The organism is Staphylococcus sp. HMSC072B07 (assembly GCF_001815505.1).
GTDB classification, from domain to species: Bacteria; Bacillota; Bacilli; order Staphylococcales; family Staphylococcaceae; genus Staphylococcus; species Staphylococcus simulans.
This window is the reverse complement of sequence record NZ_KV820913.1, coordinates 1-57,671: the sequence shown is the minus strand read 5'-3', so window position 1 is coordinate 57,671 and position 57,671 is coordinate 1. Positions and strand designations below refer to the sequence as shown.

The following is a 57,671-nucleotide window of genomic DNA, read 5'->3' as shown; positions in this document are numbered from 1 at the left end:
ATGAAGAATTAACACTTATACATTCTTATGACTACGTAAATGCGATTAAACACGCTTCTCGTGGAATTTTAAGTGAGGTAGAATCCAAAAAATATGGTTTTGCGAACGAAGATACATCACAGTTTAAACATATGCATCAACATAGTGCACGTATTGTAGGCGGTGCTTTAAAACTTGCTGATATGATTGTTCAAGGAGAAGTTAAAAACGGGTGTCATTTAGGCGGTGGATTACATCATGCATTGCCAGGCCGCGCAAATGGCTTCTGTATTTACAATGATATCGCCATTACCGCTAAATACTTATCTGAACGCTATAACATGAAAGTGATGATTATAGATACAGATGCACATCATGGGGACGGTGTGCAATGGAGCTTCTATACACAAAATGAAATTCTGAATTATTCCATTCATGAAACGGGTAAATTTTTATTTCCAGGTTCAGGTCATTATACAGAACGAGGCAAAGAACAAGGATTCAGTTATTCTGTCAATGTCCCGCTTGAACCTTATACAGAAGATGATTCATATATTGATTGTTTTAAACGCACCGTCACACCTGTCGTTAAATCATTCAAACCTGATATCATTTTAAGTGTACATGGTGTTGATATTCACTACCTCGATCCACTTACTCATATGAATTGTACTTTAGATTCACTCTATGCTATTCCCTATTATATTAAAGCGTTGGCAGATGAATATACAGATGGGAAAGTCATGATGTTCGGTGGCGGTGGATATAACATTTGGCGCGTTGTTCCAAGAGCTTGGAGTCATGTCTTCTTGAGTTTGATGGATGTGCCGATTCAACATGGAGATTTACCGAAAGAATGGGTAGAAAAATGGCGAACTTATGCGCCGACTGATTTGCCAACGACTTGGGAGGATAAACGTCTAGATTATATGGAAATTCCACGTACTGCAGAAATTACTGCTAAGAACTTAAAACATGCGAACCAGGTTGCGAGTTGGTTCTGATTAAATGAAGGAAAATAAAAAAGTCTGGAGGAAAGTAATGTGACTTTCTTTCAGACTTTTAAATTTATACATCTTATTTTGTTGTACCGCGATACTCTATACGATATGGTAAAATGACCGTTGAATCTTCAATCGTTTCATTATTCATATATTTAGTAAGTAAACGCATACCTACTGCACCGATGTCATAAAGCGGTTGAATGACACTTGATAGTTGCGGACGTACCATTTCAACTAAACGTGTATTATTAAAGCTTACAATTTGTAAATCAGATGGAATGTTGATATTCGCATCTTCAGCCGCATGGACAATACCAATAGCTTGTTCATCACTGATAGATAAAATTGCATCTGGTTGATACGCTTTAATATCTTCAAAAGCTTTAATACCATCGCGATATGTTTCTTTACCTCTGAAAGTCAGATTATCTTCTAAAGATAAACCATGTGATGCTAGTGTATCTCTTAAACTAGATAATACATCGTTTTCTGCTTTTTCAGAGTTATTGCCGCCAACAAAGGCAAAGCGTTTTGCGCCAGAATTGATTAAATGATTAGTCACTTCTTCAGCAGCTTGCTTATAGTCGATATTTACAGAAGCAACTGTATTATCATCATCACTTGTTCCTGAAACTACAACAGGTACAGAAGAGTTTTCAATTAAACTTTCCAATTCTGCATCGAGTGTTCCGCCTAAGAAAATAATACCATCTACTTGTTTGCTGAGCAGATTGTTAAAAATTTCTTTAGCTTTTTCTAAATCATTGTCAGAGTTAGAAATAATTGAATGATATTTATACATCGTTGCAATATCTTCTAACCCTCTTGCGAGTTGAGAATAGTATACATTCGAGATATCTGGAATAATTACCCCGACTGTTGTTGTTTTTTTACTTGCTAACCCTCGTGCAACAGCATTAGGTCTGTAGTTAAGCTTTTTGATGACTGCATTTACTTTATCTCTAGTTTCTGGTTTGACATTTTGGTTGCCATTTACCACACGAGAAACAGTTGCCATGGAAACACGCGCTTCTCTTGCAACATCATAAATAGTAACGGTCATAATATCACCCTTTCTGAAAGCGTTTCAAACACTATTATAGTAAGTTTTCACAACATTTTCAAAGTGTACCATAATTTGTCACAAACTCAAAACAAAACTTTCTGCTGTCACTGTTTTGTCACACATATGATGTTTTGCAAAACACAAAAAAGCCCTTTAAATCAAAGGTTTGAATACTTTAATTTAAAAGGCTTTCAATTAACTATATATTAGCGTAATTGCTTGCTATCGTACATATCAGCAAGTGGTTTTAGTTCATCATAGAATTTGTTGAATTGTTCAATATCCATTTGTTGTCCGCTATCACTTAATGCAACAGCTGGATCAGGATGTACTTCTGCCATAACACCATCTGCACCTACTGCTAAAGCTGCTTTAGCTGTTGGAAGCATAATATCTTTTCTTCCTGTACTATGTGTTACGTCTACCATTACTGGTAAGTGTGTACCTTGTTTAAGGATCGGTACTGCTGAGATATCTAAAGTATTACGTGTTGCTTTTTCGTATGTTCTGATACCGCGTTCACATAAGATAATATTTTGGTTACCTTGTGATGCGATATATTCTGCTGCGAAAATGAACTCTTCAATTGTCGCAGATAAACCACGTTTTAATAAAATTGGTTTGTTTGTACGTCCTGCTTCTTTTAATAATTCGAAGTTTTGCATGTTACGTGCACCAATTTGGAACACATCTAGGTAATCATCTGCCAATTCTAAATCAGCTGGTGTTACGATTTCACTTACAACATTTAAATTATATTTATCTTTAACGTTTTTAAGAATTTTCAATCCTTCTAATCCTAGACCTTGGAAATCATAAGGAGAAGTACGTGGTTTGAAAGCACCGCCACGGATGAATTTTAATCCTTTACTTTGTAAGTCTTGAGCAACTGCATCGACTTGTTCTTGTGATTCTACTGAACATGGACCGAAAATGAATGACTTGTTGCCATCACCAATAACTCCACCATTGTCAAAGCGTACAATTGTATCTTCTGCTTTTAATTTTCTTGAAACAATTAAATGTTTTTCACGATCAGATTTTTGTAAGTCAGTGGATGCTTTAAATATTTCTTTGAATAATTGTTTAATTACATTATCGTTAAATGGACCATTATTTTTTTCGATTAAAGCATTCAACATTACTTTTTCACGTTCAGGATCATAAACCTTAGTACCTTGTTTACGCTTTTCATCCCCTATTTTCTGTGCTAACTTACCACGCTCTACTAGTAAGTCTAAAATCTTTTCATTAATGTCTTGAATTTCATTTCTGTACTGTTCTAACTTATTCATTATTTGGTCACCTCTATGTAATTTTTGCATCCAATTTATCACGCTTTAAAGCGATAAAAATATTGAATTTAACAGTTATTCTAGCAAGAACTTTATCATTAATCAAGAGGAAAAGCGAAATAAATCGAATTGTTTCGATTATTATTAATTTTCTCACAATTACTTAACTAGATTTAACCAAAAGTAAAAAAGAAAATCAACCTCAAAAAGAATAAGGTTGATTTCTTTTAGGTACAATTAGTCATTGAATGTTTTCTTTTCAATTTTCTTCGTAGTTGTTTCACCTTTTGGTTGTGTCTTTGTAGTGTTATTCGTTGTTTTCTTATTCGCTGGTGTTACACTAGGTTTCTTTGTTGATTTGTTTGCAGCTGATTTTGTTGTCTTTGTTGTTGTTTTTTGTGTCGTTGTTTTGTTTCCTTTTGCTGCTGGTTTTTGTGTTGTTGTTTTTGTAGTTTTTGTCGCATCTTTCGGTGAAGTAGCTTTCGCTGTCTGCTTAGTTGTTGATGCATTTTTCTTAGGTGTGTTTGTCGTTTTAGTTGTTTCTGTTTTCGTTGTTTTTGTATCATTAACAGTCTTAGATTCTACTTTACCTGAAGCTTCTGGTGTTTTGTGTGCTTCTGAATGATTAGCAGTTGCTTTATCATGCGTAATAACACCTTTATTGAATGAAGCTTTCTCATGTGTTTGTGCTGTACGTTTTTCAGCATCTGCAGGTTTTGCTGCTTTAGCATCCGCAGCTTTTTTGCTTCCTGCTGCTGTTGCTGCAGCTGCAACTGTAACTAATACTGGAACTGTTTTAAAACCACTTGATTTTACTGGTTTAGCTTCAAATAGTTCAGCTACTTTAGTTGCTACTGTATTATCATTTTCAATTAATTTAGCTTTTTCTTTCGCTGCTAATGCATTTCCTGTTGCTGTAAATTCATGGAAAGGCACTGTATCTGGTTGTGAAGATTTTAAAGGATTGTTGTCTGTTTGAACATCTTGAGCTTGCGGAGAAACATTTGCTAAATCATGTGCTGCTGCTTCATTACGAATTGCTTCACGTTGCGCTCGTAATGCTTTTGGATCTGTTTCTTGTTCATCATTGTTGAATTTTTGTTTTACATCAGATTTAAGCTGTTGTGCTTTATCTTTAATATCTTGAATTTGACTTTGTGCATTTGCTTTAAGCGCATCTGTCTGTGCAGACACTTTTTCTTTCACTGATGGTTTCTTTGCTTCTGCTGGTTGATTTTGCTTTTCAAGTTGTTTACGTTTTTTCACTTGATTAATCACAAAACCACCTGCTGTACCAATAAATATTCCTGCGATGAACCCATAAACGAAATCTTTACGGACAGTATCAGACATAGCTTCAACTTCGTAAATTTCTAATCTAGCTTCGTCGTTCTTTCTCATGTATTTGCCTCCTATAAAGTAAAAGCACTTAAACAAAGTTGATTCAACCTCATTTAAGTGCAGTTAGTACGTCTTATAATTGATAATGTAGCCTACAGATGAGGTACACAGTTCCAATTAGAACTGCATTTAACCATTATCCTCTGTAGTTTGCACTTTCTCTACGTTGTTTTCTGTATTGCCATTTATCAGCAATTTCCATCGCAACGTTTGACCATTGGATGACTTGTGAAATTTTATCTTCGTTTTGAGAAATATTATGTGCAATTGAGTTAGTTACTCGGTCCACTGATCCATCTAAATCTTGGATAGAGTCACCGATACCTTTTACTCCATCAACTACAGAATTTAAGCGGTCCACTTTATCTTGAATATCTTCAGTTAAGCGGTTTGCTTTATGAAGTAAATCTGTTGATTCTCTTGTAATACCTTGAATTTGTCCTTCAATTCCATCAAGAGTCTTAGCCACGTAGTCTAAGTTTTTCTTAACAGATAAAAGAACAACTACAATTCCGATTACTAATACTAAAAATGCTATAGCTGCAATTAGACCTGCTATAGGTAAAATCCAGTCCATTAAAAACGCCTCCTAAATTGCTTATGTCTTATTTTTACTTAATACCCATACATATTTTAACATAAACATATTAAAATTCATTAATTACTCCGTGATTGTCTAAATAGGCACGTTCAACTTTTTGAATATCCCCTGCACCCATAAATAAAATCACAGCATCTTCATATGATTTCAATATATTTACATTTTTTTCACCGATTAATTGCGCACCTGGAATGCGATCAATTAAATCTTGAATTGTCAAACTGCCTTCATGTTCACGGATAGATCCGAAAATATCACATAAGAAGACACGGTCTGCTTTATTCAAGCTTTCAGCAAACTCATTCAAGAACGCTTTTGTTCTAGAATACGTATGCGGTTGAAAGACAGCGATAACCTCTTTATGCGGGTATTTTTTACGTGCTGTCTCAATTGTAGCATTAATTTCGCGCGGATGGTGGGCATAATCGTCAACAATTACTTGATTATGTACTTTTGTTTCATTAAATCTACGTTTCACTCCGCCGAATGTTTCTAACGCTTCTTTAATATTTTTTACATCAAGACCTTCTAAATAACAAACCATAATAACCGCAAGTGTATTTAAAATATTATGATCCCCGTATTGCGGTGATAAGAAATGGTCGAAGAATTTACCGTCAATGTACACGTCAAACGATGTACCATGTTCTGTAATTTGAAGGTTATCAGCATAAATATCTTCATCTTTTTCTAATCCATAGTAATAAACAGGAACATCTGCTTTAATTTTTCTTAAATGGTCATCTTTACCCCATGCGATAATCGCTTTTTTGACATTATGCGCCATTTCTTGGAACGCACTTGTAACGTCATCAATATCTTTAAAATAATCAGGATGATCAAAGTCGATGTTCGTCATAATCGCATAATCCGGATGATAACTTAAAAAGTGACGTCTATATTCACATGCTTCAAACGCAAAATATTCACTTTGAGGAATACCTAAACCTGTGCCATCACCAATTAAGAAAGAAGTTCTTTTATCTCCATTCATTACATGTGATAAAAGGCCTGTTGTAGATGTTTTGCCGTGTGCACCTGTCACAGCTACAGACGTATACTGCTCAATGACATGGCCTAAGAATGTAGGATAATCAATAATTTCTAATCCTAATTCTTTTGCGCGGACAATTTCTTCATGTTCATCTGAAAAGGCGTTTCCTTGAATAACAACCATGCCTTTTTGAATATTGTCTGGGTTAAATGGCAAAATTTTAACCCCTTTATTTCTTAATGCATCTTCTGTAAACACATATTGGTCGATGTCGGAGCCCTGAACTTCATGGCCTAAATCATGCATAATTTGCGCCAATGAACTCATACCAGAGCCTTTAATACCGACAAAATGATAGTGTGTCATACTTAAACTCCTTCTTTCTTATTCCTCATTTATTTCAGCTGCAGTCAAATAAACTTCTCTTGGTTTCGAACCGTTCGAACCTGAAATATAACCCAACGCTTCAAGTTGGTCAACAATTCGTGCAGCTCTATTGTAACCAATTTGGAAATGACGCTGAATGAGTGATGTTGAGATATTGCCCTCTGCAACCATAAATCGACATACATCATCAAACAACTCATCTTTAGGTTGTGCTTTTGTTTGTTTTAACAATTCTTTTTCTTCAAATAAATATTCCGGTTCACGTTGTGCCTTAATAAAATCGACAACTGCATCGATTTCTTCATCAGACACAAAGCTGCCTTGAACGCGAATTGGTTTATTCATACCATTACCTAGATACAACATATCACCGTAACCAAGTAAGCGTTCTGCACCGCCGCTATCTAATATAGTTCTTGAATCCACACTAGATGATACCATAAATGCGATACGAGTTGGAATATTCGCTTTGATTAATCCTGTAATAACGTTTACAGATGGACGTTGTGTTGCTACAAGCATATGAATACCGCATGCACGTGCTTTTTGTGCAATTCTCGCAATAGATTGCTCTACATCTTGCGGTGCCATCATCATTAAGTCTGCAAGCTCGTCGATTACAATGACAATTTTAGGCAAACGTTGCTCGTATGAAGCTTTTTTATTGAAAGCTGTAATATTTCGCACATGATATTGCGCAAATAATTTATAACGTCTTTCCATTTCATCAACAGCCCACTTCAAGCTTTGTGTTGCTGCTTTGACATCTGTAATCACAGGTGATACTAAATGCGGTAAACCATTGTATGGTGCTAACTCTACCATTTTCGGATCAATCAGCAAGAGTTTCAACTCTTCTGGATGATTTTTATATAATAGTGAAAGTAATATGCTGTTAATACAAACAGATTTACCTGAACCCGTAGCCCCTGCTATCAGTGCGTGTGGCGTTTTCGCAATATCCATTAATAACGGTTCATTATTGATGCGATTACCCATCGCAACTGTTAATTTAGATTCTGCATTCTTAAATTGAGGACTCTCAATAATAGATTTTAAGTTCACTTTTGTTGGCGATATATTTGGTACTTCTATACCTACTAAACTTGTACCTGGAATCGGTGCCTCAATTCGAATATCTTTGGCGGCTAAAGCCATTTTCAAATCATCATGTAATGCAGTGATTCTAGAAACTTTTACCCCTTTTTCAACAGATAATTCAAAACGTGTCACACTAGGTCCTTCTGTAACATTCTTAACCTCTGCAGGTACATTGAAGTAATAAAATGCATCATTCAACTCTTCTTTTTTCTCATCTATCCACTCTTGGTCAACTTCATGTACTTCTGGTTCATCTAATAAACCTAGACTTGGCAGTTTTAAATTAGGCCCTTTTCGAATACCTTCGTGATGTGCTTGAACAGGTTCCTTTTGTGCAGTTACAGGTTGCTTAACTTCCTCTTGTGCATTAGATTGTGTCGTTTTTGCTGTCTGTACACTTGTTGTGATATGTCCTTGTTCAGCTTTTGGTTGATCAGAGTTTTGATTTTCTTGTTGTGATGATTGTGGTTCACTGTCGTCATGAGTCGAAACTTCACTCGTTTGTGAAGCCACGCTTTGTTCAGGCTCTGAAGAAACCGCAGAATCATTTGTTTGTGTTTTTGATGTTTGTGCAGCTTTACGTTTTTGTGCATCCATCATACGACGTTTGTCTGATGGTGTCATCATCACATTGAACGGCTTAGCACCTTTACGAATTGGACGAGAAATTTTCGGTTGTTCAGTTTTAACTTCTTCTGCCTCTGCTTTATTTTCTTCTTGTTCTTCATTATTAGAGTCAGGTGTAGAAACTTTTTCAGTAGTTTCTTCTTGTTCCTCTTTTATTTCTGTTTTTGACTCTTCTTTTTCTGCATCATCAGATTTTGGTTGATCTGGTTTCAATTGAGGTTCAAGGCTCGATTTTGCTTTTTCTTCTGTGACTTCTTCTTTAGTCTCATCAGTTTTCGTTACCTCTGATTTAGATGTATTACTATCTGGTGCTAACACAGGTTCTTGAACCTCCGTAGAATTATCTTCTTGTGGTTCATCCTGTTCATCTTCAGATTCTTCTGTTGTTTCTTGTACTGGTTCTGATTCCTGTTCGGTTTCAGTACTTTCATGCACTTCAGTTCCATTTACAGGTTCTTCTGGTACTTCTTCCTGTTCACTTTCAACTGGTTCTTCTTCATCTTCAATTTCAGTATATTGTGCTTCAGAAACTTCTGGTAAAGGTTCAGGAGACTCTGTTAGATTTTCTGTCTCAGATTGAGGTGATTCTGATTCAAGTTGTTGTGTTTCTTCAGGAGCATCTTCTACAACTTTAACGTCTTGTTCGTCTAATTGATGCATGTCTTGAACTTGGTTTAAATCTACTTCTTCATAGTCAAAGTCGTTTTGTGGTTGTGTTGACGTTTCTTCAGACGTTTCTGTTTGTATGTGTTCTGAGGTAGGTTGTTGTGTTTCTTCGCCTTCTTGGTCTTCAGCAGCTCTGGCTTCTTTTTCTTTTTCAAAGCCATTTTCTTGGAAGACTGGATCTTCTACATACTGTTTGGCTTGTTCAGCATACATTTCATCAATAGCCTTTTGAATTGAGCTGACATCTTCTTGTTCACGTTTTTGTTGAAGTGCTTCTTTGAATTTTTTGCGTTGTAACACTTTTCGTTCGCGTTCACGTCGAATTTCTTCAACAATTTGTGAAGCATAAATATTATTAATATTAATTGTATTATCCGCTTTAGAATAATTAGGTGTTTGTTTCACTTGATGTTGTGAATCTTTAGAAGACAGTTGTTCTGTTTCATTTTTTGTGTCTTCTGATTCTCTTGTTTCAACTTCATGTGCTTTTGAAGCTTGTTTACGTGAACCATTTAATGGATCTGTCGGTATTTTTTCTTGTTGGTTTGTAGATTCTTCAGTAACACCTTCTGAACGTTGAATAACACCATTTTCTAAAGGATGACGTTTTTTCGTACCGAAAATAGCTGAAGGTACTTCTTCAGCTGTGAATTCACCACTTTTATAATAAATATCTTTCGTATCATAGCGTGTCGAATAATTCTGTACACGTCTATTTTGATGTTCTCTTTGATGCGTTTGTTCTGGAGCACGTTCTTTTGATTCTGATTGCTTACGTGTGTTGCGTGAAGAACGAAATGATGGTGTATCGTCATCATAAAACGTACGTCTTCTTCTATGACGACGGTCTGGTTTTTGATACGAAGAAGTTTCAACAAATTCTTCTGACTCATAAGTTGGTTCAGAATGATTGGATTCTGAATCTGATTCTGTTTGTTGGTCAGAATCATTCACATGAAGTGGAAATCTAAAATTACCTTTTGGACGTTCGTAAATATCATTATTTTCTGGTAGTAATGCATGACGACGACGTTCTTTTTCTTCTAATTTTTGTCTGCGCTGACTATATTTTCTTTGATAAACTTCTTCTTCGTCTTCATCACTAAACAATTTATCAAACCAGTTCATAATGTCACTTCCTTCCAATCACTTTATTCTTCGAAAAATGGTTGTCCTGTTTGGTAATCCTCAGATAATACCATAATTCCTTTTTCTTGCGGTGCGTTCGGTAAATTTAATTCTTTCATTGAGCAAACCATACCGCTTGATGGTACACCACGTAATTCAGCATCTTTAATAACCATACCGCTAGGCATTACAGCGCCTACTTTTGCGACTACAACCTTTTGATCTGCTTCAACATTTGGCGCACCACATACAATTTGTAATGTTTCATTTCCAACATCTACTTGTAAAATGCTTAATTTATCCGCATTTGGATGTTTTTCTTTAGTTTTAACATAACCTACTACAAATTTTGGTGATAAGTCAGAATCTAATTGATCGTCAATACCTGATTCTTTTAAAACGTTTTGTAAACCATCTAATAATTCTGGTGTAAGTTTAATATGTCCATTACCTTCGATTGGTAAATGCTTAGAAGCATTGAAGATATTATATCCTACAGCTTTACCATCTAACGTAATTCTCACTACGTCACCATGTGTTGTATAGTCGAACTCTCCTTCAGCAGGTTCTACTTGTAAGAATGCTACATCTCCTACGCCGTTTAAGTTGTAAAATAAATTCATTATCTATTCTCCTTATTTCTTATCGTTTTTCTTTTGATTTTTTACTGTGCTCAATTCTTGGACCACATTTGGACTCTTATCTTTTTTGTTTTTATTATTTTTAGCCAAGATAAAGATAGGTTCTAAGTGGCCATTATCGTATCCGAATGATAGCGATGTAATTGGTACAAGACCTTTCGTGAAGAATTCCATGGTTAAATGAGCCATCACATCGTAACCCGTTTTATTTCTGATATCTGCCACAACTAAAACATCTTGATGCGGAACAGCTACTAACATTTCACCTTCACAGTTTTCTTCAAATTGATTTAATAATGGCGTGTTTAAAATTCTACTCGCATCGTACCCATCATTCGTATTAATAAAATAGAACAGATTGCCTTTAACTTCATCTGTTTTGTATGGGTTATCTAATTTTCTGATATTGAATAATGCCATTTCTTTAATTTGTTGTGCAGTCACATTCAATTGTTTCAGCATTGATTCGTCAATGAGTCGATAAGACTTTCCTAAATCTAATGCATAATAGATATTTGTTTCTGCTGTATGTGCATCAATCACAAACGGATGCCCCTCTTTAGTTTCCTTATCGAAACTTGCTGCACGCATCACTGGCATCACTTTGATATTGTCCATTTGTTGCAGTGCATCATCACTCATTTGTTGAATTGTTTCATTGACATAGTAAACAATCTCATCAACAATTTTTTCTTGTTGATCGTTATATTTCGCGACGATGGGTGTTAATCTAATCGTTACACCTTTACCATTATCTTTACGTGCAATGCGCAAGGTATCTTCTTCTCTATTAAATGTAAAATTAACATCTAAATGATTTAAACGTTCTTTTAGTTTATCTCTCATTTGAAAGACATTCATATTAACACTCCTAATTACATACCTTTTTATAGTTTACCGTAAAAATACCCTTAGGAACAGAAAAAATGTGAATTTCCTAAGGGTATTTTTATTTAAATATTCGTAATAAATTCGCTGATTTGTTCAATCGTTTTTCTATCTTTGCTGACATAACTTCCGACTTGTTCACCGTTCTCGTAAACTAAAAAGCTTGGAATCCCCATAATTCCTAAGTCCGCTGCTAAATCAATAAATTTATCGCGATCTACTGACACAAATGTATAGTCCGGATGTTTTTCTTCTAATTCAGGAAGTCTCGGTGCGATAAAACGACAATCTACGCACCAATCTGCTGTAAACATAAATACAGTTTTACCTTGTTTAAGTTGTTCAAACGCTTCTACTGATTCTAATTGTTTCATATTTATCCACTTCTTTCTTCTTATTTATGAATATTGTAAATGTGCAATGGTTTCATCATCTAATCCTAAAATAGATGCTTCAAGTAATGCTCTTGCTGAATAATAGTCTCTGATATCAAATACTGAATCGGAGCTATGAATATAGCGTGCACAAACACCAATGACTGCAGTTGGGATACCTATGTTCGCTTTGTGAATCTCTCCTCCATCAGTGCCGCCTGGTGAAATATAATATTGTGTATTAATATCATGTTGTTGTGCTTGTTCTAATAAATAATCTCTGAATGCTGGTTTAAGAATCATGGTTCCATCTTTAATACGGATTAATGTTCCTGCTCCCAGTTTACCAGAAAGTTGTTGTACACCTTTCATATCGTTAGCTGGTGAACAATCGACTACAAATGCTACATCTGGATCAATTTGTTCTGCAGCTGCACGTGCACCTCTTAAACCGACTTCTTCTTGGACATTTGCACCTACATATAAATCAACATCTAGTTCTTTGTCTTTAAATAATTTTAAAATTTCAATCGCTAATAAACAACCATAACGATTATCCCATGCTTTACCCGCAAAACGATGTTCAGATAATTGAATTAAAGAGGTATCAGGAACAATTGAATCTCCAATTTCTACACCACGTGCTCTGACTTCATCTGCAGAGTCACTACCGATGTCTAACATTAAATCTTTAATTTGCGGTTGACCTTCATTACCTGTTCTGAAATGTTTAGGAATGCTTGCAACAACACCTGTAATAATTTCTTGTTGTCTTGTTTTGACTTTTAAACGTTGACCTTGCCATATATCTGCAGCAACGCCGCCTAAGTTCGTAAAGTGCAGCATACCATTTGATGTAATGTCAGTAATCATAAAACCGACTTCATCCATATGTGCTGCTACCATCACTTTTTTCGCATTTTCTTTTTTAGATTTTTTTACCGCGTAAAATCCACCCATACGGTTATAGATGAACTCGTCAGCGTATGGTTCCATTTCTTTTTTTATGTACGCTCTTAAATCTTGTTCAAAACCTGGTGCACCATGAAATTCTGTTAAAGCTTTAATATGTTGTAATGTTTCATTTTTCGCAATTTCCACTGTTCATCGCTCCTTAATAATTCATTATCCTCCTAATGTTATGGTAGAATATTGTTATAACGTAAGTGGAGGTATAAATTGAGATGTCTCGAAGAAAAATTTTGTTATTGATAGTATTACCAATCACAGTTTTATTGAGTAGTTTACTAGCTTACCTCACATTTTTAGGCACTAAAAAGTATAACCCGCAAAAGTTAATTGAAGAAGTGAAAAGCTACTTTATGAACGTGACAGGGTCATACATTGTCTCAGAACCTCAACCATTCGAACAAGACGGTATTCATTATGAAATATACCGTGGCGGTGTTACAACTAAAAACCACGGCAAAATCAGTAATTATGAATTTATCGCCGATGCGACAAATGGTAAAATCATTAACATAAAAGAAGTTTAATGATATTGGTATGCATACTTATTCTAACAATGTTTCCGTATAACGGAGACATTGTTTTTTTGTTGCATTTGTTTTAAGTTATTGATTTCTTTTTATTTCTGCTTTGATAGAATGATCTTCTTTATCAAATTTAAGCGCAAAGTATGACGCATCATGATAAAACAAGAACCAATAATCCTGCATAATCAACCAAGGCAGCCATCTTTCTTTCTCTCTGATTGATTGCATTGGATAATCATCATATGATGTTACCCATAATGGGTTCATATGCGCATGTGAAGGAAAAATATCTGCCATATGGACTGCTTTTTCTCCATCACTTTCAATAGTAATTATACTGTGTCCAAAACTATGGCCACCCGTATGATACATATGAACACCTGGCACAACCTCAATCTCATTTTCAAATAAAATTAAATGCTTTTGATAATCACCGAGATTAAGTTCAGGCCAATATGTTGCTTTACTGCGTAGATTAGGTGCTAAAAATTCATGCCATTCATCTTGTTGTATATAATGAACTGCATTAGGGAATTTCGCATGACCTTCTACATCAGATAAACCTGAAGCGTGATCATAATGCATATGGGTCATCAAGACAATATCAATGTCCTCTGATGTTAAACCGAGCTTTTGCAGCCCTTCTTCAATTAACCCTTCATTTTCAACACCAAAGTTACGTTTTTGTTTTTCAGTAAGCTTGCCTTCACCTAAACCTGTATCAATCAAGATATTGTGTTCTTCTGTTTGAACTAAAATCGGAGATACACTCATGGGTACTTGGTTCTTTTCATTTGCTGATATTTTTCTATCCCATAAGGGTTTCGGAACTGGGCCGAACATTGTGCCTCCGTCCATGTGCGTCATACCACCGTTCAAATCATGGATTTTAAATTTTCCTAGTTTCAAAAGCCTCACCCTAACGTTCAGATATATAACTAAGTATAGGTTGATATAGACATATTTTCAAACTTTAGAAACGCAAAAAAACTGCATTCGATTGAATGCAGTGATTAATGATGAAACTTTGCTTCCATTCGGTAAATACGTGAACCTTTATCCGCAAACTTTCTTTCATATTCAGTTTCAATATTATCCTCATCATCTTCATCATGAAGATTGAGATTAATCTTAGTAAAATACATACCAAACTGAGACATACTTTCTAAACTATAAGCAAATAATCCTCGATTATCAGTCTTGAAATGGATTTCTCCATCTTCTTTCAAAATCGTTTTATATAATGCAAGGAACGTGTGATACGTTAGTCTTCGCTTCGCATGTCGTTTTTTCGGCCATGGATCAGAAAAATTTAAATAAACACGATCAATTTCGCCAGGTTTAAAGTAATCAGTTAATTCCATTGCATCATTACAAATTAGTTTGATATTCTGCAAATCCTTTTCCAACACTTTATCTAACACACGAATCATCACGTTTTTATCTCTTTCTAAAGAGACAAAGTTGACTTCAGGATGTTGTGCAGCGAGTTCTGTAATAAACTGCCCCATTCCAGAACCGACTTCAATATAAATCGGTTGTGATTTATCGAACCATGCTGACATCTCGCCAGCATGCGTTCCATCCATATCTACAACTGTATTATGTTTGCGCAAATAATCCTCTGCCCAAGGTTTATTTCTTAATCTCATTTGCTTATTCTCCTCAAATAAATACGTTGCTGTTCATCACTTCATTTAAAAATTTCAGCCATATATTCATATCTTTATAACGTTTCTGTTCTTCAGACCACTCTACAAGACCAATCGCTTGAATAACGGTATACCATTTCATTCTTTTACTTAAATCTAATGATTCTTTGCAACCATATTTTTCAAGCCATTCTGACCACTCATTTTGAGGAACGTAATTGTAAAGCAGCATTCCGATATCGATGGCAGGATCTGCTAACATTGCACCTTCCCAGTCGACTAAATAAAGTTCATCACGATCAGATAGCAACCAATTATTATGATTTACATCTCCATGAACGACTGTATAAAAGCGAGGGTCCAAATGAGGTTTATGCTCTTCAAGATACGTCAAGGCTTTTCTGACTACATGGTGCGTCAGTACCTGTCTGGAAAGCGAGGTATTGATTTTATTGTATAGAATATCTGGTGTAATAGGTTCCATTTCCATTCTTTTCAACATGGTCAATAATGTTTTTGAGCTATGAATTTTTTTCAATAACTTAGCCACTCTTGTCTGAGTCATTTCTTCGAAAGTTAATTCTCTGCCATTTTTCCAATGTTGCGCTGTGACAACTTCCCCTGTTTCTATTCGTTTTGTCCAAACTAATTTAGGGACAATACCTTCAGCTGATAATGCCGCTATAAATGGATTGGAATTTCTTTTCAAAAATAGCTTTTGACCATCTTGTTCGGCCATATAAGCCTCTCCGGATGCGCCTCCAGCAGAATCTAAAGTCCATCCTAACTGATAGAACTGCTCCAACACGTTCACCTCGCTTTCAATTAGAAAATGGCTCTAGAAGTGTATTTCAAGAGCCATATTTTATATTTCTTTAAAAAGTTTAATACTTTTACGTCCTTAGCACTCATTGTTAATTTTATAATTTTTAACCTTGGTTTTCAACCAAAAATGAGAAACAAAAAGACACATTTTACTTTCTAGAAAGCTATTGAAAATAATTAAATTTTCAGTAGCGACAAAATAAAATTATAACACATTTTCAAGGTAAGTTGGAGAAAATCATGCAATTAATGACTTTCCTCAATTTTTTGTTCGAAGCCTTTTTGTAATTGGCGAGTAATTGGACCGACTTCACCATTGCCGACCGCTTCACCATCCAATTTAATTACAGGCATCACTTCAACAGACGTACTAGAGACAATAATTTCATCTGCTTGTTTTAAGAAATCCACTGTAAACGTTTCTTCTTTAAATGGGATTTCTTGTTCTTCAGCAACTGCTTTAATAACTCGTCTCGTAATACCATTCAAAATATAATTATTCGTAGGATGTGTATAAACAACACCGTCTTTAATTGCGTAAACGTTACTTGACGCTCCTTCAGTAACTGTTTCGCCACGATGTTGGATTGCTTCATCAGCGTTATATTTCACAGCGTATTCTTTCGCAAGCACGTTGCCTAATAAATTTAAGCTTTTGATATCACATCTTAACCAACGAATATCTTCTACAGTAACAGCATTGATACCATTTTCTAGTTTTTGCACAGGTCTGCCGTAGCTTCTTGTAAATGCCATCATCTGAGGTTTAACATCTGGTCCAGGGAATGCATGATCTCGTGGTGCTGCACCACGAGTAACTTGGATATACACCCCACCATTTTCAACATTATTTACTTCTGCAAGTTTTTTTACTTTGTCAGTTAGTGATTCTATTGTTTCATCTAAATCAATATTTAATTCTGACGCACTTCGTAAAAATCTTTCAAAGTGTTCTTTTACAGTAAATAATGTATTGTCATAAATACGAATGTATTCATAAATACCGTCACCAAAGTTATAACCTCTGTCATTGTATGGTACATTTGCATCCTGTTCATCTACAAATTGGCCGTTCAAAAATACCTTGTTTGTCATACTCATTCCTCCACACATAATGCGTATAGCGCTTCTAAATAAATGCTAGTAGCATTGAAAAGTTGTTTTTTCGTAATATATTCATTTCTTTGATGCATTAAGTCCTCTGAGTCGCTGAACATTGCTCCGAATGCTACGCCTTTATCTAGATTACGTGCATAAGTACCTCCGCCAATTGTATAAGGCTCAGTCATGTCACCTGTTTGATTACGATAAGCTTGAACTAATGATTGTACAAATGGATCTTCTTTATCTACATAGTGCGGACGTTGAACTTTCCCAAGTTTAAGTTCGAATCCTAAATCATTCACTTCATGCTTGAATCCTTCAATTGCTTCATCAAATTCAAATCCCTCTGGATAACGTAAGTTCACACCGAATCTTCCGCCTTCAGGCAATGTATATGAAATAATACCGATATTTGTTGTTAAGTCTCCCATTTTATCAGTATGGAATTTCATACCCATTTTTTCACCGAAGTGAGATTCGAATAAGTAACGTTCACTTAAATCAACGAATTTAGCTGCTTGAGTATCTAATTCTAATCCACGTAAGAAGTGGAGTAAGAACAAGCCGGCATTTAAACCGATAGATGGGTCCATACCATGGACCGCTTTACCTTTTAATCGTAAAACCAGCTTATCGTCTTCTAATTCACTGTTACCTACAAGTTCATGTGCTTCTAGATATTGTTGGTAACGTTCTGTTACTTCTGAATTGTTATTTTTAACTTTGAGATGTGCAACTGCTTCATCTGGAACCATGTTGTAGCGTTGTCCAGATTCAAATGATAATAGTGTAACTTCTGAATTTGTATCAGTAGAATCTTTTGCTTCGCCAGCTAATTCAATATCGAATGTTGTAATACCTTTTTCACCATGGATTGCAGGGAATTCTGCATCAGGTGCAAAGCCTAGTTCAGGCATTTCTTCTGTTTTGAAATAACGATCTACACAAGTCCAGTCTGATTCTTCATCTGTACCAATGATAATGTGTACACGTTTTTTCCAGTCTACATTCATTTCATTTAAGATTTTAACCGCATAGTACGCAGCAATTGTTGGACCTTTATCATCCAATGTACCACGTGCAATAATGGCATCTTCAGTTACAGTCGGTTCAAACGGTGGTGTATCCCAACCTTCACCTGCAGGTACCACGTCAACATGACAAAGAATGCCGAATAAGTCTTCACCTTTACCTGCTTCAATTCTTCCTGCAACATGATCGACATCGTGGACATTAAATCCGTCACGTTCTGCAATTTGATACATATAATCAAGCGCAGCTCTAGGACCTGGACCTAGCGGTGCATCAGGTGTAGCTTTGCTATCATCTCTGACACTTTCAATTGAAAGTAAGCCGTTTAAATCAGCAATAATTTGATCTTGGTATTCTTGCACTTTTTCTTTCCACATTCGTGATCAACTTCCTTCTCAAATTTTAGTTCACTCTATATTTTACCCTAACTGATTCTTAAACAACAGTGGGAACCTACTTAATTTTCTGACTTAATCTCAAAATGTTGCCATCACAGTCATCTCAGAATGAAATTTTTAAATAAAAAAATACCTTAGCTATTCGCTAAGGTACTGAAAGTTCAATTGCTATTATTTAGTATCGTTTGAACCTTTATTGTCATTTTGTTTTAAATCTTCTTCAGTCACAATTCTGATATTATTTTGTGCTTCATCAGATTGTTTAACATCATCTAAAGTTGGTGATGCTGCATCTTCTGAATTAGAGAAGCGAGCTTTTTGCTCTTGTAAGAAACCTTTAGGGTCTTGTTTTACTTTTTCAGCATAGCCTTTAGGATCTTGTTTTACTTCGTTGAACGTTTCAGTTGCTTTAGACGCAACTTGATTTGCTAATTCTTTAGCATTTTCTTTGTATGATTCTGGATTTTCTTTGTATTTATCATACTCTTGTTTTAGACGATCTCTGCTTTCTTTTCTTGATAATAATACTGCTGCAGTTGCTGCACCAATACCTAGTACTGCTTTAAAAAAGTTACTTGATTTTGCCATAATAATCACCTTGTCCTTTAAGAAATTAGTTTTTCACTAGTTCTAATTCTGCTTCCGTCAAAGTACGATATGCACCTTTTGACAGATTATCATCTAGTTTTAAGCTTCCGATTTGAACTCGCTTTAATTTAGTTACCTCATTTTCAATTGCGTGAAACATCCTTTTTACTTGGTGGTAACGTCCTTCTTGAATTGTAACGTACACAATCCTTGGATTTTCCGTTAGTTCAAGCTTTGCAGGTTTAACCGGTCCATCTGATAATTCAATACCTTGTTCAAACTTTTGTACATCTTCCTCTGTTACAGGCAGTGCTGCTTCAACACGATATATTTTCGATACGTGTTTATTCGGACTCATTACATCATGATTAAATTGCCCATCATTCGTAATCAATAATAAGCCTTCAGTATCTTTATCAAGACGACCTACCGGAAATATGTCTAAATATTGGTAGTCTTCAATTAATCCAATAACCGTTAAGTGTTCTGCATCCTCTACAGCAGACACATAGCCTTCAGGTTTATTGAGCATCAGATAAATCTTATCAATATAAGTTATTTGTTCTCCATTGACTGTAATGATATCTGAATTCGGATCAATTTGTCGTTTGCTTTGTTTTTCTTTTTTGTTATTCACTTCAACAGCGTTCTGTTTAAGCAATTGTTTTACCTCACTGCGTGTTCCGACACCCATGTTCGATAAAAATTTATCCAATCGCATTATGAGATTCTCAACTTTCTACGTAACTTGCTTGGCAATTCACCTAAAAATTGGTCAGCAAGTCTTGTTTTCAGCGTGATACCGCCATAAACAACCATGCCGATAACAACCCCCACAATTAAGATAATCAGACTTCCGATTTTAGTTTGCGGTGACACAATCAGTTGCATTACCCAATATGCTGCTTCAACACAAAGCATCATGATAAAGCCATAGATAAAGATTTTCGCAAACTGTATCCAAGTTTCTGTAAATGTAAACTTAGCATACTTTTTCAAAATATAAAAGTTACATATGTTCGCAAACAATAATGCGATACCTGTACTTAATACCGCACCTGCTGTATGGAATGCGACAATTAATGGGAAGTTCAAGACAACCTTAACGACGACTGCTGCTAATATAACAAACACTGTCAATTTCTGTTTATCAATTCCTTGCAGCATTGATGCTGTAATACTTAATAAAGAAATCAGCATCGCGACGGGTGCGTAGAAGAATAATAAACGACTTCCGTCAAAGTTACTGCTATAGAACACTGTATATAACGGTGCTGCTAAAGCCATAATACCTAAACTTGCTGGAACTGTGATGAACATCAATACACCTAATGATGTTCTGATTTGACGATGCATTTCTGATAATTCCCCCGACTCATAAGTTTTAGTGATATAAGGGATTAAACTAATCGCGAAACCAGCAGCTAAAGATGTTGGTATCATCACAATTTTATTTGTTGTCATATTCAAGATTGTAAAGAAGTAGTCATGCAATTGTTGCGGTACTCCTGCCATACCTAACGCATTGTTATGTGTTAATTGGTCTACAATATTGAATAATGGGAAGTTCAAACTCACAATGACAAACGGGATACTATAAGAAATAATTTCTTTATACATTTTTGAATATGGTACATCTAAACCAGTAGTATCAGACGCTACCATTTTATCAATATGCGGTTTACGCTTACGCCAGTAATACCATAGCGTAAAGATACCGACGATAGCACCGATTGCTGCCGCGAACGTAGCGACACCATTCGCCATCAATACTGATCCACCCATCACATTTAACACGACATAACTGCCGCCTAAAATGAAAATAATACGTGCAACTTGTTCAGTTACTTCAGAAACAGCTGTAGGTCCCATAGATTTAAATCCTTGGAACACACCTCGCCAAGTTGCAAGTAACGGAATGAAGATAACAACTGTACTGATAATACGAATAATCCACGTGATGTCTTCGACAGTCCAGCCGCCCTCTATGTTTGATTTATGCGCAAGTGTCACATTGGCAATCAATGGTGATAATGCATATAAAATAATAAAACCGATAACACCGCTGATTGACATAACGATAAAACTTGATCGATATAACTTTTGACTGACATGATATGCACCGATTGCATTATATTTCGCAACATATTTTGATGCGGCCAATGGCACACCAGCAGTTGCTACCGCAATCGCAATATTATAAGGTGCATATGCATAGTTGAACGGGGCCAAGTTTTCTTCTCCGCCGATAATGGCATAAAACGGAATGATAAATAGCACACCTAGTATTTTAGTTATTAAAATACTTACCGTTAGAAGAAAGGTCCCTCTTACTAATTCTTGACTTTCATTCATTACAATCTTCCTATCTGAAAATAATTTTAATCTTATCCTACTACCAACAATTGTCAGCAGTTACTTTTTTTCATTAGTATTATAGCTTAAAATAGTGTTAACAGGAAAGATTATATAAATAATTTCACAACAGTGTCAGAGAAATATATCGCAGGCACTGCAAAACAAGCAAATGACTCACCTAAGCTTTCACAATAACCTAAATACTATACAGAAATCAAATTTAAAGGAGGCAGACGCGCATATACATTTCAGCGCGTACCGATTATATGTATCAATCGATTATTATCGGCGGCGGACCCAGTGGTTTAATGTCTGCAGCAGCCGCAAGTCAAAACAAACAAAAAGTATTATTAATAGAAAAGAAAAAAGGACTCGGCAGAAAATTAAAAATTTCAGGCGGCGGACGATGTAATGTCACAAATCGACTGCCCTATGATGAAATTATTCGCCACATTCCAGGTAACGGAAAATTCTTATACAGTCCTTTTTCAGTCTTTGATAACGAATCCATTATTGAGTTCTTCGAATCTCGCGGTGTGAAACTTAAAGAAGAAGATCACGGCAGAATGTTCCCGGTTTCTAACCGTGCTCAAGACATCGTAGATACTTTAGTTCAAGAACTCAAAAATAATAATGTTGAAATTAAAGAAGAAACTGCAGTCAAACATATTAAGCTAGATGAGGACGGCCATTTTATTGTGACAGATCAAAATGATCAAGTTTATCATAGTAAGACCGTTGTTATTGCGACGGGTGGGACAAGTGTTCCGCAAACAGGATCAACTGGAGATGGCTATACGTTTGCTGAGTCTCTCGGTCATACAATAACTGAACTCTTCCCTACTGAAGTCCCAATTACTTCTAAAGAACCTTTTATTATCAGGAAGACTCTAAAAGGATTGAGTTTAAAAGATGTCGCATTATCAGTGCTTAGAAAAAATGGCAAACCGCGTATCACACATCAAATGGATATGATTTTCACTCATTTTGGAATCAGTGGCCCAGCCGCATTACGATGCAGCCAATTCGTCTACAAAGAACAAAAATCTCAAAAGAAACAAGACATTCGAATGCAATTAGATGTGTTCCCTGACGAAAAAGAAAATGAGGTTCAAGCGCGTATCAAATCTTTAATTAAAGAAACACCAGATAAACTTGTTAAAAACAGTCTGCGTGGGATTATTGAAGAACGCTATCTCAACTTTATACTAGAACAAGCTGGTGTAGCTGAAGACACTACAGGTCATCATATTTCCAACCAACAAATCCTGACGCTTGCACAACTGTTCAAAGGTTTTACATTTACAGTGAATGGTACGTTACCTATTGAAAAAGCATTTGTGACAGGTGGCGGTGTTTCTATTAAAGAAATTGAACCGCATACAATGATGTCAAAAATTACACCTGGCCTATTTTTATGCGGTGAAGTTTTAGATATTCATGGTTATACTGGCGGTTACAATATTACAAGCGCATTGGTTACAGGCCGTGTATCAGGTATCAATGCCGGACAGTTTGAATAGTTTTCCACATAATTTAATCAACAAAATGAAAAATAGCCGAAACTGCATCGTAATTTTACGACCAGTTTCGGCTATTATCATTCAATTAGATACTATTAATTTCTAAACCTTCATCGCCCCAAGCTTTCATACCGCCTTCTACATTAACCGCATGAATATTAGGGTTTTGTTCTTTCAAGTAATTCACTACATTCGCACTGCGAACACCTGCAGCACAGATAATGTAATACGTATCGTTCTCATTGAATTCATTAAGGTTATCAGGAATTTCATTCATTGGAATAGTTGTTGCTCCTGGAATAATACCTTTCGCTGTTTCTTCGTTTTCTCGGACATCAACGATATGAATTGGTTCATTATCGAACATTTTCTTTTTCAATTCATCAGTTGTGATTGATTCCATAACTTAATCATCCTCCTTTATTATTTAGCTACAATATTAACTAATTTTTGCGGAACTGCGATGACTTTCTTGATGTCTTTATCCCCTATATCTAATTTAACATTCTCATTGTGTAACGCAATATCTTCCATTTCTTCTTTTGACGCATCTTTTGGAATGAAGACTTTTGCTCTTACTTTGCCATTAACTTGGACAACGATTTCAACTTCGTCATCTACTAACAATGCTTCATCGAAATCTGGCCAAGGTTGGTAACTGATTGTCTCATCATGACCTAATTTAGCCCATAGTTCTTCACCTAAGTGTGGTGCAATTGGTGATAACATTTTAACGAAACCTTCAACATATGGTTTGTATAATTGATCAGCTTTATAACCTTCATTGATGAAGACCATCAATTGACTGATTGCTGTGTTGAAGTTCAATGTATCAAAGTCTTCTGTCACCTTTTTAACAGTTTGGTTATAAACTTTTTGAAGTGACTTATCATCAGTATCTACAATCTTAGAAGATAATGAACCATCCTCATTTACAAACAATCTCCATACACGGTCTAAGAAACGTCTTGAACCATCTAAACCTTTTTCACTCCAAGCGATAGCCGCATCTAAAGGTCCCATAAACATTTCGTATAAACGTAATGTATCAGCACCGTGAGAACGGATGATATCATCAGGGTTTACAACGTTACCACGAGATTTACTCATTTTTTCGTTACCTTCACCTAAGATCATACCTTGGTTGAATAATTTTTGGAATGGTTCTTTCGTTGGTACAACGCCTAAATCATAAAGTACTTTATGCCAGAATCTTGCATAGAGTAAGTGAAGTACAGCGTGTTCTACACCACCGATATATAAATCAACCGGTAACCAATGTTTTAATTTTTCTGGATCTGCTAACATTTCATCGTTATGCGGATCAATATAGCGTAAGTAGTACCAGCAACTGCCTGCCCATTGTGGCATCGTATTCGTTTCACGACGACCCTTCATACCAGTTTCTGGATCTACAACGTTTACGAATTCATCAATATTCGCAAGTGGAGATTCACCAGTACCAGAAGGTTCGATAGAATCAGTTTCTGGTAATAATAATGGTAATTCATCAGTCGGAACAGTTGTCATAGTGCCATCTTCCCAATGAATAATTGGAATAGGTTCACCCCAATAGCGTTGACGGCTGAATAACCAGTCACGAAGCTTATAGTTGACTTTTTTCTCGCCGGCACCTTTTTCTTCTAACAATTCAATTGCTTTTGTAATGGCTTCAGCATTATGCAAGCCATCTAAAGCACCAGAATTTACATGTGGACCATCGCCAGTGTATGCCGCTTCTGAAATATCTCCGCCTTCAATAACTTCTTTGATTGGCAAATCAAATTTTTGTGCGAATTCATAGTCACGTTCATCATGCGCAGGAACAGCCATCACAGCTCCTGTACCATAAGATGATAAGACATAGTCCGCAATCCAGATTGGTAATTTTTCACCAGATAATGGATTAATCGCATAAGCACCAGTGAATACACCTGTTTTGTCTTTTGCTAAATCTGTACGTTCCAAATCAGATTTCATAGAAGCATCTTTTTGGTATTTTTCCACTTCTGCTTTATGATCTTCTGTTGTAATTTGAGAGACTAACTCATGTTCTGGACTTAATACTGCGAAAGTCGCACCATAAATAGTGTCCGGACGTGTCGTAAACACATCAATTTTACCGCCATGATTTTCAACTTCAAACGTAACTTTTGCCCCTTCAGAACGACCAATCCAGTTACGTTGCATATCTTTAATTGATTCAGGCCAATCTAAATCTTCTAAGTCTTCTAATAAACGGTCTGCATATTCTGTAATACGAAGTACCCATTGACGCATAGGACGACGATATACTGGGAAGCCACCACGTTCTGAAACGCCATCTACAACTTCTTCGTTAGATAAAACTGCTTTAAGCTCAGGACACCAGTTCACAGCTACTTCATCAACATAAGCTAAACCTTTATTGAACAGTTGGATGAATACCCATTGTGTCCATTTATAATAGTCAGGATCTGTTGTGCTTAATTCTCTATCCCAGTCATAACTGAAACCTAATTCTTGAATTTGGCGTTTAAACGTTTGAATATTCTTTTTAGTGAATTCACGTGGATCATTACCTGTATTCAACGCATATTGTTCTGCTGGTAAACCGAAAGCATCCCATCCCATAGGATGTAACACGTTGTACCCTTGCATACGTTTGTAACGTGAAATAATATCTGTTGCTGTATAACCTTCGGGGTGCCCAACATGAAGTCCAGCACCTGATGGATACGGGAACATATCTAAAGCATAAAATTTCTTTTGACCCAAGTTATCGTTCGTTTTGAACGTTTTGTGTTCTGCCCAATAATCTTGCCATTTCTTCTCAATTTCTTGATGATTAAAACTCACTTTGCTTTCCTCCTAATAAAAAAATACAACTCAAACTATTATGCTTTGCTTATGAAGGACGACATTGTGCCGCGGTACCACCTTCATTCGTATCTTCTACGCACCTCATACATAATAGCTCGAGCTGTATTATTCTTAATATAATCGCTGGTAAGTTCATTTAATTGACTTAACTGGTTTGCACCGAACACCAGCTCTCTTGATAAGTCCATTAAATTACTACTCCATATACACTTATAACTATATTTTATTCTAACTCTTAATGCAAGTCTTAAATTCCTAGTCACCGCTTCTATTCTCATTGATATATAAATGAAGTTTTTCTACGTCACTGCTTATCCATAAAAAGAAAAACAAGATATACCACGTATACCTTGTTTAAACATCAAATTCATCTGGTGATAAACGTTTATCATATATAAATAAGAAAAACATCGAAATAAACAATAAGCCCATCATCGTTAAGAACATGGCTTGCATATTGAAACTGTCAACTAAAATACCGCCGATTAAAGGTCCGAATGCTTTACCGACCGTCGCTGCTGAATTAACAATACCTTGATAAGCACCTTGTTTACCTTCAGGCGCTAATTGATTCGCAATAGTTGGAACGGCTGGCCATACGAACATTTCACCAAGCGTTAAAATAATCATCCCAATCACAAATACTGAGAATTGCTCCGCAAAGCTTGTCACAAAGAATGACACGATGAATACGCAAATTCCGACAAACATCTGTTTCTTCAAATTACCTCTAAGTAAGCGAATAACCGGATAAATTAAAGGTTGGGCTACTAAGATCATAATACCGTTAATTGTCCATAGAACACTGTATTGAGACAATGAAATATTCATTTCTTGAGTGAATGAAGCGATAGTACTTTCCCATTGAATATATGCAATCCAACAAATTGAAAACATAACACAAAGTAATAACAAAGCCACAAAACGTTTGCGATATTTCTTTTGTGCCCATTGGTTTGCATCGGGTATTTTAACTTTACCACGATATTGTAAATTAAATTGTGTCACTGCCACGATAAAGAATGCGACATACATTAACAAGTTTGCGATGAAAATGTAATTAAAGCTGAGTTCAGCTACATACCCAGCAATAGCAGCACCAAATGCGACACCTAAGTTTTGTGCTAAATAGATAGCATTAAAGGTTTGGCGTCCACCATTCGGCCAAACTGCACCTGCCATCGCATAAATTGCCGGGATAATGATACCGCCCCCAAATCCTAACATGACTAACCATACCGCATATAAAGGCCATCCATGATAGAAATTCAATAATGTCGTTGCACATAAACAAATCACTGCACCGCTCATAATCGTAATAAAACCACCGAGCTTATCAAAGAAAAAGCCACCTAATAAGTTCCCGACAACCATACCTAAAGAGTTGATCATTAAAACCATTCCGGCAGTCGTCAAACTCTTCCCTAATTCCTGACTCATATAAATCGTATTTAAAGGCCATAAAAAACTAGCACCCATAATATTGATGGCCATACCAATAACTAACCACCAAATGGATTTAGGCATATTCATACTGTTCCACCCGCTTTCTATTCTTTTTATCTTTTTCTCAGGCAAAAACGTTCTGTATTTTTACCAATAAAAATTTCGCAAACAGAGACAAATAACTGTAAGCGAAACGTGTTTAGGATTTATATTGAATTGAATTTTGGATTTTGCAACCAAATCATCTTACTATAATTTTCAAATGAATAAAAGACCTAATTCGGATTTTCTCCTCAACATGTCCCTTCAATTTATGGTAAAATCTTACAATGGATTAATTTAAGAAAGGAAAATGTCATATGGGTCGATATTTTACGTATGCATTTGAAGATAAACGTTATCATACATGGAATTACCATTTAAAAAATAGATTCGGACAAAAGATATTTAAAGTCGCATTAGATGGAGGCTTTGATTGCCCAAACCGAGACGGCACTGTTGCACATGGCGGTTGCACATTCTGCTCAGCTGCAGGAAGTGGTGACTTTGCGGGAAATCGTGCAGATCCGATTGATGTACAATTTAAAGAAATTAAAGAACGCATGCATGAAAAATGGCATGAAGGTAAATATATTGCTTATTTCCAAGCCTTTACAAATACACACGCACCTGTCGAAGTGTTAAAAGAAAAATTTGAACCTGTGTTGAAAGAACCTGGTGTTGTCGGCTTATCCATTGGAACAAGACCTGACTGTCTTCCTGACGATGTGGTTGAATACTTAGCCGATTTAAACAAACGTACGTATTTGTGGGTGGAATTAGGATTACAAACCGTACATCAAGAAACTTCTGATTTAATCAACCGTGCACATGATATGCAGACATATTATGATGGTGTTGCTAAATTGAGAAAACATAATATTAACGTGTGTACTCATATTATTAATGGTTTGCCTGGTGAAGATTATGACATGATGATGGAAACAGCAAAAACTGTCGCACAAATGGATGTTCAAGGTATCAAAATCCATCTATTACACTTACTTAAAGGCACACCGATGGTAAAGCAATATGAAAAAGGCATGTTGAATTTTATGTCACAAGAAGAATATGTCAACTTAGTTTGTGATCAATTAGAAATCTTACCACCTGAAATGATTATTCATCGTATTACAGGTGATGGCCCAATTGATTTAATGGTTGGACCAATGTGGAGTGTTAATAAGTGGGAAGTGCTGAATGCGATTGATGCAGAATTAGCACGTCGTCATTCCGCACAAGGTGAACATTATCAACCTGTAGAGAAAGTAGAACAATCATGAAAGTAGAACGTATTTTACCATTTGCGAAGTCATTAATTATCTCTCACATCAATGAAGCTAGCACAGTAGTAGATGCTACGTGCGGCAATGGACATGACACATTATTTTTAGCCCAGCATGTTCCAAAGGGGCATGTGTATGGGTTTGATATACAGGAAGCGGCTATCAAAGCAGCACGAGAGAAAGTAAAAGATTATAACAACACTACTTTGATCTTAGATGGACATGAACATGTATCACGCTACATCAAACAAGAAGATTTGCCGATTGATGCGGCAATCTTTAATTTAGGATACTTGCCTAAAGGTGATAAACATATTGTGACGACTTCTGAAACTACTATACAAGCCATTGAGTCACTTTTTGAAATGTTAGCACCAGAAGGTATTATTGTAATTGTGATTTACCCTGGCCATCCTGAAGGTCGAATAGAAAGCAATGTCGTCTTTGAATATCTTCAACAATTCGATCAACAAAAAGCACATGTCTTACAATACGGTTTTATTAACCAACAAAATAATCCGCCTTATATTTGCGCGATTGAAAAAAGATAATATCTGAGTATAAAAATAAGAGCAGTTACCGCATAATGCGATAGCTGCTCTTTTTGTATTTAAACTTAGTTAAATAATTTATCTACACTTTTAGTTGTTTCTTTTAATACTTCTACAGAGTGGCTAAACTCTTTAGTTTCTCTTTCATTTAAAGGTGTTTCATAAATTTTCACTGCACCTGCACGGTTTACAAGTGTTGGTACACCGATGTAAACATCTTTATGACCGTATTCACCTTCTAAGTAACTTGAAACTGTTAATACAAGATTTTGGTTACGTAAAATGGCTTTAGAAATGTGTAATAAGCCCATTGCGATACCATAATAAGTTGCGCCTTTAGCTTTAATGATGTCATAAGCTGCATCACGTGTATTTAAGAAGATTTCTTCAATACGTTTTGCACGTTCAGGATCACCATTTAAAATGTCATATAAATTTTGACCTGCAATACTTGCTTGTGACCATACTGCTAATTCTGAATCACCATGTTCACCAATAATGCTAGCATTAACACTTTCAGGTGCTACACCGAATTCTGCACCTAATTCATATTTGAAACGTGCTGTATCTAGAATTGTACCAGAACCGATAACACGTTCTTTTGGTAAACCAGAAACTTTTTTAGTGACATAAGTAAGCACATCTACTGGGTTAGCAGCAATTAAGAAAATACCATCAAAACCGCTGTCCATAATTTGACCCACAATTGATTTGAAGATTTTAGTATTTTTTTCTACTAAATCTAAGCGTGTTTCACCAGGTTTTTGGGGTGCACCTGCAGTGATAACAACTAAATCAGCATCTGAACAATCAGCATATGAACCTGCTGTAACGATAGATGGTGATTCACCATAAGGCATACCATGGTTTAAGTCTAGTACATCGCCTTTTACTTTTTCTTCTACTAAATCAATAATTACTAATTGATCAGCAACACCTTGTGCTACCATAGCGAATGCATAACTAGAACCTACTGCACCATCGCCTACTAAAACTACTTTATTCGCTTTTACATTACTCATATTACTTACCCTCTCCAATTTAGAATCGCTTCTATGTGATTTATTTCACATATACAAGATACCAATTTCAGCCTATAAAATCAATGCGAAATGCTTGGAAATTTTACACATTGTAAACATTTACCGACAATACAAAAGACGCTGTAATGGTAAAGGTTATTACAGCGCCTTTTTGATTAAATTTCAATTTGATCATCAATGTCATTTGGTATAAAACCTAATGCATTGACTTTGTTATTTAAATAACTAAGGATATAACGCATGACTAGCGGACGCTCTGGTTCATTATGAATTTCATGGTAGAGTCCTTCCCATGCTTTATAATAAAGTTCGTCTGTTTTTACACGTTTTTTGATTTCTACAATCGCATCGGTGTCTAAAATTTGATCTTCTTTCCCATACATTAAGCACATTGGGATACTTTGGATGTCTTCTAAATGTTCTAAAGTCTTTTTCATGACATGAACAACTTCTTTATACCAATGGTAAGATACTTTTGTCAGCATCAAACCATCTTCTTTAGTTTCTCTTATAACTTCTTCATTTCTTGTTAAATGCTCTGGTTCAATGCCTACATTAAAGCGCATATCTTTAACGCCTGCACCAATATTAGATGTAAATAGATTTTTGCGTGTTTTAGCATTTGTCTTAAACGCAACTAATGGCGAAAGTAAAATAATACCTTCAATCGGCAACTCAGTTCTTTCCATTAAATTTAATGTAATCAAACCGCCTAAGCCGACACCCATTAAAAATGTAGGTAATTTATATTCACTCGCTATTCTCAACCATTCCAAGATATGTTCGTGATAAACTTCAAAGTTGTCGATTTGACCTTTATTAGATCTTGAAGTTTGGCCTTGTCCAGGCAAATCACCCATAATCACATGATATCCATTTCGTCTGAGTGATGTAATCACATAGGCATATCTGCCTGTATGTTCTAATATATTATGAGCAATAACTATGACACCTTTTGCTTCACTTTCTGTTTCCCACTTCCACATATCAACGACTACCCTTCTACTGAATTAATTACTATTATTGTATCAAAACGAACCGATTAAAATCTATTTAGAACTGACATATATACTCAACTGAATTAAGGATAACCTTTTTAGTATTGTGTTCTTTTCTCATATCAATTACATAATTTACTATTAGTGTTATTTATAAATAAATAAGTATATTTGTATATTGTTAACGTTTTCATACATTTATGAAACATGATACACTATTTTTAACAGAGTTGTATGGGAGGAATTTACATGCCATTAGTCAAAGATTTTTTTATCAGTTTATCAAATAACACTTTTTTGAACCAAGCAGCACGAAAATACGGACCTATGTTAGGTGCCAGTAAAGTAGTTGTTGGTAACTCGATTGATGAAGTTATTAAGACAATCCAAACACTTAATGATAAGGGGATTACGGTGACTGTCGATTGTCTTGGTGAATTTGTAGATTCAAAAGAACAAAGTATTAAAGAAAAGAAAATTATTTTAACTGTACTACAAGCAATTTACGACAACAATTTAGACGCACATATTTCTCTTAAAATCAGTCAATTAGGCGCAGAGTTCGATGTAGATTTGGCAGAACAGAACTTAAGAGAAATTGTAGAAAAAGCAAAGTCACTTGGTAATATTCATATCAATATTGATACCGAGAAATATGCAGGCTTATCAAATATCCTCTACGTATTGGATGAATTATCAAAAGATTATGATAACATCGGAACAGTAGTTCAAGCTTATTTATATTCAGCCGACAATATGATTGAAAATTACCCGCACATTCGATTACGTTTAGTCAAAGGTGCTTATAAAGAAAATGCGTCTATCGCCTACCAAACTAAAGAGGACATCGATGAGAATTACATTAAGCTTATCGAAAAAAGACTGAAAAGTGCGAAGAATTTTACATCTATCGCTACACATGACCACAAAATCATTGATCATGTTAAAAAATTCGTTAAAGAGAACAACATAGGTCGTGAAAATTTCGAATTTCAAATGTTGTATGGTTTCCGTTCAGAGTTAGCTTATGAAATTGCCGAAGACGGTTATCATTTCTGTATCTATGTTCCATTTGGCGAAGATTGGTTCGGATACTTTATGCGACGTTTAGCTGAACGTCCGCAAAATTTAAATTTAGCTGTCAAAGAATTTGTGAAACCTAAAACACTTGCTGTAGGCGCTGGCGCAATTGCCGCAGTTATTGGTTTAAGTTTCGGTCTCAAAGGCTTAAAGAAACGCAAGTAAATACTGTATTCATGAAAAAGGCAAGACCACTATCGGCCTTGCCTTTTGTCTGTTATTTTTAATTCAAAAACACTTATTGAATTGATTTTAATAAGTTTGCCATTTCAATTGCAGCCATTGCTGATTCTGCACCTTTATTGCCTGCTTTTGTACCTGCTCGTTCGATTGCTTGTTCAATTGTCTCAGTTGTTAGTACACCGAAGACTACTGGCAACCCTGCTGTATCACTCACTTTTGATACGCCTTTTGCAACTTCATTACATACATAATCATAATGAGATGTTGCTCCGCGAATGACACAACCCAATGTAATCACTGCATCATACTTATTTGTTTCTGCTAATTTTTTAGCAGCTAGTGGAATTTCAAATGCACCTGGTACATATGCTACATCAATATTATCATTTTCTACTTCATGACGGACTAATACATCTTTAGCCCCTTCTAATAAGCGACCTGTAATAAAATCATTAAAACGACTCACAACAATACCGATTTTTAAATCTTTACCTAATAGTTTACCTTCAAAGTTCATGTTAATTCCTCCAATAATATCGTTAAAATTTATTAAATCATATGTCCCATTTTTTCTTTTTTCGTTTGCATATAATCATGATTGTGACTACATTCAGGTACAATCAGTTCAATTCGCTTTTCAACTTCAATACCATAATGTTTTAACCCTTTGAATTTTTCTGGGTTATTACTTAACAAGTTCACTTTTTCAATGCCGAAGTGTTTTAAAATTTCAGCAGCATGATAATAATCTCGTAAATCTTCTTCAAAACCTAATGCTAAATTCGCAGTGACTGTATCGTGACCTTGTTCAATCAGTTCATAGGCTTTCAGTTTATTAATTAAGCCAATGCCTCGACCTTCTTGTGGTAAGTAAATCACCATACCGTTGTGTTCATCGATGTATTTCATTGCTGCTTCTAATTGAGCACCACAGTCACAACGTTGACTATGGAAAATATCACCTGTCAGACAAGATGAATGAATACGTACATTTTCAACGTTTTGAATGTCACCTTTAACAATTGCTACAATTTCATCATGTGAATAATCTGATTCAAATCCATACATATCAAATGTACCGAAATCTGTAGGTAGTTTTACTTTAGCTTTTGCATGCATGTGCTGTTCATGCAATTTACGGTAATGAATCAAAGATTCAATGGTAATCATTTTTAATTGATGTTTTTCTTTAAATGCTTGGAGTTGCTCACCTTTAGCCATTGTGCCGTCTTCATTCATGATTTCACAAATGAGACCTGCTGGTTTTGAGCCTGTCATACTTGCTAAATCTACAGCCGCTTCCGTATGTCCTGGACGTACTAGAACCCCGCCGATTCTAGCAATCAATGGAAATAAATGACCTGGTCGATTAAAATCTGCACTTGTACTCTCACCATTAATCAAAGCTTTAGCTGTCAGCATTCTCTCAGCAGCGCTGATACCTGTCGTAGTATCGATATGATCAATACTTTCAGTAAATGCTGTACCAAATGCATCGCTGTTATCTTTAACCATCGGCTCTAAATTTAATGAGCGTGCGATAGAAGGAGCTAGAGGTGCACAAATTAAACCACGTGCTTCTCGTGCCATAAAATTGACTGTATTTTCATTCATCAATTCCGTTACAGCTACTAAGTCCCCTTCATTTTCTCGGTCTTCATTATCCACAACAATAATACTTTCACCTTGTTTTAGTGCTTCAACTGCACTTTCGATATCATCAAATTGCATTTCTGAACACTCCTCTTAGAATCCGAATTGCGCTAATTTATCTGGCGTTAATTCAGTATTTTGATTTGAAATTGCTTTTTGTACATATTTGAATAACATATCCGCTTCCAAATGCACGGTATCACCGACACGCTTTCGACCTAAAATCGTTGCGCGTTTTGTTTCTGGAATTAAATGAATATCAAATTGGCCTTCTGCTAATCTGAAAATCGTTAAACTTGTTCCATCAACCGTGATTGAACCTTGTTGAACCATTTGGTCAGTAATAGATTTAGGACATTGTATGGTCATGATATTAGAATTAGATGACGGTCTGATTTTTAGGACTTTTCCGACTTCATCGACATGACCTAACACAAAATGACCGCCAAATCTGCCCTGACTCGGCATAGCACGTTCAAGATTGACCGAGCTGCCTTTAGTCAGTTGATTGAGATACGTTTTATTTTCTGTACCTTTGATAACATTCACATCAAAGGATTTCTGATTAAAGGAAGTTACTGTTAAACATGCACCATTGACACTGATTGAATCGCCGATATGCATATCTTCTAAAATTGTTTCACATGCTATCGAGAGTTTTATGACATTTTGTTCTGTCACAAGGCGATCAACCGTACCGATTTCTTCTACAATACCGGTAAACATGAAATCACTTCTTTCTTAATACAACTTTGATATTTTGATCGATGATTTCAGAATGGTCAATTTCAAATTGAGGAGTTTGTTCTAAAGGAAGTACATTGTCAGTTTGATAAAACTGATACTTGCCAGAACCTCCAATTACTTTCGGGGCGTAGTAAATAATCAGTGTTTGGACACACTGTGATTGGAGAAATTGTGAAGTCACTTTAGGTCCAGCTTCTACATAGACTGAGCCGATACCACTTTGATATAAATCTTTTAAAATAGTTTCAATAGAACAATCATCTAATACAATGATTTGAATATTAGACCCATGCTCTTTTGTTTTTAATTGTGTATTTTCTGTATACACAAGCACAGGTGTCTGTTGATCAGTAAATAAAGTTTGTGTGAAATCCAAATGACCGCTTCTCGCTAACACCACACGTACAGGCTGTCTTTCTCCTTCTAACCTTACCGTTAAACTCGGATTGTCAGCTTGTACAGTACCTGCACCGGTTAGAATAGCATCATGTCTTGCTCGATGTTTAAACACATCCTGTTTCACATCTGGATTTGTAATCCACTTACTTTGACCGTTATCTGTCGCTTGCTTTCCATCTAAACTGACACTCACCTTTAAAGTTACTTCAGGTATCTGTGCTTGTTTAGCTTTGAAAAAATCTGTATACATAGCTTCTGCTTGTGCATCATGCTGATATTCCACTTCTATACCTGCTTCAGTTAAAATCTCATCACCAGGTGAATCTAAAGTTATATCTTTCATCGCATATACAACTTTTGAAATACCTGCTTCAATGATTTTATTGACGCAAGGCGGTGTAGAACCAAAGTGTGTGCAAGGTTCAAGCGAAACATAAATCGTTGCGCCTTCTGCATCTGCACCTGCCATATCTAAGGCTTGTACTTCCGCATGACGTTCACCTTGTTTTAAATGCGCACCTAAACCGACAATTCTGCCTTCTTTAACCACGACAGAACCAACGGCAGGGTTCACACCCGTTTGGCCTTCAGCCATTTTTGCTAATGCAATCGCATTTTGTAAAAATCGATTCAAACAATCACCTCATTAAAATAAAAAAATTCCGTCACCTAACTAAAGAGGCAACGGAAAAATGTATCATCACCGTATTTAAACAGAGTCCACCCATGTTAAAAATTGCTAACACAAACTAGACTTCACTTAAATACGCGTTTTAAATCATATTTAATGACGTCTTGATTCTTTCTCCCATCCAGACTTTCACTGTCGGCTCTAGATTCACACTAGATCAGCCATACTCTAAAATAGAGTACAGGTCGCAGGCTTATGTTTTTACTGCCGGTTGGGAATTGCACCCTGCCCCGAAAGAATATTATGAAATTGTTTCTGAATCGAACGAGCAATACTTTGCTCATATATTTATCATAGCTTATTTTAATTTAACTGACAATAATTATTACTTAATGATTATCTATTCTCCGAATGAAATTCATATAAACTATTAACCGCTTGTACAGATTGACGCACAATCATATTGACACCATTTCGTGCTTGGTTGATGCCGTTGGTAATCTGACCAATCGCAATTAAGTGTGGCAGTGTTCCGTATCTCGGGCTGATGACTTGATTTGTTTCAGGCACAATTTGAATGCCGCCCATCGGATGCGCTTGCACAATTTGTCTATTCGCAATATCAATTAAAAAGCCGTCATCTTCATCTAAATCTTTTAATTGTGTTCTAGGTCCAGTCGCATTAATCACAACATTATATTGTTCAGTTTCGTTTGAATCTTTATATTTGAAAACAAAGGTATCATTTTCTTGTACAACTTTTTCTAAATCTTTTTTGATTAACAAGTGTCCCGCTTCTATCTCTTCTATAAGCAAACGTGCTGTGCGTGGCGGCATTGGGTTGGAATTCGCTTTTAAAATCGGCATGTAGCGTTTCATAAACTCCCTTTGATCTTCAATGCTTAAACTATTCCAAATCCAGTTCATATTTTCTTTTATCGTTTCTAATAAACTTTGGAATACACCTAATATTTCTGGGTGAGCTAAATCATATTTTAAATCTTTAATTGGGTCGCCGACTTTTCGATTGATAAGCTGTTGAAGTGGGATATTCAAATCCTCACACTCTTGCTTAAAGAGATGAATAGCAGTCTCTAGTGGAACTACACCAAAATGAGATTTAATAATCTGATTAAAGTTTTCTTTAGTTAGATACTTTAATGTAATTTCTGGCATTTCCCCTCTGACACTCGGCAACTCTCCACGTCGACTCACAGCCGTCAATGGCAAATTAGGATGATGCTTCACAACATAACGAATAACATCAAGACTAGATAAACCTGTTCCGATTACTGCGATATCATCCGTATCTTCCACTGTATTTAATGTTTCATATGTGGGATAAGGTGATTTAATAAATCCTTTTAATCCTTTTAACTGGTATGGGTCATGATACGCCATCGTACCGACTGTCAAAAAGACATAGTCATATTGACGACATGCCTCTTGTTCATGATTGGTACAAATAAAGTATTGAATATGCGCATCTTTTTCAAAACCTTTTTCCAAGTACATTTCAGTCGCTTTTTCAGTAATAATATGAATATTGTCATACATGTCATTAAATTTATCGAGGTAACTTTTCATATAATGTCCAAAGACAAATCTTGGTAAATAAGTCGCATTCTCAAATTTAAAATCATTTTGTTGTTGATACCAACGATAGAATTCTTCCTGATCTTTAGAATTTAATGACATATCCTTACTTGGTAAATTAATTAGTAATTGTGAGCTGTCATTTTGAAATGGTACACCTTGTCCCATATTTTTAGCATTGTCATAAACATCAATGTCTAGTTCTTTGAAATATGGGTGTTGTTCTAATTGTCTTAAAATACTGACACCTGCAGTGCCCATTCCGATTATTGCAACACGCATACAAATAACCTCCTACTCTTCCTACATAACTACCCTGTTTATTGCTTCACCTTCTATTATGCAACAAACAAAAATAAAGCGAAACAATTAAATCACATTCATTTAATCATTTCGCTTTAAACTATATATTATATTAAATTATTATTGATGTTCTTTGTCATCTTTATAAACAAATAGCTTGTAGTATTTACCTTCAGTATTAATCTTTTTATAGAAATCTGCAATAAGTGATGCGTTGCTTTCTGCCCATTTGATATCTGTTGCATATTGGTGTTCACCAGGATTCTTAGGATTCCATCTCATACTATATAACGTATTTTGATCTGGATTTGATAAGAAGTGCTTATGAATAAATTCTGCACCACCATCAATCGCTTTTTCTGGTGTATCCCAACCATGTTTTTTCGCATATTCAGCACCCGTTTTAATCGGGTCTTCATCTAATGCGCCGACACCATAGAAGTTGTAGTATTTTTTACCATCAATTTCTACACCTTTTGATAATTCACTTTTTACAGCACCTGTTTCCAAGATAGCATGTGAAATTAAGTATACTTCATTTACTTGTCGTTTTTTAGCTGCATGAATAAAGTCTTCAGTATGTGCTAATAATGTAGGTCTGTCAGCAAGCATACGCTTGATTCTATTTTTATCGATACCTTGATATTTAGATAAATCTAAGAATTGATACTTTTGAGTTTTATCATCGATAAATTTTTCACTGTCCATGGCTTTCTTGATCTCTGTTCCTGTAGCATCATGCCATCTATCATTTTTGTCGGAAACTTGTTGGCTTGTATAGTTATTAATTTGTTTTTTAGCTGCTTGATTCAGAGTTACGTCCAAATGTTCAACTGTTTCTTCTTTTTTAACATGTTTAAACAATATTTGGTCGGAAATCATAGAAAAGAAAATATAACCTGTCACAGCCAAAATAACAAGCAGCCCTATAATTGCGAAGATAGAGCCTTTCTTGTGTTTCGTCATAATTACACCTCTTAGGTCAAGTTAAAGTGAACTGCTTAACACTATGTAACACGGTGTTGAAGCTTCTCGGCGCATTCATGATGACTGATTTATTTCTTACCGAGCTATCCCCATAGTTCCTACGGTTTTATAACACTTAAAAATTATTTCGTTTTGATTCTAAATCTTAACACTTTTTGCAGTGTATCACAATTTAGAGTTATCCAACCACCATTCTATCATATCTTATTCCATAGAACGTGCTTGAAGTCAGAATGTAATATTGCTGTATTCTTTCAATAACATTTCTATAACCTCAGTACATGATTCGTGCAAAATAACATCCTTCAAATAAAAAACAGCCTATTTATCTACAGACATTTCTGTAATAAACAGGCGAATACTAGCTTTCGTTTTTAATTATTCCGGGCGTTTGTACTCCATAATTATAAAACTAGCTGCTTCTGATCTATTCTTATAGTAGTAACGGTTCAAATCGATTGTACCTTCAATTTTGCCATCACGATACATCATTTCATTTGTCATATTATTAATCATTACAAAATCTGAACTATCTTTAATCATATCCAATTCATCATGGCGTGCGAAAAAGTGTTCTAAATTCAAGTGTGCGTAATCCATGGAATCCTCCCATCTATTAGTAAATTATGTTTAATCATGCTTATTATGTCGAAAACTACAATTTATTTTGTTAAATTATTTAATTCTACCCTTCTATTTAACACCTATTTTGTACATTTAGCAAATGAAAGAATTAATCCGCTTCGTTAAACTCAAACCAACCAGAAATAATATGTTATGTACAAAGATTGAAAGTGTGAAGTGATGAACATAGAGACATTAATCATCCGACACCAGGGTATCATTTATGCTTTATTAAAAAGATATAATATTAAGTATGATATTGACGAATATGCCCAACTTTTATCCATCAAAATGTGGTCATTATTACGACAATTTGATACGTCCATTCATAATAGCATGAGCGGTTATTTATATCAAAGGCTGAACTACTATCTCATCGATTTATTTAGAAAGAAAAGTAAAGTTTTAGAAGAGAGTAATCAAGCAATCATCTCCGATATTAAAGATGCAAGTGATTACTCAGATTACAATTATCTCACGCAGTTGATCGCATCTGAATATTACTTGCTGCTTAATGACTATGAACGCATGTGGTTGAATTTAAAATTATGTGGTTATAAACAGTTCGAAATACAAACTTTGATGAAGAAGTCAGCGACTACAATCAGAAAGTATCAAATGCAAGTTCGCCATAAACTTGCACCTTTAAAACACTTTCTTAAAGGAGAGATGTCATAATGGTTGTTTGTGAACGTCCAAGAATTTTATATTTCACTTCCTACCCTCATCACACTTTCCAAATAGAATGTGTTTACAACATGTTTCATGGTTTAACGAAAGTACCATTAAAATCTTATATGAATGCATTATTAAGACGTGAATCACCTCAATCTAAATATGCATCATATGAATTGAAACAAATGCTCAATATTCGTAAACACTTGCCATTAATCGTGAATCAACAAACCATTTTATTCCCTATACAGAATAAACGTGCACCTATCCAACACTTTGTAAATGGTTTGGAAATCATAGGTCTAAAACAAGAACGCTATACGACAAGACTGATCTTTAAAAATGGTGTGCATTTAGTCGTAAACGCCCATTACTCGTTTGTGCATCGTAAGTGGTTAGAATGTATCTTCTTACATTTTATGACTTTTCATGACGCTGATTAAAGCGATTTTCTAACAACTTTTTTGTAAAGAATGCTGTAACGATTTTCATTAAAATACTTGCGACGATTAGCGATATAATGCCACCTACTAGAATTAATGCTAATTGTACAAGTGATAAATCGACTTGTGGATTTACAAAATATTGAACGACACTTAAACTCGTTAGTAAACCAAATAAAAATAAACCTAGTAATAATGCATTGATAAGTAGCATCCCAACAATAATTAAGAATAGTGACGCTGTCCCTTGATGACGCTTTTTAAAGATATGCGTTCTTAAAAATTGATTTGAAAACTTGATAGGCTGTTTATAAGTTAATGTATCAGTCTGATTGTTTTCTAAATCCTTTAAAACTTGGCTCAACTGATCTTTTTCTTTCTTATTTAGGAACCAAAGTTGCTTTTTTACTTTTGTTTCAAATTGCTCTTTTTTCACGACATCTATACACCTGCCCGGTAAAAATTTTAAAAAGAGGCAGAAATAACTTTACGATAAGGACTGATACCTTGGTAAAGATTATTTCTGCCTTTATTTTATACTAGAATCAATTATCATGATACTAGATTTCTCATTTAATTATAGAATTGAAAGTCCTGATTTTTGAATATCTTTTGCAAATCCTTCAACAGTATCTACTGATAATTCATTGATATCTCTGCCGATATTTGGAATTTTGCTGATAACGCCTGCTGGGCATGTGATAATATCTGCACCAATTTCATCTGCTTGAATGACATTAAATAATTCACGGCAACTTGCCCACAATAATTTTACACCTTTTTTAGAATGTGTTACTTCTACAGATTCTTTCATTAGTGGTAATGGATCCACACCAGTGTCCGCAATACGTCCTGCAAAGACAGAAACATAAGTTGGAACACCTTCTGTGACTGCATCTGTAATTTCTTTAACTTGTTCTAAAGTGTATACTGCAGTTACGTTTAATTGTACGCCGTCAGCTGATAATCTTTTAATTAAAGGAATTGTAGACTCACCTTTTGTATTCACAATTGGAATTTTAACGAAAACATTTTTACCATATTGTTTTAAAATTTCCGCTTCTTTTTCCATTGTTTCTAAATCATCCGCAAATACTTCAAATGAAATTGAAGCATCTGGAATTTCTTTCACAGCTTCCTCAGCGAATGCTTTATAATCTGTAACACCTGCTTTAGCCATTAAGCTCGGGTTTGTTGTGAATCCGTCTACCTCGTTATTTTTGTAAGCTTTTTTCATTTCTTCAATATCTGCACCATCCGCAAATACTTCTACATTCAAATCTGCTTTTACCATAAAATAAGTGCCTCCTTATTACTGTTAACTTTCAATGCTGTCTAAAGTAACTTGATTATAACATTCCCCCGTTTAAATCGCGATTGATTAACTCACAGTAGAATTGTTAATAAAGGTTTAAAAAAGAAACCACAACCCTCTAAAATTTTATGATATTATAAAAGAATGTACAGAAACGGAGGTCATCATGTCACGGTCAAAACTTTATTTTTACCTTACTATAATCCTTATTATCATCAGTTTTAACTTTAACATGTATAATCCACTGTTAAACGAGCAGTTTCATTCAATTGCGAAAAAAATAATTACAAGCAGTGTTGTTAATGCAATTATCCTAATTATTGCGATCATTTTAGCAGATAAATCTATTAAACATTCAAAAGAACGTACAGATTGGATTCGTAAAGCCAGTAAAATATTACCTATCATCTTATTTATAGTGATTGTTATTCATATCGTTACTTCTTTAATCTCATTTGGTATGATTAAATTTTAATTGACAATCCACTATAACAGTAGCATTATTTATATATTAAAAATGTAACGAGGCGATATTTTGCAGTATTTATATGTGTTCGTAGGAGGCGCACTAGGTGCCTTGCTGCGATTTGTCTTTTCACAATTAAATCATGGCCAAGGATTCCCAATCGGAACTTTTATTGCTAACTTAGCGGGTGCCTTTTTTATGGGTTTAGTCTCCGTCTTGGTAATTCAAACTTTTAAATCTAATCCTTTCCTCAAAAAAGGAATTACAACTGGATTTTTAGGTGCATTAACCACGTTCTCTACATTTCAATTTGAACTGGTAAAAATGTTTGAACATCAGCAATATATTTTACTTTTTGTCTACGCGATTTCAAGCTATATTCTTGGTTTAGCAGTATGCTATATCGGTAGTAAAGCTGGAGGTGCCTTAAGTCATGAGTAACCTTTTATTAGTAATGCTTGGTGGCGGTTTAGGCGCTGTAGTCCGTGCAGCTGTCACAAATAGCTGTTCAAAACTATCTACTCAGCTGCCAATAGCAACGCTTATTGTCAACTTAGTAGGCAGTTTCTTAATCAGCTTGCTATCAGGTATCGCAATTGCACAAGCTTGGTTGTCTCCATTGATTATTGTAGGATTTTTAGGTGGTTTAACTACATTCTCTACCCTATCACTGGAATTAACCAATATGTTGACCACTAAGTCACAACGTATGCTTTTTATTGCGTATAGCTTTTTACAATATGGATTATGCTTTATCGCATGCCTAATCGGTTATGTTATCGCATAAAAGAAGCGTTATCTTTTACAACTCACTGTAAAGGGTAACGTTTCTTTTTGATTAATATGATTTATAAGATGGTACATCTGCGTCTATACTTTTATTTTGATTTAATAGATCTATACGTTTCATTTGGTCGTCGGATAGCTCAAAGTCAAACACGTTGATATTTTCTTTAATGCGTGAAGGTGTAATGGATTTAGGAATCACAATAACATCATGTTGAATATGCCATCTCAATACAACTTGCGCAGGTGACTTCTCTACTTCGTCAGCGATAGCTTGAATTGTTTCATCTTTTAAGATGTCGCCGTTCATAAATGGTGACCAAGCTTCTGCTTGAATACGTTGCGCTTTAAGATACAACCTTAAATCATTTTGTGTTAAATAAGGATGAAATTCTATTTGATTAATCACTGGTTTAATCGATGCATGTGACAACAAACTTTCTAAATGATGCGGTTGAAAGTTGCTGACACCAATATTTTTAACTTTATTTTGTTTTAATAAATCTTCCATGCCTTTCCATGTATCAATCATTTCTTCTTCATTAGAGCCAGGCCAATGCATTAAATATAAATCTAAATAATCTAAATCAAGTTTATCTAAAGTTCGTTGATAAGCTTCTTCTACATTCATTCTGCCGTAATCATCTAACCATAGTTTTGAGGTAATGAATAAATCTGAGCGGTGTATGCCAGCGGCTTGAATACCCTTTTTAATGCCTTCTCCTACTTTTTCTTCATTTCCATAGCGTGCAGCTGTATCTATACTGCGATAACCGTGTTCTATCGCAAATGATACACGTTGTGCTAATTCATCACTATTTTCAATTCTATATGTGCCAAGTCCCAATTGTGGCATCGTTTGTCCATTATATAGCGTAAATGTATTCATTTTCTCTCTCCTTGCATTGTTGCTTTACCTTTATGCTATGCACAATGAATAAAACTGTAAAACATTTTGAATTAAAAATGCACTGCTAACTGTAAAATTACAGTCAACAGTGCATATTGTATTAATTAAATGATTCAATTTCTTCCATAACACGTTGTAAGTCTTCAACATTATATTGAATACGTCCATGGAAAACGAATTTATTAAAGTATTCATCTAATTGTTCTGGTCCAACTAGTACTTTAGTATTTGTTGTTTGTGCGTAATTTGAAATTGTCACTGCACCTTCATTTTTAGGATTGAAATAAAGTAATGCCATTGGTGTATATTTCAAATTCAATTCGCGCTTCAATGTATCTGCTAAGTGTTCAACTTCTTTTAATTGATTTGAGTAGTTTACAAATGAAGCTGATTGCTTATCATCATTTTCATCTAACACTAATGTTTGAGGATGACGTTTATCTAAATCCAACACATCAAAGACTTGTTCAATGGTTGGTAATGTACCGAATTGTTCTTGACTGATGCCATTATAAACATGTCCTTTAAGTAATTGAGAATCGATAATGTATAAGCCTGTACGTGTTAAGACTAAATGACTGATACGATCAATCGCATTAAAATCATTTTTAGGTAAGAAGATATTCGCCATAATATGCATATCTTCTGGTCGAATACGTTTTTCTTTAACCAAACGATCTCTGATACCGATTAAACGCATGTCTGTCACATACTCACTATGATTTTTCGAGAAGAGCTTCAGCGCATCGATTTCACGATCTTTTGCTGTCACTGTTTCATCGAAATCAGCGCGTTGTTTTGTGACCGCTTTTTTATGTTCGACGCGTTCTTTTTCAAGCTCGTCTTCATAATTTTCTTTTATACTTCTTTCTTTTGCCTCATATTGTTCCTCTGCTTTCAACTTTGCCTTTTTCTTACTGTTTAAGACAACTAAGAATAAGACAAAGAAGATAACAGCGACGACAATTGCTGCAATCAAACCAATTTCTAATGGTCCCATAACATATTCCGCTCCTTTACATATCTTACTCCCAATTATAAAGGAAAATATCGAATGTATCGATAATAAAATGTCACAAATTCAAAAACTGTATAGTTATGCTTGAACAGCTTCTTTTAATGCATCTACTTTATCTACACGTTCCCATGGTAAAGCAACATCCGTACGGCCAAAGTGACCATAAGCTGCTGTTTGTTTATAAATAGGACGTTTTAAGTCTAACATTTTAATGATACCTGCTGGACGCAAGTCAAAGTTAGCTCTTACCGCTTCTACCAATTGTCCTTCAGAAACTTTACCAGTTCCAAATGTATCAATTGAAATAGATACAGGTTCTGCTACACCGATAGCGTATGCAAGTTGTACTTCACATTTATCTGCTAATCCTGCTGCAACAATATTTTTAGCCACATAACGTGCTGCATATGCTGCTGAACGGTCTACTTTTGTAGGATCTTTACCACTGAAGCAACCACCGCCATGACGTGCAAGACCACCATAAGTATCTACAATAATCTTACGTCCTGTTAAACCAGCGTCACCTTGAGGTCCGCCAATCACAAAACGACCTGTCGGGTTAATGAAGAATTTAGTTTCTTCATCTAATAGCTCAGCTGGTACGATTGGATCAATCACATGTGTTCTGATATCACGTTGAATTTGATCTAATGACGCATCTTCAGCATGTTGTGTTGAAATAACAATCGTATCAATACGTGCTGGTTTATCATTTTCATCATACTCAACAGTAACTTGTACTTTACCGTCTGGTCTTAAGTAAGTTAATGTACCATCTTTTCTGACATCTGATAAACGTTTCGCAAGTTGGTGTGAGAAGTAAATAGGTGTCGGCATATACGTATCTGTTTCATTCGTCGCATAACCAAACATTAAACCTTGGTCACCTGCACCTGTACTTTCAATTTCCTCTTCCGTAATTTCATTTCTATATTCTAAAGCAGTGTCTACTGCTTGTGCGATATCTGGTGATTGCTCATCAATTGCTGACATCACAGCCATTGTTTGGCTATCATAACCATATTTCGCTCTCGTATAACCGATTTCTGCTACTGTATCACGGACAACCTTAGGAAAATCAACATAAGTTGCTGTAGAAATTTCTCCGACAATCATAGCCATTCCCGTAGTGACTACTGTTTCGCAAGCTACTCTTGCATCCGGATCTTTCTTTAATAATTCATCCAGAATAGCGTCTGAAATTTGGTCCGCTATTTTATCAGGATGCCCTTCTGTAACAGATTCTGACGTAAACAATTTTCTATTATTCGACATAACTGACTCCTTTTGATTTTGATTACGAAAATTCTCTATCTACGAGCTCAAATAAAAAAGGACTTTCAAACTATATAAACATAGAGAGAAAGCCCTTAAACGTCCTTTCGCTCTTATCGTTCAAACATCTTTAATGACATTTGCAAACGGTTTGGCACCTTTCTCCGATAAGGAGAGGTTGCTGGGCTTCTTTGGGTCCATGTCCCTCCGCCACTCAGGATAAGAGAATCCGTTAATCACAATACTACCCAAACTCTTTAGGCTTGTCAATTCTATATGTCTAAAATCTTAAATCTGTTATGGAATAATCGGCATATTATGTTATACTATGAAAATGTAAAGGCTTACAATTATTAACAATACTTACGCGCTGGAGGGGTTTTTAAAATGGCAGTAGATGCACAAACTAACCGTAATAAGTTGGATCATTTGATTGGAAAGTCTTCATCACTTTTCCAACTCACAACTACACAATTGTACAACAAGATTCTGGACAACAACGAAGGGGAACTGACAGAGCTTGGGGCTATCAATGCACTGACAGGTCAATACACTGGACGTTCACCTAAAGACAAATTTATTGTAAATGAACCTTCTTATAGAGATACGATTGACTGGGGTTCAATCAACCAACCTATTGAAGAAGATACATTCTTAAGACTTTACGACAAAGTTTTAGACTATTTAGATCAAAAAGATGAACTTTATGTCTTCAATGGTTATGCAGGCAGCGACGAAGATACACAACTACGTTTAACAGTAGTGAACGAAATGGCATGGCATAATTTATTCGCGAAAAATATGTTCATCCGCCCTTCTTCAAAAGAAGAAGCTCAAAAAATCAAACCAAACTTCACAATTGTTTCAGCACCACACTTCAAAGCTAATCCTGAAGTAGATGGTACAAAATCAGAAACATTCGTGATTGTTTCATTCAAACACCGCGTTATCTTAATCGGGGGAACTGAATATGCGGGTGAAATGAAAAAAGGTATTTTCTCAGTCATGAACTATTTATTACCACAACAAGACATCATGAGTATGCATTGCTCAGCCAACGTTGGCGAAAAAGGTGATGTTGCTTTATTCTTCGGTTTATCAGGAACTGGTAAAACAACATTATCTGCAGCACCTGACCGTAAATTAATCGGAGATGATGAACACGGTTGGAACCAAAATGGTATTTTCAACATTGAAGGCGGCTGCTACGCTAAAGCAATCAACCTTTCAAAAACGAAAGAACCTGAAATTTTCAACGCAATCCGCTACGGTACAATTTTAGAAAACGTAGTCGTTGCTGATGATGGTTCAGTTGATTTCGATGATAACGAGCACACTGAAAATACACGTGCTGCTTATCCGATTGATTACATTAAAAACATTGCTAAACCATCTAAAGCTGCACACCCAAATACAATCATCTTCCTTACTGCAGATGCATTTGGTGTGTTACCGCCAATCTCTAAATTAAACAAAGCACAAGCACTGTATCACTTCTTAAGTGGTTTCACATCTAAGCTTGCAGGTACTGAACGTGGTATTACTGAACCAGTTCCTTCATTCTCAACTTGCTTCGGTGCACCGTTCTTGCCATTAAACCCTAAAGTTTATGCAGAATTATTAGGTGAATTAATCGATAAACACGATGTGGATGTTTACTTAGTGAATACAGGCTGGACTGGTGGAAAATATGGCGTAGGTCGTCGTATCAGCCTTAAATATACACGTCGCATGGTAGACGCTGCGATTAAAGGCGACTTAAAAGATGCTGCATTCGAAAAAGACGAAGCATTCGGTTTAAGTATTCCAACTGAAATTGAAGACGTACCAAATTCAATTCTACAACCAATCAACGCTTGGAGTGATAAAGACGCATACCGTGAACAAGCTGAAGACTTGAAATCACGTTTCGTTGAAAACTTTAAGAAATTCGGTGAAGAAAACGATGAAATCGCTGAAAAAGGCGGATTCCAAGCCTAATTAAATATAGAAATAAAAAATTCCGAGAGAGGTCACCCCTTTCTCGGAATTTTTATATCTTTTTTGCTTCAACATCGTCCATCCATTGATGTATCACTTGTAATACTTGTTTTAATGCTTTCGGTCTCGGAATATGTCCTTCCTTAGGTTGATAATACGTTTGATAACGATGTCCGATTTTGTTCAAGTAATTTTCTAAATAATAAGCTTGATGGATACCAACTTGAATATCTTCACCGCCATGAATAATTAAAATCGGAGGACTATTTGCGTCAATATATTGTAAAGCTTCTCTTTCTTGATAAGCAGCTAAATCTTTTTTAGGATGCCCTACCATACGACGTAACATCCCTCTTAAATCCACACGCTCTTCATACATCAAATGCAAGTCAGATACGCCGCCCCAAGTAATATAGCTGTCTGCTGGTAAATCTTGGAATGTTAATAATCCTTGTAATCCACCTCGAGAGAAACCAATTATATGCACAAAAGCTTCTGGATATAATATTTTTAATATACGGATCGCTTGTGTCACATCATGCAAATCATCACCACTGAATTCATCTCTGCCTTCACTGCCATTGTTACCGCGATAGTAAGGTCCGAAAACTAATGTATGATCATTCGCAAACTGTAATAGACGTCCAGTTCTGACACGCCCTACTTTTCCTTTACCGCCACGTAAATAGACTACAATGCGCTTTACAGACTGTTTAGGTGTAATCATAAGTCCTTTGACTCGTAAATCATCTACAAGGTAAGTTACTTCTTCACCACGATGCGTTGTGAGATCAATCGGCATCCTCTTTCTTTTGATAAAGTCCAAGTTCTATCACTCTTTCTACACATTTTAATATCGCTTCGTCTTCTAATAAGAAACTCTTTTCTTCATCCGAAATTTCATCTAAATGTTTACACGTCACAGGGCCTGCTGTTTCTAAATAATCGTTTTTACTTTCTAAAGTGTCTACTTGCACCGCAAAGACATCTTTCGTAAACCATTTCGTCCCTTCTGGGTGATATACGGTATATTGCGCAACATACGTCATCTCAGCAACAATCCCGCCAGTTTCTTCATAGACTTCACGAACAATTGCTGATTCGCTACTTTCACCCTGTTCTATTTTCCCACCTGGAAATTCTATCCCTCTTTTTTTATGTCTAGTTAAAAGATAACTATCATTGAGAAATGCGATCGCAAGAACGTGTTCCCCATTTGGTTTATCTTGTGGTTGTGTAAAATTCAACCGAATTTCTTTATCAAATTGATCATGTATAATCACGTTCTATCACATCCTTTTATTATATATGCTAAAATAGATTCGTTACGAATTGAGACAAATCAGTTGGAGGGATTAATTTGAAGAAGCTCTTACTCGGCTTAATATGGATATATCAACATTTTATTTCACCGTTGACACCTCCTACATGCCGCTTCTACCCTACATGTTCAAACTATACAAAAGAAGCTATTGAAATCCATGGCCCAATCAAAGGAACATGGCTTGGTATCAAACGCATTTCAAAATGTCATCCGCTTCATAAAGGTGGATTTGACCCAGTGCCATTAAAGCATGACAAACATCAACATTGTCATCATCACCATCATCATGAATAAATTTTTAATTGATCCACATCAATTTCAGGGGGCGCAAAGTATAAGTGTCCCCTTTTTAATATGCCGTTTTCTTGTGTAAACTCCTGATCAAAATAATAGCCATAAGGCGTTACATCCCCAGGATAGTCAGCATACTGACTTAGATAAGCAGTAAAATAGCGGCTTAATCCATATTCATACATACCGCCGATCACTACTTTAATGTTTTGTCGATGCAAGCTGTCTATCGCATCTAATATTTTATCTATGCCGCCAAGTCTGAAAGGCTTTAAAATCACTGTATCAATCGGATATTGTTCAATCAAGGTTAAAATGCTTGAGACATCTCTTGCTTTCTCATCTATTGCTACAGGTGGGATAACTTTTGGAGATAAGGTTTTCAACATTTCTAAATCCTTAAAAGGCTCCTCGATATACAAGATATCTTCAAGGTTTTGAACTTTTTTTAAAGTTGCTATATCTTGATTCGTTAAAGATTCATTCGCATCTAATGCGATCCATGGGTTAAATGGTAAATTTTGTAGCTGTTCGATGTCAGCAATAACTTTTGGCGACCACTTTAATTTAATACGCTTTGGTTTTGTTTCTAATAGTTGCTGATAATTTTCAGTTGATAAACCACTTATCGTTGCACCATACTGAACCTCGAATGAAGGAAGATGATGGAAAACTTGATATAACGCCATCGCAACAGTACTTCTCGCTGCAGGTGCGTGATTCAAGTGGTTCAACAATACTTTAGCTTCATCAAAGGTTTCTATCTCTTTATCTTTGAGGACTGTATTAAACCATTGTTTCAATGTTTCATACACACTCTCTATTGTCTCTTTATCATACCAATCTGTTTCAAAGGCATTACATTCGCCGAAATAAGTTTGTCCGTGCTCATTTTTCAATCCGATCACTAAGACTTTTCTTGTTTCTAGAGTGACTTTAGGCGTTTTAATCTGATGCTTAAATGCTGCTTCATACGTATAAAATAGAATCGATTCAAAACGCATGCTTATTCCTCTATCTTTCCACGTTTTAATTTACCTGTAGATGTATAAGGCAATGTTGTCACTTGTTGATAATATTTCGGCACTTTATATTTCGCTAATTCCTCTTTTAAAAAGGTATCTAATGCGTCATGATTTATATCTTTTTCACTCGTATAATATAATGCCGGCACTTGTCCCCAAGTATTATCATCTTTGGCATAACACATTGCATCTGTAATACCGTCAAAACGTTTCACAACTGTTTCGATTTCATAAGGATAAATGTTTTCTCCACCGCTGATAATCAAATCTTTTCTGCGGTCATAAACCATCACAAAGCCATCCATATCTACACTTGCGATATCACCTGTTTTAAAGTAGCCATCTTCAAATACATCTGTCAAATTTTCAGGATATAGATAACCTTCCATAACGTTGTCACCTTTTAATAAGAGTTCTCCATGTCCTTCATGGTTTGGATTGATAATCTTAACTTGAACGTTAGGGCTCGGTTTCCCTACTGTGTTAGGATTTTGTTTAAGCATGGATGGAGAAGCGGTTAAAAATTGTGAACACGTTTCTGTCATACCAAATGAATTATAAATCGGTAAATCCGCTTTCAAGGCGTTATGAATTAAATCATCAGATAATTTCGAACCGCCAAGTAGTATTTTTTGAAGTTGATAAGGTCGTGTTAAACCTGCGTCCATCATCCAACCTAAAGTTTGCGGCACGAGTGAAATGTGGGTAATCTGTTCACTTTGAATCGCTTTTAATACCGTTTTTGTTTCAAATTTCTGCATTAATCTGACTGTAAAACCTTCAATGATACTGCGCAGTAACACACTTAAACCTGAAATGTGATAAATCGGCAAGACGGATAACCATTTCGTATTACTATCAAAACCTAAGCTTTCTCTGCATCCATTCGCGCTCGCTAAATGGTTATTAAAAGTTTGGGGTACTGCCTTTTGCGGACCTGTCGTTCCTGAAGTAAACATAATCGAAGCGATACGGTTTAAATCCAGTTCAGTCTCATAAGTTTGTGTTGAGCGACGTTGTTCAACTTCACTCCAATTTATAATGGTAAAATCATCTAATTCTAATGGTAATGTGGCAATGATTGTATCTGTGTGTACAGATTTAAGTTGCGCTTTAATTTCTTTGTATGTAAGTCGTGTATTAATCATGACTGCTTCTATACCAGCAAACCATGCACCATAAATCATTAAAGCCGCATCTATACGATTATCTATATAAAATGCAATTCTCTTTTGATTCAGTTGTTTAAATACATTTGCATATTGTTTTGCTGATTGATACACGCTCGCGTATGTAAGTTTTGTTGCTCCATCGTCTAATGCGATATTTTCAGGAACACGCTCTGCGCTTTGTTTTAACCAAAAATCCATACTATCTTCCTCCCATAATCTCTACCTATCTATCATAACAAAATTCAAGTAGTTTCCCTTAATTTTCGAATTGAAAAAAGAGGATGCGCGTTGCACCCTCTCATTTCTTTCATATTTAATTGAACAGTTGACTTAGTTTATCTTTAATCGTTTGTAGTTTACTATCGATATCATTTAATAAACTGTCTACTTTAGATTGATTTTCACCATTTTGTTGCGCTTGGTTTGCTTGTTTTAATTTATCAACCGCATTTTGATATTGGTCAGTGACATTTTGATCTGTCGCATTTGAAGCTTTATCTTTCAATTGGTTAACTTCATTTTGTGCAGATTCAATCGCATTCTGGCTATTTTGACCATTTTGAATGTTGTTTTTAGCACTTTCAATTTTTTCTTTAATGACTGTTTCTTTCTCACGAATGATTTCTTTATAGTTATTTGTCACTGGATTTTGAGTTTGTGAACTATTAGGTTGTGTTTGTTGTGTTTGCGCATTTTGATTTGCGGTTTCTGTGCTATCTTTTGGCTGCATCATATTTCTAACTATAAATATTGCTACAACAATCAATAAGATAACTACAATCGCGGCCAAACCTTTTTTCCATTTACTATTTTTACGATTCTCATCTTCCAACATACGTTCACGTCTGTAATCACGTTCATTATAATAACGACCATCTTCATCAGAACGTCTGCGGTACTCTTCTTCACGTGTATCACGATATCTTGGATCGTGTCCATCTCTTGAGTCACGTGGGTCTCGATTATAGCGGTCATAATCAGGTTGATTTCTATCTGAGCGTTTCATGTCTATCACCTTATTTCGAAATAATGTTAAAGTTTTTCTTATATTACTCTTACCACTATTGTACCACGCGTATTCATCATGCACCTCGTATAAAAGTCGTATCTATTTCTGTATTTCTATTGTATTCAATATAGAGTTATAAGATAATAATATAAATTGCTTGAAATGAGGGAATTGTTTTGCGCCAATCATCCAATAAAATGCCACGCACTATCATGAAATATTGCGGCTCAATTATATTATTACTACTTATCGTCTACTATTTATACAAAAATTACGGTAGTAACTTATTCAGACTAGATATTCCAACTGATTCTTCTATGTATTACATTATTCATCTTGATTGGAATAGATATGCTGAAGCTTATGTCGCAACTTTGACTACAATCATTATCCCCTTATTTCTAATCGGGATAATCCTGTTCATACTGACTCGCCTAACTAAAGGTACAGTTAAAAATATATTAATCAAAATACTGCCATTGATATTATTCATTGCACTTTTTGTCTTAATTTTTGTGCCGATGTTATTCGTACTAAACGTGACACACTTTTCATTCTTAGCAACATTTTTATCATTCTTGGCATTATCCAAACCAGCAATGGTAAAAATCTATCGTTTCAGCCAAAAAAGTGTTGATGAGATCAATCATCCAGAGATCAATACAACAGAAAAAGAAAATAAATCATAAGATGCATCCACTTCATATCGGAGTGGATGTTTTTATTTCTTTAACTATCTACTACTTAGCGTTATATGAACCTATATAGCTCATAACAAAATAAGCAAACGCTCTTTGAATGAACATAATTGCTATTGATTGAAACGTAATTCTGAGTGGATGATTGCTTAGCGAAAAAGAAACATAATTGCATATACTCCATACCCCTATACCGTATATGTTATACTAAAGTTGTATTTACTATATCAATATATTTAGGAGGTATTATTTTGTCGAGTCATGAACATACACATAAAAATGAACAACATAAACACCATGAACATACGACTGATAACGGTCACGATCATCACATGCATCATCATGGTAATTTTAAGCGTAAATTCTTTATTTCTTTAATTTTCACGATACCGATTATTATTTTATCACCTATGATGGGTATTCAATTACCATTTCAAGTTACTTTTTCTGGATCAGACTGGATTGTTTTAATTCTATCGACCATTTTATTCTTTTATGGTGGTATGCCCTTCTTATCAGGCGCTAAGGATGAAATCGCTTCTAAAAAACCAGGCATGATGACATTAGTAGCACTTGGTATTTCAGTAGCTTATTTCTATAGTTTATATGCATTTTACATGAATAACTTTAGTGATTCATCGTCGCATACAATGGATTTCTTCTGGGAGTTAGCAACTTTAATTATAATTATGTTATTAGGCCACTGGATTGAGATGAACGCAGTAGGCAGTGCTAGTAGTGCCCTTAAAAAAATGGCCGAACTACTACCCAATACTGCAGTTAAGGTAACTGAGGATGGTCAACGTCAAAAACTTAAAATCTCGGATATTCATAATGGTGATATTGTAGAAATCAAAGCTGGTGAAAGTATTCCAACAGACGGAATAATTGTTGAAGGTAAAACATCGATTGATGAATCATTAGTAACTGGAGAATCTAAAAAAGTTCTAAAAAACAAGAACGATAAAGTTATCGGTGGTTCAATGAATGGTTCTGGTACAATTCAAGTTAAAGTAACTGCAACTGGAGAAGATGGCTATTTATCTCAAGTTATGGGGTTAGTAAGCCAAGCTCAAAATGATAAATCAGATGCTGAACTTCTTTCTGATAAAGTCGCAGGGTACTTATTTTATTTTGCATTAATTAGTGGATTAATTGCGTTTATTGTTTGGATGCTGATACAAAATGATATTGATTTTGCACTTGAACGCTTAGTAACTGTATTGGTCATTGCTTGTCCGCACGCTTTAGGTTTAGCTATACCTTTAGTTACAGCACGTTCTACTTCTATAGGTGCACATAATGGATTAATTATAAAAAATAGAGAATCTGTAGAAATCGCACAACACATCGATTATATTATGATGGATAAAACAGGTACATTAACTGAAGGAAATTTTTCAGTTAACCATTATGAAAGTTTTACTGACGAATTTAGTCATAAAGAAATATTAAGTTTGTTTGCTTCATTAGAAAGCAGCTCTGAACATCCGCTCGCTGTTGGAATTGTCGAATATGCAAAAGAAGAAAACATTTCTTATTCATATCCTGAAGATGTTAATAATATTTCAGGTGTGGGATTAGAAGGCAGTGTTGATGGTAAAGAAATTAAAATTGTAAATGCCTCATATTTAGATAAAAAGGATTTGAAGTATAATAAAAAACAATTTAAAGAACTTGCTCAGCAAGGTAACTCTATTAGTTATTTAATTTATGAACAACAAGTGATTGGCATTATCGCCCTAGGAGATCAAATCAAAGAAAGTTCAAAACAAATGGTCTCAGATTTAATAGCGAAAAACATCACACCAGTTATGCTTACAGGAGATAATCATGAAGTAGCACAAGCAGTGGCTAAAGAATTGGGAATTAAAGATGTTCATGCGCAATTAATGCCTGAAGATAAAGAAAGAATCATAAAAGATTATCAGAAAAAAGGCAGTAAAGTAATGATGGTCGGCGATGGCATTAATGATGCGCCAAGTTTAGTCAGAGCAGACATCGGAATGGCAATCGGTGCAGGTACAGACGTAGCTGTTGAATCAGGTGATGTCATACTTGTCAAAAGTAATCCTTCTGATATTATTAACTTCCTTACCCTATCAAAAAATACAATGCGGAAAATGGTTCAAAACTTATGGTGGGGTGCTGGATATAACATCATTGCAGTCCCTCTTGCAGCTGGTGTACTAGCATTTATGGGTATAATACTCTCACCTGCTGTCGGAGCAATACTCATGTCTCTAAGTACAATTATCGTTGCGATTAATGCTTTCACATTAAAATTAAAATAAATGATTCAATGAGATATAACCACTTTCATCAGCAATTTATGAAAGTGGTTATTTTTAGTAAATGCCTATTTATTTGTACTATTGACCAGTTACAAAGGGAAAAGGACTCTTCACAAAAATAAAAAAGCCAAATGATTATGCATCAATTGGCTACTACTTTTAAAAATTCAACTTAAGTAGGCATGAACTCTCCTCTTTAGAAATCTTCAACTTTAAACAGGCATGAACTCTCCTTTTTGAATCATTCAACTTAAATAGGCATGAATACTCCTACTTTTATTCACATGTGTTGTATTCAAATGCATTATACACTAAGCGTTATTTTCGACACAAGAAATTTTATAATGATAACAAATAATAGTTCACATTAAAATTGATTTAGTTGATTCCTTTTAACTTAAATGGGTATTAAATAACTAAATACATAGAAAAGGAAGAACCAATCATGAAAAAGTTACTTATACCGTTATTTAGTTCCCTATTACTATTAACTGCTTGTGGTAATAGTGATGAAAGTAATAAAGAAACTGCGAAAAACGAAACTAAAACACATGAAAAAGAGAATAAAAATAAGGAAAAAACACAGAAGAAGAAAAATGAACAAAATAATAATCAAGAAAAACAAGAAAATAGTGAATCTACAGAACAAGTAAATGAAGAATCTGTAAACGATCAAACAAATTCAAATAATCCAAATCAAAATACAAATACAAATATAAATACAAATAATAATAATGAACAAGTTAATGGTTTTCAAGAGAACCAACAAAATACACAAAGCCAAACAAACCAAACACCTAACAATAACCAAAACAGTAATACCCCTAATGGTGACGCAATGTTTGGAGAATATAAAGAAGATGGCACTTATTGTACTGTCGGTGGCTGTTTGACTCCAGAAGAGCAAAAACAACAAGAGGAATTGAATTACCAAGAAATGGAAAAGTATGGATATAGTCGAGAAGAATATGATGCAATTCAAGAAGAAGGCACTCGTCTTCAACTCCAAAGAGATAATGGAGAAATTTCTAACGAGGAATTCACTCAAAAATACATTGATTTATATGAATGATTAACACTATCAAAGTAGTTAATTAAATTTAAGGCTCTATACTATTAGGACTGTTGAGCAAAACCAGTCCTATTTGACAGAGAGCACATAAAAAAAGAGCAAGGCCAACGTGTCAGAAAATTATTTTCCTGACACATATTTGGCACTTGCTACTGTAAATCTTTTATTATCTAAAACAATTAACGGAGAGTGAGGGATTCGAACCCTCGAGACGCTTGTGGCGCCTACACACTTTCCAGGCGTGCTCCTTCGGCCAACTCGGACAACTCTCCATGTATACAAATTAAAAAATCAGAAACGATAATTCGTTTCTGATTGAATGACTCCTACGGGACTCGAACCCGTGTTACCGCCGTGAAAGG

Annotated in this window: 56 protein-coding genes, 1 tRNA gene, 2 riboswitches and 1 other annotated feature (1 of these 60 running past the window's edge); of the genes, 16 read left to right on the top strand and 41 right to left on the bottom strand. The window is 35.2% G+C overall.

Features of this window, described 5'->3' with window-relative positions:
- Nucleotides 1-983, top strand: the 3' portion of a protein-coding gene (locus HMPREF3031_RS07080; RefSeq protein WP_023015983.1) for an acetoin utilization protein AcuC. The gene continues 172 nt to the left of window position 1, outside the view; 983 of the gene's 1,155 nt are visible here — the last part of the coding sequence; the start codon falls outside the window, past its left edge; its stop codon occupies nt 981-983.
- Between the two features lie 73 nt (nt 984-1,056).
- Here HMPREF3031_RS07080 and ccpA read toward each other — a convergent pair whose 3' ends face one another.
- From ccpA to HMPREF3031_RS07030, 10 genes are all read right to left on the bottom strand, one after another.
- Nucleotides 1,057-2,046: a catabolite control protein A gene (gene ccpA / locus HMPREF3031_RS07075; RefSeq protein WP_002481210.1), complete on the bottom strand. Its 990-nt coding sequence runs from the start codon at nt 2,044-2,046 to the stop codon at nt 1,057-1,059.
- A 209-nt stretch (nt 2,047-2,255) separates the two neighbouring features.
- Nucleotides 2,256-3,347, bottom strand: a complete 1,092-nt coding sequence (locus HMPREF3031_RS07070) for a bifunctional 3-deoxy-7-phosphoheptulonate synthase/chorismate mutase (RefSeq protein ID WP_031262773.1) — start codon at nt 3,345-3,347, stop codon at nt 2,256-2,258.
- A gap of 234 nt (nt 3,348-3,581) precedes the next feature.
- Nucleotides 3,582-4,745 carry a hypothetical protein gene (locus HMPREF3031_RS07065; protein ID WP_002481212.1) on the bottom strand — a complete coding sequence of 388 codons (1,164 nt, stop codon included), beginning with the start codon at nt 4,743-4,745 and terminating at the stop codon, nt 3,582-3,584.
- A 136-nt stretch (nt 4,746-4,881) separates the two neighbouring features.
- Complete coding sequence (locus HMPREF3031_RS07060) at nt 4,882-5,322, bottom strand: DUF948 domain-containing protein (protein ID WP_002481213.1); 441 nt, start codon at nt 5,320-5,322, stop codon at nt 4,882-4,884.
- A gap of 70 nt (nt 5,323-5,392) precedes the next feature.
- On the bottom strand, nt 5,393-6,706 hold the full coding sequence (gene murC, locus HMPREF3031_RS07055) for a UDP-N-acetylmuramate--L-alanine ligase (RefSeq protein ID WP_070724784.1): 1,314 nt from the start codon (nt 6,704-6,706) through the stop codon (nt 5,393-5,395).
- 18 nt (nt 6,707-6,724) lie between these two features.
- Entirely contained in the window at nt 6,725-10,249 is a 3,525-nt protein-coding gene (locus HMPREF3031_RS07050; RefSeq protein ID WP_070724782.1) for a DNA translocase FtsK, read from the bottom strand.
- A 23-nt stretch (nt 10,250-10,272) separates the two neighbouring features.
- On the bottom strand, nt 10,273-10,872 hold the full coding sequence (gene ytpR / locus HMPREF3031_RS07045) for a YtpR family tRNA-binding protein (protein ID WP_002481216.1): 600 nt from the start codon (nt 10,870-10,872) through the stop codon (nt 10,273-10,275).
- Nucleotides 10,873-10,884: 12 nt separating this feature from the next.
- Entirely contained in the window at nt 10,885-11,751 is an 867-nt protein-coding gene (locus HMPREF3031_RS07040) for a DUF1444 domain-containing protein (protein WP_002481217.1), read from the bottom strand.
- 92 nt (nt 11,752-11,843) lie between these two features.
- Nucleotides 11,844-12,152: a thioredoxin family protein gene (locus HMPREF3031_RS07035; protein WP_002481218.1), complete on the bottom strand. Its 309-nt coding sequence runs from the start codon at nt 12,150-12,152 to the stop codon at nt 11,844-11,846.
- Nucleotides 12,153-12,176: 24 nt separating this feature from the next.
- The gene (locus HMPREF3031_RS07030; protein WP_002481219.1) at nt 12,177-13,253 is read right to left on the bottom strand and encodes a M42 family metallopeptidase; all 1,077 of its coding nucleotides are present in this window, start codon (nt 13,251-13,253) and stop codon (nt 12,177-12,179) included.
- A gap of 83 nt (nt 13,254-13,336) precedes the next feature.
- Here HMPREF3031_RS07030 and HMPREF3031_RS07025 point away from each other — a divergent pair, with 83 nt between their 5' ends.
- Nucleotides 13,337-13,648, top strand: a complete 312-nt coding sequence (locus HMPREF3031_RS07025) for a hypothetical protein (protein ID WP_002481220.1) — start codon at nt 13,337-13,339, stop codon at nt 13,646-13,648.
- 78 nt (nt 13,649-13,726) lie between these two features.
- Here the strand turns inward: HMPREF3031_RS07025 and HMPREF3031_RS07020 are convergent, their stop codons facing one another.
- The 8 genes from HMPREF3031_RS07020 to HMPREF3031_RS06985 form a co-directional block, all read right to left on the bottom strand.
- Entirely contained in the window at nt 13,727-14,557 is an 831-nt protein-coding gene (locus HMPREF3031_RS07020; RefSeq protein ID WP_061054679.1) for a YtnP family quorum-quenching lactonase, read from the bottom strand.
- A gap of 104 nt (nt 14,558-14,661) precedes the next feature.
- Entirely contained in the window at nt 14,662-15,300 is a 639-nt protein-coding gene (gene trmB / locus HMPREF3031_RS07015) for a tRNA (guanosine(46)-N7)-methyltransferase TrmB (RefSeq protein WP_002481222.1), read from the bottom strand.
- A 13-nt stretch (nt 15,301-15,313) separates the two neighbouring features.
- The gene (locus tag HMPREF3031_RS07010) at nt 15,314-16,105 is read right to left on the bottom strand and encodes a phosphotransferase family protein (RefSeq protein WP_023015987.1); all 792 of its coding nucleotides are present in this window, start codon (nt 16,103-16,105) and stop codon (nt 15,314-15,316) included.
- A 266-nt stretch (nt 16,106-16,371) separates the two neighbouring features.
- Entirely contained in the window at nt 16,372-17,220 is an 849-nt protein-coding gene (gene dat, locus HMPREF3031_RS07005) for a D-amino-acid transaminase (protein ID WP_002481224.1), read from the bottom strand.
- 2 nt (nt 17,221-17,222) lie between these two features.
- Nucleotides 17,223-18,638: a dipeptidase PepV gene (gene pepV / locus HMPREF3031_RS07000; RefSeq protein WP_002481225.1), complete on the bottom strand. Its 1,416-nt coding sequence runs from the start codon at nt 18,636-18,638 to the stop codon at nt 17,223-17,225.
- A 192-nt stretch (nt 18,639-18,830) separates the two neighbouring features.
- The gene (locus HMPREF3031_RS06995) at nt 18,831-19,247 is read right to left on the bottom strand and encodes a YtxH domain-containing protein (RefSeq protein ID WP_057509789.1); all 417 of its coding nucleotides are present in this window, start codon (nt 19,245-19,247) and stop codon (nt 18,831-18,833) included.
- A gap of 25 nt (nt 19,248-19,272) precedes the next feature.
- Nucleotides 19,273-19,968: a pseudouridine synthase gene (locus HMPREF3031_RS06990; protein ID WP_002481227.1), complete on the bottom strand. Its 696-nt coding sequence runs from the start codon at nt 19,966-19,968 to the stop codon at nt 19,273-19,275.
- The gene (locus HMPREF3031_RS06985) at nt 19,968-21,602 is read right to left on the bottom strand and encodes a putative polysaccharide biosynthesis protein (RefSeq protein WP_002481228.1); all 1,635 of its coding nucleotides are present in this window, start codon (nt 21,600-21,602) and stop codon (nt 19,968-19,970) included. The genes HMPREF3031_RS06990 and HMPREF3031_RS06985 overlap by 1 nt, the downstream gene beginning before the upstream one ends.
- Before the next feature lie 269 nt (nt 21,603-21,871).
- Here HMPREF3031_RS06985 and HMPREF3031_RS06980 point away from each other — a divergent pair, with 269 nt between their 5' ends.
- Complete coding sequence (locus HMPREF3031_RS06980; RefSeq protein ID WP_070724780.1) at nt 21,872-23,128, top strand: BaiN/RdsA family NAD(P)/FAD-dependent oxidoreductase; 1,257 nt, start codon at nt 21,872-21,874, stop codon at nt 23,126-23,128.
- Nucleotides 23,129-23,213: 85 nt separating this feature from the next.
- Here HMPREF3031_RS06980 and HMPREF3031_RS06975 read toward each other — a convergent pair whose 3' ends face one another.
- From HMPREF3031_RS06975 to HMPREF3031_RS06965, 3 genes are all read right to left on the bottom strand, one after another.
- Nucleotides 23,214-23,531, bottom strand: a complete 318-nt coding sequence (locus tag HMPREF3031_RS06975; protein WP_002481231.1) for a rhodanese-like domain-containing protein — start codon at nt 23,529-23,531, stop codon at nt 23,214-23,216.
- Between the two features lie 20 nt (nt 23,532-23,551).
- Nucleotides 23,552-25,966 carry a leucine--tRNA ligase gene (gene leuS / locus HMPREF3031_RS06970; protein WP_002481232.1) on the bottom strand — a complete coding sequence of 805 codons (2,415 nt, stop codon included), beginning with the start codon at nt 25,964-25,966 and terminating at the stop codon, nt 23,552-23,554.
- 51 nt (nt 25,967-26,017) lie between these two features.
- Nucleotides 26,018-26,208: a binding site (T-box leader), on the bottom strand.
- A gap of 136 nt (nt 26,209-26,344) precedes the next feature.
- Complete coding sequence (locus HMPREF3031_RS06965) at nt 26,345-27,523, bottom strand: MDR family MFS transporter (RefSeq protein WP_002481234.1); 1,179 nt, start codon at nt 27,521-27,523, stop codon at nt 26,345-26,347.
- Nucleotides 27,524-27,795: 272 nt separating this feature from the next.
- On the opposite strand from HMPREF3031_RS06965, the gene HMPREF3031_RS06960 reads away from it, so the two are divergent.
- Both HMPREF3031_RS06960 and HMPREF3031_RS06955 read left to right on the top strand, forming a co-directional pair.
- The gene (locus HMPREF3031_RS06960; RefSeq protein WP_002481235.1) at nt 27,796-28,758 is read left to right on the top strand and encodes a tRNA modification radical SAM protein MnmL/YtqA; all 963 of its coding nucleotides are present in this window, start codon (nt 27,796-27,798) and stop codon (nt 28,756-28,758) included.
- The gene (locus HMPREF3031_RS06955) at nt 28,755-29,312 is read left to right on the top strand and encodes a tRNA 5-(aminomethyl)-2-thiouridylate-methyltransferase MnmM (protein ID WP_002481236.1); all 558 of its coding nucleotides are present in this window, start codon (nt 28,755-28,757) and stop codon (nt 29,310-29,312) included. The genes HMPREF3031_RS06960 and HMPREF3031_RS06955 overlap by 4 nt, the downstream gene beginning before the upstream one ends.
- Nucleotides 29,313-29,377: 65 nt before the next feature.
- On the opposite strand, the gene HMPREF3031_RS06950 is transcribed toward HMPREF3031_RS06955, so the two are convergent.
- Together HMPREF3031_RS06950 and HMPREF3031_RS06945 are read right to left on the bottom strand one after the other, a co-directional pair.
- Nucleotides 29,378-30,334 (bottom strand): L-lactate dehydrogenase, encoded by a 957-nt coding sequence (locus tag HMPREF3031_RS06950; RefSeq protein ID WP_002481237.1) that lies wholly within the window; start codon nt 30,332-30,334, stop codon nt 29,378-29,380.
- Between the two features lie 176 nt (nt 30,335-30,510).
- On the bottom strand, nt 30,511-31,341 hold the full coding sequence (locus tag HMPREF3031_RS06945) for an alpha/beta fold hydrolase (RefSeq protein WP_002481238.1): 831 nt from the start codon (nt 31,339-31,341) through the stop codon (nt 30,511-30,513).
- A 261-nt stretch (nt 31,342-31,602) separates the two neighbouring features.
- Between HMPREF3031_RS06945 and HMPREF3031_RS06940 the strand changes: the two genes are divergently transcribed.
- Nucleotides 31,603-32,598: a proline dehydrogenase family protein gene (locus HMPREF3031_RS06940; protein ID WP_002481239.1), complete on the top strand. Its 996-nt coding sequence runs from the start codon at nt 31,603-31,605 to the stop codon at nt 32,596-32,598.
- 73 nt (nt 32,599-32,671) lie between these two features.
- Here the strand turns inward: HMPREF3031_RS06940 and ribE are convergent, their stop codons facing one another.
- The 7 genes from ribE to HMPREF3031_RS06905 all read right to left on the bottom strand — a co-directional run bounded on the left by ribE (nt 32,672) and on the right by HMPREF3031_RS06905 (nt 39,532).
- Nucleotides 32,672-33,133 carry a 6,7-dimethyl-8-ribityllumazine synthase gene (ribE, locus tag HMPREF3031_RS06935; RefSeq protein ID WP_002481240.1) on the bottom strand — a complete coding sequence of 154 codons (462 nt, stop codon included), beginning with the start codon at nt 33,131-33,133 and terminating at the stop codon, nt 32,672-32,674.
- A 32-nt stretch (nt 33,134-33,165) separates the two neighbouring features.
- Nucleotides 33,166-34,347, bottom strand: coding sequence for a bifunctional 3,4-dihydroxy-2-butanone-4-phosphate synthase/GTP cyclohydrolase II (locus HMPREF3031_RS06930; RefSeq protein WP_002481241.1), 1,182 nt, complete (start codon nt 34,345-34,347; stop codon nt 33,166-33,168).
- Nucleotides 34,348-34,362: 15 nt separating this feature from the next.
- Complete coding sequence (locus tag HMPREF3031_RS06925) at nt 34,363-34,995, bottom strand: riboflavin synthase (RefSeq protein ID WP_002481242.1); 633 nt, start codon at nt 34,993-34,995, stop codon at nt 34,363-34,365.
- 4 nt (nt 34,996-34,999) lie between these two features.
- Complete coding sequence (ribD, locus tag HMPREF3031_RS06920) at nt 35,000-36,049, bottom strand: bifunctional diaminohydroxyphosphoribosylaminopyrimidine deaminase/5-amino-6-(5-phosphoribosylamino)uracil reductase RibD (protein WP_002481243.1); 1,050 nt, start codon at nt 36,047-36,049, stop codon at nt 35,000-35,002.
- A 162-nt stretch (nt 36,050-36,211) separates the two neighbouring features.
- Nucleotides 36,212-36,348: riboswitch (FMN riboswitch) on the bottom strand.
- Nucleotides 36,349-36,442: 94 nt separating this feature from the next.
- Nucleotides 36,443-37,924, bottom strand: a complete 1,482-nt coding sequence (locus HMPREF3031_RS06915) for an FAD/NAD(P)-binding protein (RefSeq protein WP_002481244.1) — start codon at nt 37,922-37,924, stop codon at nt 36,443-36,445.
- A 141-nt stretch (nt 37,925-38,065) separates the two neighbouring features.
- Nucleotides 38,066-38,911: a peptidoglycan release complex glucosaminidase SagB gene (locus tag HMPREF3031_RS06910; protein WP_002481245.1), complete on the bottom strand. Its 846-nt coding sequence runs from the start codon at nt 38,909-38,911 to the stop codon at nt 38,066-38,068.
- 399 nt (nt 38,912-39,310) lie between these two features.
- The gene (locus HMPREF3031_RS06905; RefSeq protein ID WP_023016000.1) at nt 39,311-39,532 is read right to left on the bottom strand and encodes a hypothetical protein; all 222 of its coding nucleotides are present in this window, start codon (nt 39,530-39,532) and stop codon (nt 39,311-39,313) included.
- Between the two features lie 204 nt (nt 39,533-39,736).
- On the opposite strand from HMPREF3031_RS06905, the gene HMPREF3031_RS06900 reads away from it, so the two are divergent.
- Nucleotides 39,737-40,234 (top strand): sigma factor, encoded by a 498-nt coding sequence (locus tag HMPREF3031_RS06900; RefSeq protein WP_070724778.1) that lies wholly within the window; start codon nt 39,737-39,739, stop codon nt 40,232-40,234.
- Nucleotides 40,235-40,314: 80 nt separating this feature from the next.
- A complete protein-coding gene (locus HMPREF3031_RS06895; protein ID WP_142351314.1) occupies nt 40,315-40,674 on the top strand; it encodes a hypothetical protein in 360 nt (119 codons plus the stop codon).
- On the opposite strand, the gene HMPREF3031_RS06890 is transcribed toward HMPREF3031_RS06895, so the two are convergent.
- Both HMPREF3031_RS06890 and HMPREF3031_RS06885 read right to left on the bottom strand, forming a co-directional pair.
- Nucleotides 40,649-41,110 (bottom strand): hypothetical protein, encoded by a 462-nt coding sequence (locus HMPREF3031_RS06890; RefSeq protein WP_002481249.1) that lies wholly within the window; start codon nt 41,108-41,110, stop codon nt 40,649-40,651. The two genes, HMPREF3031_RS06895 and HMPREF3031_RS06890, sit on opposite strands and share 26 nt — an antisense overlap.
- A gap of 141 nt (nt 41,111-41,251) precedes the next feature.
- The gene (locus HMPREF3031_RS06885) at nt 41,252-41,968 is read right to left on the bottom strand and encodes a transaldolase (protein ID WP_002481250.1); all 717 of its coding nucleotides are present in this window, start codon (nt 41,966-41,968) and stop codon (nt 41,252-41,254) included.
- Between the two features lie 187 nt (nt 41,969-42,155).
- Here HMPREF3031_RS06885 and HMPREF3031_RS06880 point away from each other — a divergent pair, with 187 nt between their 5' ends.
- From HMPREF3031_RS06880 to HMPREF3031_RS06870, 3 genes are read left to right on the top strand one after another with little or no spacing between them, the layout of a single operon-like run.
- On the top strand, nt 42,156-42,464 hold the full coding sequence (locus HMPREF3031_RS06880) for a hypothetical protein (RefSeq protein ID WP_002481251.1): 309 nt from the start codon (nt 42,156-42,158) through the stop codon (nt 42,462-42,464).
- A 60-nt stretch (nt 42,465-42,524) separates the two neighbouring features.
- On the top strand, nt 42,525-42,896 hold the full coding sequence (gene crcB, locus HMPREF3031_RS06875; protein ID WP_002481252.1) for a fluoride efflux transporter CrcB: 372 nt from the start codon (nt 42,525-42,527) through the stop codon (nt 42,894-42,896).
- Nucleotides 42,889-43,242 carry a fluoride efflux transporter FluC gene (locus HMPREF3031_RS06870; RefSeq protein ID WP_002481253.1) on the top strand — a complete coding sequence of 118 codons (354 nt, stop codon included), beginning with the start codon at nt 42,889-42,891 and terminating at the stop codon, nt 43,240-43,242. Before crcB ends, HMPREF3031_RS06870 begins: the two co-directional genes overlap by 8 nt.
- Before the next feature lie 51 nt (nt 43,243-43,293).
- On the opposite strand, the gene HMPREF3031_RS06865 is transcribed toward HMPREF3031_RS06870, so the two are convergent.
- From HMPREF3031_RS06865 to metK, 3 genes are all read right to left on the bottom strand, one after another.
- Nucleotides 43,294-44,130: an aldo/keto reductase gene (locus tag HMPREF3031_RS06865; RefSeq protein WP_002481254.1), complete on the bottom strand. Its 837-nt coding sequence runs from the start codon at nt 44,128-44,130 to the stop codon at nt 43,294-43,296.
- Nucleotides 44,131-44,251: 121 nt separating this feature from the next.
- Complete coding sequence (locus HMPREF3031_RS06860; RefSeq protein ID WP_002481255.1) at nt 44,252-45,151, bottom strand: NERD domain-containing protein; 900 nt, start codon at nt 45,149-45,151, stop codon at nt 44,252-44,254.
- A 96-nt stretch (nt 45,152-45,247) separates the two neighbouring features.
- Nucleotides 45,248-46,444: a methionine adenosyltransferase gene (gene metK / locus HMPREF3031_RS06855; RefSeq protein WP_002481256.1), complete on the bottom strand. Its 1,197-nt coding sequence runs from the start codon at nt 46,442-46,444 to the stop codon at nt 45,248-45,250.
- Between the two features lie 110 nt (nt 46,445-46,554).
- Nucleotides 46,555-46,670: riboswitch (SAM riboswitch) on the bottom strand.
- Between the two features lie 161 nt (nt 46,671-46,831).
- Between metK and pckA the strand changes: the two genes are divergently transcribed.
- On the top strand, nt 46,832-48,424 hold the full coding sequence (gene pckA / locus HMPREF3031_RS06850; protein ID WP_002481257.1) for a phosphoenolpyruvate carboxykinase (ATP): 1,593 nt from the start codon (nt 46,832-46,834) through the stop codon (nt 48,422-48,424).
- Between the two features lie 52 nt (nt 48,425-48,476).
- Here pckA and HMPREF3031_RS06845 read toward each other — a convergent pair whose 3' ends face one another.
- Nucleotides 48,477-49,250 carry an alpha/beta hydrolase family protein gene (locus tag HMPREF3031_RS06845; RefSeq protein ID WP_002481258.1) on the bottom strand — a complete coding sequence of 258 codons (774 nt, stop codon included), beginning with the start codon at nt 49,248-49,250 and terminating at the stop codon, nt 48,477-48,479.
- On the bottom strand, nt 49,216-49,707 hold the full coding sequence (gene ytkD / locus HMPREF3031_RS06840; RefSeq protein ID WP_002481259.1) for an RNA deprotection pyrophosphohydrolase: 492 nt from the start codon (nt 49,705-49,707) through the stop codon (nt 49,216-49,218). The genes HMPREF3031_RS06845 and ytkD overlap by 35 nt, the downstream gene beginning before the upstream one ends.
- Nucleotides 49,708-49,784: 77 nt before the next feature.
- On the opposite strand from ytkD, the gene yidD reads away from it, so the two are divergent.
- Entirely contained in the window at nt 49,785-50,042 is a 258-nt protein-coding gene (yidD, locus tag HMPREF3031_RS06835; protein ID WP_002481260.1) for a membrane protein insertion efficiency factor YidD, read from the top strand.
- Here yidD and menC read toward each other — a convergent pair.
- From menC to HMPREF3031_RS06820, 3 genes are all read right to left on the bottom strand, one after another.
- Entirely contained in the window at nt 50,033-51,043 is a 1,011-nt protein-coding gene (menC, locus tag HMPREF3031_RS06830) for an o-succinylbenzoate synthase (RefSeq protein ID WP_002481261.1), read from the bottom strand. The two genes, yidD and menC, sit on opposite strands and share 10 nt — an antisense overlap.
- 2 nt (nt 51,044-51,045) lie before the next feature.
- Entirely contained in the window at nt 51,046-52,434 is a 1,389-nt protein-coding gene (gene menE / locus HMPREF3031_RS06825) for an o-succinylbenzoate--CoA ligase (RefSeq protein ID WP_002481262.1), read from the bottom strand.
- A gap of 115 nt (nt 52,435-52,549) precedes the next feature.
- Complete coding sequence (locus HMPREF3031_RS06820; protein WP_002481263.1) at nt 52,550-53,242, bottom strand: hypothetical protein; 693 nt, start codon at nt 53,240-53,242, stop codon at nt 52,550-52,552.
- A gap of 179 nt (nt 53,243-53,421) precedes the next feature.
- Here HMPREF3031_RS06820 and HMPREF3031_RS06815 point away from each other — a divergent pair, with 179 nt between their 5' ends.
- The 3 genes from HMPREF3031_RS06815 to HMPREF3031_RS06805 all read left to right on the top strand — a co-directional run bounded on the left by HMPREF3031_RS06815 (nt 53,422) and on the right by HMPREF3031_RS06805 (nt 57,309).
- The gene (locus HMPREF3031_RS06815) at nt 53,422-53,934 is read left to right on the top strand and encodes a hypothetical protein (RefSeq protein ID WP_002481264.1); all 513 of its coding nucleotides are present in this window, start codon (nt 53,422-53,424) and stop codon (nt 53,932-53,934) included.
- Nucleotides 53,935-54,194: 260 nt separating this feature from the next.
- Entirely contained in the window at nt 54,195-56,237 is a 2,043-nt protein-coding gene (locus HMPREF3031_RS06810; protein ID WP_002481265.1) for a heavy metal translocating P-type ATPase, read from the top strand.
- Nucleotides 56,238-56,682: 445 nt separating this feature from the next.
- On the top strand, nt 56,683-57,309 hold the full coding sequence (locus tag HMPREF3031_RS06805; RefSeq protein WP_061054675.1) for a hypothetical protein: 627 nt from the start codon (nt 56,683-56,685) through the stop codon (nt 57,307-57,309).
- Nucleotides 57,310-57,492: 183 nt separating this feature from the next.
- Here the strand turns inward: HMPREF3031_RS06805 and HMPREF3031_RS06800 are convergent.
- Nucleotides 57,493-57,581 (bottom strand) — tRNA-Ser (locus HMPREF3031_RS06800).
- Between the last annotated feature and the right edge of the window lie 90 nt (nt 57,582-57,671).

Excerpts from the sequence above, each read along its gene's own strand:
- pepV (WP_002481225.1), bottom strand. The coding sequence starts at position 18,638 with ATGTGGAAAGAAAAAGTGCAAGAATACCAAGATCAAATTATTGCTGAT.
- HMPREF3031_RS07065 (WP_002481212.1), bottom strand. The coding sequence starts at position 4,745 with ATGAGAAAGAACGACGAAGCTAGATTAGAAATTTACGAAGTTGAAGCT.
- HMPREF3031_RS06900 (WP_070724778.1), top strand. The coding sequence starts at position 39,737 with ATGAACATAGAGACATTAATCATCCGACACCAGGGTATCATTTATGCT.
- HMPREF3031_RS06905 (WP_023016000.1), bottom strand. The coding sequence starts at position 39,532 with ATGGATTACGCACACTTGAATTTAGAACACTTTTTCGCACGCCATGAT.
- HMPREF3031_RS06860 (WP_002481255.1), bottom strand. The coding sequence starts at position 45,151 with ATGGGACCATTAGAAATTGGTTTGATTGCAGCAATTGTCGTCGCTGTT.
- HMPREF3031_RS06910 (WP_002481245.1), bottom strand. The coding sequence starts at position 38,911 with ATGACGAAACACAAGAAAGGCTCTATCTTCGCAATTATAGGGCTGCTT.
- HMPREF3031_RS06975 (WP_002481231.1), bottom strand. The coding sequence starts at position 23,531 with ATGGAATCAATCACAACTGATGAATTGAAAAAGAAAATGTTCGATAAT.
- HMPREF3031_RS06940 (WP_002481239.1), top strand. The coding sequence starts at position 31,603 with ATGCCATTAGTCAAAGATTTTTTTATCAGTTTATCAAATAACACTTTT.
- pckA (WP_002481257.1), top strand. The coding sequence starts at position 46,832 with ATGGCAGTAGATGCACAAACTAACCGTAATAAGTTGGATCATTTGATT.
- menC (WP_002481261.1), bottom strand. The coding sequence starts at position 51,043 with ATGCGTTTTGAATCGATTCTATTTTATACGTATGAAGCAGCATTTAAG.
- HMPREF3031_RS06945 (WP_002481238.1), bottom strand. The coding sequence starts at position 31,341 with ATGTGGAAGTGGGAAACAGAAAGTGAAGCAAAAGGTGTCATAGTTATT.
- HMPREF3031_RS06965 (WP_002481234.1), bottom strand. The coding sequence starts at position 27,523 with ATGAATATGCCTAAATCCATTTGGTGGTTAGTTATTGGTATGGCCATC.
- HMPREF3031_RS06995 (WP_057509789.1), bottom strand. The coding sequence starts at position 19,247 with ATGGCAAAATCAAGTAACTTTTTTAAAGCAGTACTAGGTATTGGTGCA.
- HMPREF3031_RS06895 (WP_142351314.1), top strand. The coding sequence starts at position 40,315 with ATGTTTCATGGTTTAACGAAAGTACCATTAAAATCTTATATGAATGCA.
- ccpA (WP_002481210.1), bottom strand. The coding sequence starts at position 2,046 with ATGACCGTTACTATTTATGATGTTGCAAGAGAAGCGCGTGTTTCCATG.
- HMPREF3031_RS06870 (WP_002481253.1), top strand. The coding sequence starts at position 42,889 with ATGAGTAACCTTTTATTAGTAATGCTTGGTGGCGGTTTAGGCGCTGTA.
- HMPREF3031_RS07025 (WP_002481220.1), top strand. The coding sequence starts at position 13,337 with ATGTCTCGAAGAAAAATTTTGTTATTGATAGTATTACCAATCACAGTT.
- trmB (WP_002481222.1), bottom strand. The coding sequence starts at position 15,300 with ATGAGATTAAGAAATAAACCTTGGGCAGAGGATTATTTGCGCAAACAT.
- dat (WP_002481224.1), bottom strand. The coding sequence starts at position 17,220 with ATGACAAACAAGGTATTTTTGAACGGCCAATTTGTAGATGAACAGGAT.
- HMPREF3031_RS06885 (WP_002481250.1), bottom strand. The coding sequence starts at position 41,968 with ATGGTAAAAGCAGATTTGAATGTAGAAGTATTTGCGGATGGTGCAGAT.
- HMPREF3031_RS07035 (WP_002481218.1), bottom strand. The coding sequence starts at position 12,152 with ATGAAACAATTAGAATCAGTAGAAGCGTTTGAACAACTTAAACAAGGT.
- HMPREF3031_RS06915 (WP_002481244.1), bottom strand. The coding sequence starts at position 37,924 with ATGCGTGTTGCAATAATCGGAATGGGCACTGCAGGTGTCAGTATTTTA.
- ytpR (WP_002481216.1), bottom strand. The coding sequence starts at position 10,872 with ATGAATTTATTTTACAACTTAAACGGCGTAGGAGATGTAGCATTCTTA.
- HMPREF3031_RS06960 (WP_002481235.1), top strand. The coding sequence starts at position 27,796 with ATGGGTCGATATTTTACGTATGCATTTGAAGATAAACGTTATCATACA.
- HMPREF3031_RS06880 (WP_002481251.1), top strand. The coding sequence starts at position 42,156 with ATGTCACGGTCAAAACTTTATTTTTACCTTACTATAATCCTTATTATC.
- ribE (WP_002481240.1), bottom strand. The coding sequence starts at position 33,133 with ATGAACTTTGAAGGTAAACTATTAGGTAAAGATTTAAAAATCGGTATT.
- murC (WP_070724784.1), bottom strand. The coding sequence starts at position 6,706 with ATGACACACTATCATTTTGTCGGTATTAAAGGCTCTGGTATGAGTTCA.
- HMPREF3031_RS06865 (WP_002481254.1), bottom strand. The coding sequence starts at position 44,130 with ATGAATACATTTACGCTATATAATGGACAAACGATGCCACAATTGGGA.
- HMPREF3031_RS06955 (WP_002481236.1), top strand. The coding sequence starts at position 28,755 with ATGAAAGTAGAACGTATTTTACCATTTGCGAAGTCATTAATTATCTCT.
- HMPREF3031_RS06985 (WP_002481228.1), bottom strand. The coding sequence starts at position 21,602 with ATGAATGAAAGTCAAGAATTAGTAAGAGGGACCTTTCTTCTAACGGTA.
- HMPREF3031_RS06820 (WP_002481263.1), bottom strand. The coding sequence starts at position 53,242 with ATGAAACGCTCAGATAGAAATCAACCTGATTATGACCGCTATAATCGA.
- HMPREF3031_RS07050 (WP_070724782.1), bottom strand. The coding sequence starts at position 10,249 with ATGAACTGGTTTGATAAATTGTTTAGTGATGAAGACGAAGAAGAAGTT.
- HMPREF3031_RS06925 (WP_002481242.1), bottom strand. The coding sequence starts at position 34,995 with ATGTTTACCGGTATTGTAGAAGAAATCGGTACGGTTGATCGCCTTGTG.
- menE (WP_002481262.1), bottom strand. The coding sequence starts at position 52,434 with ATGGATTTTTGGTTAAAACAAAGCGCAGAGCGTGTTCCTGAAAATATC.
- metK (WP_002481256.1), bottom strand. The coding sequence starts at position 46,444 with ATGTCGAATAATAGAAAATTGTTTACGTCAGAATCTGTTACAGAAGGG.
- HMPREF3031_RS07060 (WP_002481213.1), bottom strand. The coding sequence starts at position 5,322 with ATGGACTGGATTTTACCTATAGCAGGTCTAATTGCAGCTATAGCATTT.
- HMPREF3031_RS07040 (WP_002481217.1), bottom strand. The coding sequence starts at position 11,751 with ATGAATGTCTTTCAAATGAGAGATAAACTAAAAGAACGTTTAAATCAT.
- HMPREF3031_RS06930 (WP_002481241.1), bottom strand. The coding sequence starts at position 34,347 with ATGCAATTTGATGATATCGAAAGTGCAGTTGAAGCACTAAAACAAGGT.
- HMPREF3031_RS06805 (WP_061054675.1), top strand. The coding sequence starts at position 56,683 with ATGAAAAAGTTACTTATACCGTTATTTAGTTCCCTATTACTATTAACT.
- HMPREF3031_RS06990 (WP_002481227.1), bottom strand. The coding sequence starts at position 19,968 with ATGCGATTGGATAAATTTTTATCGAACATGGGTGTCGGAACACGCAGT.
- HMPREF3031_RS06980 (WP_070724780.1), top strand. The coding sequence starts at position 21,872 with ATGTATCAATCGATTATTATCGGCGGCGGACCCAGTGGTTTAATGTCT.
- HMPREF3031_RS06950 (WP_002481237.1), bottom strand. The coding sequence starts at position 30,334 with ATGAGTAATGTAAAAGCGAATAAAGTAGTTTTAGTAGGCGATGGTGCA.